The organism is Vibrio variabilis, assembly GCF_003263785.1.
Taxonomy (GTDB): Bacteria; Pseudomonadota; Gammaproteobacteria; order Enterobacterales; family Vibrionaceae; genus Vibrio; species Vibrio variabilis.
Window position 1 is genome coordinate 1 of record NZ_JYJK01000007.1, and the last position, 57,671, is coordinate 57,671.

The following is a 57,671-nucleotide window of genomic DNA, read 5'->3' on the forward strand; positions in this document are numbered from 1 at the left end:
CATGTGCGGGTGACGTAGCGAAAGCATTCGGTGGCGGCGCAGACTTCGTCATGCTTGGCGGTATGCTAGCAGGTCACGAGCAATCTGGCGGCGAAGTGATTGAAAAAGATGGCGAGAAGTTCATGAAGTTCTACGGCATGTCTTCTCAGTCGGCAATGGATAAGCACTCTGGCGGCGTTGCAAACTACCGCGCAGCAGAAGGTAAAACCGTTCTTCTGCCTTTCCGTGGTGATGTAAACAACACTATCCAAGACATCCTTGGCGGCGTTCGCTCTACTTGTACTTACGTAGGTGCAGCTAAGCTTAAAGAGCTTACTAAGCGTACTACGTTCATCCGTGTGCAAGAGCAAGAGAACAACGTGTTTGGTAAAGAGTAAGTCTCTACTTCAACAAACATTTGTGTAAAAACAACTAAACGTTGACACAACCACAAACTGATAAATGCCTCTTCACGCTACGAGTTTTCGAACCTCTGGCTAGTCCGTGAAGGGGCATTTTTGTATTTATACAATCCTTTTCTCTCATCTAATACAAAGTAGAACCTTTCTTTATACATAACTATCACTTATCTAACGAATAGCTAATCCCTCCTACAACGCCTATTACTCTGCGCGCATAATGCCCTCAATCCAAGTTATCTGATGCGCATCTTACCTTTATGAAACTGAGCCTGCTTGTAAAAGAACCTCTTTGCCATTTTTTGGCTATCTCTGCGTTGCTATTTGTTGTTTATGACCAAGTAGCGCCAGAGCCAGTTGCACCCAGTGAAAGCATAACTATCAGTGATGCACGAATCGAGCAGATGTATAACCGATTCGAGAAGCTTTGGCATCGTCCACCGTCTGATATCGAAATGACAGGACTCATTGATGATTACCTGTTGGATGAGATCTACGCATTAGAGGCCCGAGAGCTTGGCTTGGACAAAGGGGATGGCGTGATCAAGAAGCGGTTGCGCCAAAAAATGGAGTTTATGCTGTTCGATATTGCAGGTGCGGTACCGCCCAAGAAGCATGAGCTGCAAGAGTACCTTGAGCACAACGCTGAGCGTTACACCATTCCTGAGTCCTACGATTTAGAGGTGATTAGTCTGGATAAAGACGCGTCCGTAGCTGAGAAAAAGGCCTTTAAAGATCTGACCCGTAGTGTTGATGATAACAGTGATTTTTACGGGTATCGCTCTTACCAAAGATTCTCCGACGCCCCCGCAATTGGGTAGTGCGCCATTATGGTCAGCAGATTGTAGATGATGCAGATACCGGTGCTTGGGACTGGACTGGGCCTTATGAGCATGATGGCGTGATGCATTTAGTACGCGTTCTCAAGTTTACTCCCGAGCTATTGCCTCCACTAGAGGATATTGAAGGCAAAGTCTTTATGGACTGGCGTCAAGAGCACAATTTAGCGTTTAAGCGTGATTATGAACAGCAGCTATTGGAGCAGTACCGAAGTAGTGCATTTGAAGGGGATGCCGAATGATTTCGCGAAGAGTAAAGCGCTGGTTAGCTTTATATGGCTTGTCGCTTTAACACTAATCTCTGCTTCTTTAGCACAGGCTGACGATATGCGTCCAACCTCGTTAACAATACAAGCTACCGATGAAACAACGAGCGAGGTGATATTTAAGGTACCTGCTGCTGGCGGCAGAGTAATCAATCTAGGCGTCGCATTTGGCTCTGATACCAAAAATGTTTCGGTCAAAAACAACTACTTCACGGCAGATGCTTACGTCCAAACTTGGAATATTAGCCGTGAGGGCAGCCTTGCTGGGCTTGAAATCTCTATTGACGGATTGGAGCGAAACTCTGCTGATGTTTTATTGCGTGCCGTTGACCTAGAGGGAAACACGCAAACCAAAGTGCTTAATGTAGAGCAGCCGGATTATGTATTGCCGAGTCAACTGAGTGCTCAAGGCGCTTTCGTGACCTATGTGAAAATTGGTATCGATCATATATTGGTTGGACTTGACCACTTGCTGTTTGTTTCTTGTTTAATCTTTATCTCTGCTACCCGACGAAAGCTATTGCAAACCATAACTGGTTTCACCGTTGCTCATTCGATCACCTTAATTTTGGCCACGACAGGTCAGCTAGACCTACCCATAGTGCCGGTCGAGGCCGTTATTGCACTCAGCATAGTGTTTCTCGCTTGGGAAATTGCCAAGGATAAGCGGGATAGCTTGAGCTTGAAGCATCCTGTATTGGTCTCATCAAGTTTTGGCTTATTACACGGTTTCGGTTTTGCCACCGTTCTGAGTGATATAGGACTGCCTCAGGATGACAAGTTTGTTGCGCTCGCTGCGTTTAACGTGGGCGTCGAAATTGGCCAGCTAATGTTTGTAGGTGTGGCCTGCTCTCTATTTATCTTACTTGGAAAAGTCTATCAGTGCTGCAACAAGCAGTCACTCCGCCTGTATGTGAGTTACGGATGCGGTGTCGTCGCTATGTTCTGGCTTTTCGAACGTCTTTCTGCATTTCCAGTTGGTGTTTAACTGCAAACATCAATCACTACAAGCACAACTCTTTGGAGTATTATTATGAAAATCAGCAAACTTGCAGCTCTAGTGTGCCTAGGTTGCATGTCAACGGCAGCGTTCAGTGGAGATAGTGACGAGTTTTCTCCTTACGTTGACTCTAGACCGAATAACGTTTATTTCGGTGATACCCACCTGCATACGAGCTATTCGACGGATGCGGGCCTCATTGCCAACCGTTTAGGACCGGAAGAAGCCTATCGTTTCGCACGTGGTGAAGAAGTAACCTCTAGTATGGGGGTGAGAGCAAGACTGCATAAGCCTTTGGATTTCCTTGTCGTCTCTGATCACGCGGAAAACTTGGGGCTTTCTGTACTGATAGAAGAATCCAACCCAGAGCTACTCAAAAGCAAATGGGGAAAGATGATTCATGATGTCGCCAAAAAAGGCGACGCGCGCTCACTGACGATGGCCTACGACCAGTGGACGAAAGTTTTGATGGCGCTAGATGATCCGCTAAAAGATCAATCGAACCTAGCAAAAGTAATGTGGCAACGTTCAACGGAAGCGGCTGAGAAATATAACGAGCCAGGTCTGTTCACGACCTTGATCGGTTTTGAGTGGACACTGCAAGAAAAGGGTAACAACCTTCACCGCAATGTCATTTTCCGAGACGGCAAAGATAAAGCTGACCAAATTATTCCGCTTTCTCAGTATGACGCCCAAGATCCAGAGAAACTTTGGGACTGGATGGAGGCATATGAAGAAAATACAGGCGGTAAACTGCTAGCTATCCCACACAATGGTAACTTATCAAATGGTTTGATGTTCGATGATGTCACCATGACGGAGCAAAAACCCATTGACAGAGAGTACGCGGAACGCCGCATGCGCTGGGAGCCTCTGTATGAGGTGACACAGATGAAAGGTGATAGCGAAGCACACCCAATGCTATCGCCCGATGATGAATTTGCTGACTTTGAAACTCTCGATAAAGGAAGTTTTGGCGCCGCAGGCAAGACCAAAGACATGTTGCCAAAGGAATACGCTCGGGAAGCATACAAGCGTGGTTTGGAGTATCAAGAGAAGCTCGGAGCAAACCCGTTCAAGTTTGGCATGGTTGGTTCAACCGACTCTCATACCGGCCTGGCTACAGCTGAAGAGAACAACTACTTTGGTAAGGTGAGTCTGTTTGAGCCAGTGAAAACCCTAACAATGCGTTACGACGAGGTCATTACTGGACGCGCTGGCGAAGATAAGATCAAACAATACGCGAACCAAATTTCAGGTTCTGGTCTGGCTGCTGTTTGGGCAAGGGAGAACACCCGTGAAGCAATCTGGGATGCGATGTCACGCAAGGAGACGTATGCGACAACCGGCACTCGTATGCGCGTGCGTGTATTCGGCGGTTTTGATTTTACCGATGCCGATCTCACGCGTTCTGATTTTGTTGATTATGCCTATGAGAACGGCGTACCAATGGGTGGAGATCTAACCTACAACCGTGAAGCGCCGGGCTTCTTGATCCAAGCGAGCCGTGATGAAGATGGTGCCAACCTAGATCGTATTCAAGTAGTAAAGGGATGGGTCGACGAGCAGGGTGAATCTCATGAGCGTATCTATGATGTCGCTTTATCTGATGGTCGTGAGATTGATGAAAATGGTCGCAGCACTCAGCCTGTGGGCAATACGGTAGATATTGAGAACGCCACTTATACCAATGACATTGGTGAGCATTCACTAGAAACGTTTTGGAAGGATCCAGACTTTAATCCTGATGAAAATGCGTTTTACTACGTTCGCGTTTTGGAAATACCAACGCCACGCTGGACAACCTACGATGCGAAGTTTTTTGGTGTAGATATTCCTGAGAATGTCGCACCGACAATTCAAGAGCGCGCATACACATCGCCAATTTGGTATTCAAAAAATTCGTAACGCTTTTTTATTTCGAGCTGAACAGGGATGCAACCAGTTCGTTATAGCACATGGATGTGCATATGAGGCAGCGCTTGTTGCCTCTTATTTTTGAGGTCATCCCGTGTCAAAAAAAATCAGATTACTTCCTCTTTTTAGCCTGTTGATGCCGATGTTTAGCTACGCTCATGGCGGTCACGATATATCAGGTACCGCATCGGGCTTCTTCAGCGGCTTTTTACACCCATTTTATGGTGCCGACCATATGATTGCCATGGTTGCCGTTGGTCTTTGGGGGCATTTCTAGGTCGTCCAGCAATTTGGCTTTTACCAATTGTTTTTCCCGTCGTGATGGCCTTTGGTGGTGTACTGGGCATAGTTGGTGTGCCGCTGCCAGGTGTTGAACTTTCTATCGCTATATCGGGCACAGTATTGGGAGCGATGGTTTTCTTGGGGGCACGACCGCCTCTCTATGTGGCCGCTATTCTTGTGGGTTACTTTGCTATTTTCCATGGTTTTGCTCACGGTGATGAGTTGGTGAATGCCAAACAAGCACTCAGTTACTGTTTAGGGTTTGTACTCTCTACAGGGCTACTTCACTTGAATGGCATTTGTCTGGGTTTCTTAGTTAAGTGGCCATGGGGTGTGACAGTCACTAAGGTCGGGGGCTTGATGATTAGTGCAACAGGCTTTTTATACTTAGTAGGAGTGATGTAGTGGTGGCGGTTGTTGAAAAGTGCGGCCGAATTAACCGCATAATCCGATCGCTAGGTTGCTTGATTTCTATCTTATATTCAGCGAGTTCTTCTGCGCATGCACCGATAGAAGGCGTTGGCTATTTCTACAATGGCATCTTGCATCCATTTCTCGTACCGCCGCACTTTTTATTGATCGCGGTCTTGGGGTTGTATATGGGCCAAAAAGGCATCCAACACACCAAGTGGATTTTCAATGCGTTCATATTAGGCAACCTTATTGGCCTTGTTATTGCTTACATTTTCGCGCGCGACGGAATCCAATCGATTTTTCTCATCGTTGCTGCAGTTGTAGGGGTTCTAGTGTGCGCAAACCAATCGCTCCCACATCCGATTATGTTGATTTTGACTTTTGTGATGGGCTATATACCGGCTCTGATTCCATGCTTGATGGAGTGGCGGGACGGGACCTTGTCATCGCTTTGGTAGGTTGCGCCATTGGTGTGCTCCTCCTTCTGCTTTATGGGCTGGGTTTGGCGGACTATTTAAAGTCTGGTGCTGAATGGAAACCCATCTTGGTCCGCGTTCTGGGATCATGGGTAGTGGCCGTAGCGGTATTGGTGATTGTTTTGAACGCCTATTCACCCTCGATGAGTAACGCTCTGTAATATCTTGTTGTTTTTATGGATGTATTATCAATGATCGAAGAAAGGGCACAGCAGTTGCTTAACCGCTCTAAAGTGGTGCAAGACCGGATAAAACTCAGCGTCTTAGTTGGCATTGTGCTAGTTGGAATGCTGTTTCGCTCGTTTTTGCTCACTACAGAATCACAGTTAGACCCCAAAACCACACTTAATATCAGCGGGCCGTGGGAATTTACCTCTATTGAGCCAGCCAAACATGGGTACATTTATACCCGTATGCAAGTCATCGAGACTCTGCTTGATGTCGACAAGCAAGGGGATTAATCCCGCTCTGGCGAGTCAGTGGCACGTATCTGAAGATGGCCTGATGTGGACCTTTGAGCTTAGGTCTGATGTGTTGTTTCATGATTCAACTCAGCTTTCTGCACAAGATGTAAAGATATCACTAGAGGCCGCATGGGCGACACATGGGACATTAAAACGTGCCCCTATCGCTGGTATATATGCCACAGAATTACAGCAAGTTAAGATCCGCCTAAACCGACCTTTTCCTATGTTAGGGATGGTATTGGCCAGTTATTCTAATGCGATATTGAGCCGTAACGCCTTTGACTCTGAAGGAGCGGTACGTCAGCTCATAGGCACTGGGCCTTTCAAACTGCATACATTTGCCCCTCCACATAAGGTGGTGGTTGAACGATTTGACAACTATTGGGGACAGGTTGCATCAATCGAGCATGCCACTTACCTCACAGGACACCGAGCGGAGAGCCGAGTCTTACAGGCCAAATCTGGGGAAGCTGATATTGTTTTTACCATAGACCCGTCAACCTTTTCTCAACTGAGAACCGAACCTACGGTCAATATTGTCTCTCAATCTATCCCCAGAACACTGTTGCTAAAGCTGAATAGTGGTCATGAGTTTCTTGATTCAGTAGAAACCAGAAACGCACTGAGTTTAGCTATTAACCGTGAAGGAATTGCCAGACAAGTACTGCATGATAGCGATATGGCCTCCGATCAACTTTTGCCGAATAGCTTCCCCAAATGGCACATGAAAGATAGGTCTAATACACCCCAAAACATAGAGTTATCTATAGATCTTTTAGAAAAGCAAGGTTGGCTACTTAACGCAAAAGGGATGAGAGAGCGTGATGGCAAACTGTTTGAACTTACGCTGCTGACTTATGCCGACAGGCTGAGTTAACAGCTGTCGCAACCGCTATTCAGGCTCAGTGGGCAAAAATCGGTGTAAAGCTAAACGTGAATGTCACTAACTCAAGCATGATACCAGCGGGGCATCAGGATGGATCGTTACAGGTTGCGCTGAGTGCTAGAAATTACGGCTTCTTAGCCGATCCATTAACGACGATCCTAGAAGACTATGCTAATGGCGGTGGTGATTGGGGAGCAATGAATTGGCGTGATAACTCTATGGATAACCTAGAGAAAGTAAGCCAGAGTGTCGCACCAGATGTTGCCCATATTCAAAGTGCCGTAGAGGCCGTCTATCTTCAGAAACCGGTTATTCCAGTGGCTCATTATAAACAAAACATAGCTGTTAATGAGCGGGTGAGAGGTTTTGTCTTTGACCCCTATGAACGTAGCTATTATCTCAACCAAATGACTCTGGTGAACGTAGATGATTAAAACAAAACAGACAACCTTATGGTTGATTTTGCGAGCACGACTGATACAGCTTATCAGTGTGATGTTCGGCGTCGGTGTCGTTTCATTTGTCATGATGCGCAGTCTACCCGGCGATATGGCCTTCAGGATTGCTGCTGGTCGATATGGACAGGACAACGTCTCCGCAGAAGCCGCATTAATAGTAAGCAAGGAGCTGGGTACAAACGATGCGCCGGTGATGAGTTTAATGTCATGGTTTGGCGATCTATTAATGTTCAATCTTGGTGATTCACTAGTGAGTGGTGAGCCTGTCTGGGACATGGTCTGGCACCAGTTAGGGCACTCTTTAGTGCTGGCAATTGCTGGAATAGCCATCTCACTCGCCATTGCCATTCCATTAGGTATTGCGAGTGCACATTTTTTAGGCTGGTTCAATCGCATCGTCTCGTGGCTTTCTATCTCTATAAAGGCGGTACCTATCTTTGTCATAGGGATTGTGTTGATCGTGCTGTTTTCTATTCATTTGCAACTATTTCCAGTTGCAGGGTTTGGTCACTGGCGTTATTTGGTCTTGCCTGCGATGGCATTGGGTATCAGTTTGGCAGCGGTCTCCAATAGAGTTGTCTATACCAATACCAAATCGGTATTGTTGAGTTCGTATTATCAGTTTGCTCAAATAAAAGGTTTAAGACCAAGTCGGGCGTTCGTAAATCATGGCATTCGCAATCTATCGCTTCCAGTTGTGGCCTTTGTTGGTATTCAGTTTGTACAGGTCATTGAAGGCATTGTAATGATTGAATCGTTGTTTAGCTGGCCGGGAATTGGTCACGGATTAGCCCACGCTATTTTTGCGCGCGATATCCCTGTTATTCAAGGTAGTGCATTAATGATGGGAGCGATGTTCGTATTGTTAAACACCCTCACAGATATTGCCATCTATCTAATCGATTCAAGAGGTGATGATTCGTGTTACTACTAAAGCGCAATCAATACATTGGCATCGGGTTATTAAGCTTACTCTTTATCTCAGCACTCACTGTTTCTTGGAGCACACCGATAAAAGGCAGTGTTCAAGATCTGTCAAACGCGTTGGCAATGCCGAGTTCTGCTCATTGGCTTGGCACAGACCAATATGGCAGAAGCATGGTGGTGAGACTATCTGAAGCCATTACTCTGTCGTTCGGCTTAGCACTCATCTGTATGTTGACGTCGTCAATAATCGGCACTGGGTTAGGGACTTTAGCGGCTTGGCAAGGTAAGCGATTAGAGCAACTCCTTGATGTGGTCTCCAACATATTGCTCGCAATGCCAGCGTTAGTTGTGGTGTTGCTGTTGTCAGCAATATTTCCGGGATCATTTGTCGCTATCTACGTGGCCATTGCGATGGTGCAATGGATTGAATACTACCGTGTGGTGAAAAGTCGCTCTCGTATTGTGCTAGCGAGCAGTCGTGTTGAAGCCTCAAAAATGCTTGGTTTCTCGAACCTGTATGTGCTGCGACGTCATGTGTGGCCAGAGATAGCGGGTACAGTGTTGACCTTAGCTGCATTTGGTGGGGCAAACGCCGTGCTGATGATGGCAACTCTTGGGTTTGTCTATGTCGGTTTGCAGCCACCCATTGCCGAGCTGGGATTGATGAGCGTAGAGCTCTTTCCTTATTACGAACAAGCACCCTGGTTGCTAATACAACCTCTCATCGTTATCTCACTATTAGTGTTAGGTTTTCATCTTATTGCAGGAGAGACAACTAGTGAAACTGAGTACTAGCCAGCTTGCTGTGTATCAAGGGGAGAGTCAGTTACTTTCACCAGTATCAATTGAACTGAACGCTTCTCAGCCGTTAACCATACTCGGCGCCACGGGTGCAGGGAAAAGTTTATTGCTTCAGGCCATTATGGGGTCGTTACCCAACAGCTTAACGGTGACCGGAGAAGTTAGAGTGAATGGTAAGGTTGTGTCATACCATCAACGACGACATCTGTGGGGGAAAATGCTTGCGTTGTTGCCTCAAGAGCCTTGGAAATCTCTGGATCCACTCATGAGAGTGTATAAGCAGATAGCTGAGGTATTTCGGTATACGCAGGGTTTAGATGAATATCAGTCCATTAAACGCAGTTTGGCCGCACTTGATGAGATGGGCCTGGCGGGACATGAGATGAAACGCCCTGAAGAGTTGTCGGGTGGCATGGCTCAGCGTGTTGCCATGCTTTGTACGGTAGCGGCCGGTGCGCCAATTCTAATGGTAGACGAGCCAACAAAAGGCCTTGATGTCGCCTTTCGCCAAGAGGTTATCGAGACACTCAAGCATCATGCAGGGAAGGGTGTGTTATTGACCATTACCCACGATATTGAGGTGGCCCAGCAATTAGCGGGCAATGTGATTGTCATGAAAGAAGGCATGGTGGTTGAACGGGGTACGGCACAGGAAGTATTGACTTGCCCTAAACATGATTACACCCAATCGTTAATTAACGCTCAACCGAAACAATGGCCACTTGAGGCTCACTCTCCTCATGGCGCACATATTCTCAGCGCCCACCAATTGGTTGTAGGACGATTAGGGCGCGCAATTACTAAACCGTTAAGTTTTAGCGTTCAGCGTGGTGAGATAGTTGGGGTTTTTGGTGCAAGTGGAGCCGGAAAAAGTACGCTTGGCGACACTCTCTTAGGATTGATTCCGACTATCTCAGGACAAGTCGATGTGCTTGAGGAGGTATCTTGGCATCATCGCTGGCTCAAAGTGTATCAAGACCCACCGGCTTCGTTCGAACCCAGCGTCAAGTTAGGGACTTTACTTGATGAACTACTGCATATCCACTCCTTGACCAAGGATGCACTACGGTCTGCAATGAGTGAGCTAGATTTGTCGGTTCGCTTGCTTGAGCGACGAGTTTCGGAGTTGTCTGGTGGAGAGTTGCAGCGTTTTTCCATTATAAGGGCGATGTTGCTTCGACCAAGCTTTATCTTTGCCGATGAGCCTGTGTCTCGTCTTGACCCTATTACTGGGCGTGCTGTAGTGCACAAACTTGTTGATTTTGCCAAGCAATCTCAATGTGGCTGATGATTGTCTCGCATGACCGTGCGATGCTCGAAAGAGTGTGCAATAAAATTATCGTGGTTTAACAACCCTCGACACCAGCGTAGGGCGGGTGTCGAGATTATCAATTGAACGCAGCTTTGAGCGTGTTCCTCATTGCTTGGTGCGATTCGGAACTAAGGTGGCGTTTATGATAGGCCAATCGATAGGGGAACTGACGAAGGCGAACCGGACACTCGATGATGTGTAAATCAAGTACCTCTGCCCAGCGTGTTGCCAATGACTTAGATAGTACTGCAATGTGGTCACTAGAGGCGACATGCAACAACATCGCTGACTTTGAACCGACTTTAAGTTTGATGTTGCGCTCTTTTACGGGCTCTAATGCACCGTGCTCGAAGGCGTAGAGCTTCTCCCATTTTGTTGCCAATACAACATGTCCAAGTTCGTAGAATTTTTCTACTGAGAGTTCTTCTCCAATGTTAGGGTGTCCTTTGCGACAAACGACAACAGGTTCCTCTTCGAAGATTGGCTCAAACTCAAGTGATGGGTCATTAACGGTGAAGACTGAAATTGCCATGTCTAGACTCTGATTACGCAGACTCTGGATAATGGTGTGTTGGTCAACCGACATTTCTTCCAGGTTAATATCCTCGATGTCGGATACGATATGAATTAATGCCTCGGTTACAAAGACATTGAACTGTTCGGTATCGGACAGCGCATTAGTGATTTCATCGTAGGCTTGTTGTGTGCGCTTGGCGAGTTTATGGGCTGCCGCAGTGGGCTGAATCCCACGGCCTTGTTTCACAAATAGTTGATAGCCGAGGTTTTGCTCCATCTTTCTTATCGCACCGCTGACGCCTGGCTGACTAATACCTATATTTTCAGCAGCAATAGTAAATGAGCTATGTCGATAGACCTCGATAAAAGTTCGCATTAAATTGAGATCGAAATGATTCATCAGTTGTCGTTTCCCTTTTGGGCGATGATGTTTTTAAGGTGCGTCCAGTGACGACCTTGTGCTTATTGATACATTAGCATAACTACTGTCATTTTATGTTGTGGTAATGTCATAAGCACCAGCTATTTCTGATATCACTACCGTCATCTGCATCGTATTCGCACCAGTCGCTAAAATATTGCTTCTTTTGATTACATTAGGTTTTATTCATGAAGTCTTGTTTTAGCTATAGTTGTTTACTAGTAGGTTTGACAGTCATTTCCTCGAGTGTTTTAGCTGACGACTCTGAGGTACAAGATATGTCAGATCCTCTAGCGGTTTATTCTACCGGTGGTATCGGTATTGCTGACAAAGGCGGGTATTTAAAACTTGGGCAACAGTACTCACTTGGTCAACCAAATAAAGGTGGCATGAACGTCTTTGAAGTGAAGGGAATTGGAGGAGAGTTATTAGGCATTAGAGACAGAAACAAGTCTGGCTTCGAAAATGTGGACAATTCAATAGATTCAGTTCGCCTAAGAAATTTCACGGTTGATTACAGTAAGATGCAAGGCCGTCAGCTTGACATCAACTACGATGTTGACGCCGACGCATTCAGCACGTCATACAGCTTTATCCAAGCAGCTCCACAAATGGGAAAACTGAGACTCTATCCTCTGGGGGAGTAGGTTTAAACATCGTGAATGATGTCGAAGTAGATCCAGATACAGGCAGCGAAACCAAACTAGGTTACATGATCCCTGGTACCTTCGCGATGGTCGGTATGTATAGTTCATTCCATTTTACCGATTCTATCTGGCTAAATTACAACCCTATGTATATGCATACATTATCTGGTGCTGATAAATATACTAAAGGTGGCTTTTACGGTGAAAGTAGCGTGTTAAATCATGAAGTTGCTTTATCGTATCAGATTAATCCGCGAGCGAATGTTCGTTACTTTGCTAACTGGAATGATAAAGTCCGATTTTCTGAAGGTGATCATCGTATCGAGTTTAACTATCAGTTCTAATGCTTTGACTGACCCTGCGATTTAGATCTATTATCATTCAAAATAAAACGCTGCTCAGAAAGTATATTTGAGCAGCGTTTTTTGTTTTTATATGAAGCACTCTACATGCATCTGATTAATGTCTTTGTTGAATTCAAATTCAGCGCTCAGGTATACTATTTACGAACTGTTGGACCCACGTTTTTCTCGATACTAACTTGTTGTTCACAATGATTTTTCATCGACCTTAATCATGATGCCTAGTAGAGGAAATAACTTTTTAGCTACGATGTAATGTCGCTCATATTTGAAAAGTACACCCCATACACAAAAATAAAGCGAGCCATATCACTGGCTCGCTGATTCATTGAGGTTACTTTACATACTCAACCGTTAATTGTTTGAACTCTCCATCAAACGGGAAAGGCAAATCTTTGTAGTAAGCATTCGACACTGGCGATCCTTCGTCACTAGCGACATCGAAGCCATCGTTAAGTGAGAACATTGAAGGAACCGTCGACGGGATACGGCCTTTTGCGTACTGCTCTCCATCTACTTTCAAAACGATATCCATCGGTGCATAAGGGCGCTGTTCGACCATTCGAGCTTCTACCGTGATTTCTACATCACCTTCAGGTAGTTTTTTGTCTGCTGAGATAATGGTTCGTTCCATTAGGAAGTTGTTGTATTCGTAGTTTAGATAGCCATCTTTTACGAAGAAAGTCACACCACCAGCATACGCACCCGTTGCAAAAACGACACCGTTGGTTTCAGGAGTCACCTTCGCTTGCAATGTTGCATCAAAAGAAGCAGTAAAGATCTTTGGTGCAGCAAACTCTGGAATTCTGACGGTAGGACTTTCAAAGTTCCATACAGATTGGTCTTTTACCGGCGCATCTTGCGGGCTGATAAGTGCTGTAGACCAGAAGCTACCACCAATTGGTAGAACGTCATTCTTCTTAGCTTCTTCCAAGAAGATTTGTTTCATTTCTTCGAGTTTTTCTGGGTACTTTTCTGCAAGGTCATTGGCTTGTGACCAATCCTCCTCAATGTTGTAAAGCTCCCATTTGTCTTTGTTAGGATCCCATTTTGAGATATCTACACCGCCTGCAAGCCATGGCACACGTGGTGAGAACGTACCCGCGAACCAGCCATCATGATAGATACCACGACTACCCATGATCTCGAAATACTGAGTTTTCTTGTGACCTTCTGCTTTCGGTTCATCAAATGCATACTTCATGCTTACCCCGTCAATAGGGTCTTGAGCATAGCCATTAACCATAACAGGAGCCTCAATATCGAGGATGTCATAGATGGTTGGCGCAATGTCGTTTACGTGATGGAATTGAGGACGTGGTGTATCGTCATGTTTAATGCCTTTGGGCCAACTAATAGCTAAAGGTTGACGTGTTCCACCGAAATGTCCTGCAATAAGTTTGGTGGATTTATAAGGGGTGCTGCCTGCCCATGCCCAACCAGCGTGCATCATGTTCTCTGTCTTTGGAGAACCTATCGCATCCAAACCGCCGATCTTATCCAACGCTTCCATTTGCTGTTTCGTTGTTGTCGGGATGGCATTTTGAGCGAGTAGTTCTGCGATAGAGCCATTTTGACCCTCTGCAGATGCGCCATTGTCCCCGAAGATATAGATAACAATGGTATTGTCCTTTTCACCCATCTTCTCAAGTTCGTCAATAACTCGGCCTGCTTGAACGTCAGCGTGCTCCATGAAGCCTGCGTAAACTTCCATTAGCCTGATTTGGAAATCACGTTCGTCCTCTGGGATATCGTCCCACGCAGCAAGAGTTTCTGGTCGAGCTGTTAATTTGGTATCCCCTGGAATCCAACCGATTTCCTTCGCGCGCTTAAATACACGCTCGCGATACTCATCCCAACCGCCATCAAACTTGCCTTTATACTTGTCCGCCCACTCTTTCATAATGTGATGAGGGCCATGAGCAGCACCCGGTGCCCAATACATAAAGAACGGCTTCTCTGGTTGCAATGCTTCTTGTTTATGTAGCCAGTCAATAGCTTTATCGGCGAGGTCAACGCTCAAATGGTAGCCTTCTTTGTGCACAACAGAAGGATCAACCATAGTGGTATTGTGTACCAGTGCAGGCTCCCAGTGTGATGCTTCGCCTGCCAAGAAACCATAAAAGTGCTCAAAGCCATAGCCTGTTGGCCAGTTGTCAAATGGGCCAACTTCACTGGTTTCTGACGATGGGGTATTGTGCCATTTACCGAATGCAGAGGTTGCATAGCCGTATTGGCGAAGCACTTCTGCCATTGTCGCGCTGGTCTTAGGAATCACACCGGAATAGCCATCCCAGTCGTTGGCAAACTCTGCAATGACGCCATTACCGACTCGGTGGTGGTTCCGACCGGTAAGGAGAGAGGCTCTGGTTGGCGAGCACATGGCTGTTGAGTGAAAGCGGTTAAACGAAATACCTTCCTTAGCAACTTTGGTTAGAGTCGGGGTGTTAATTTCACCACCGTAGGTGCTTGCTTGTCCTGGGCCAACATCATCAAGCATAATGATCATGATGTTTGGTGCGTTTTTTGGAAGGTGGTTGATTACCTCTCGTTTTTTGTGGACAGATTCCGCGATAGTGTTACCGGCTTTGGAAGCGGACGGGACTTCAGGAAAAGGAAGTATATTTTGTGCTTGAGAAGGCGATGATGCTGCGGCAAAGCACACCATTATTGCGCTTGTTATCTTATTCATTTAGCGACCTTTAGATTGGATAAATCGGCCAAATAATAAAGTGGATTTTGTTATGAATGTAGGTGGTGGTATTTATTTCAACTATAAGTGCTCTTTATAGTGCTAATATCTTAAGTTCTAACAGCCTATTTACCTCCTCTTCTCTTAATTCCTCTGCTTATATTTAAATGGATAAGACTAATGCATAAGCAGTGCTTATATCAGATCAAACTGACAGTTACTACATAAGCACGGTTTATATTTGTATATTCAAAATCAATCCGGTTGATAGTGTAGAAATACGCACATCAACTACCTCTCAAATGAAGCGACTGAATATGCAAACTTCGACTCACTACCATATCATGGCCAAACCAACAGGCTCTGTTTGTAATATAGAGTGTGACTACTGTTTTTATCTCGAAAAGCACAAACTCTATCCGTCTCGTCAGACGGATTGGCGAATGGATGACAAGACGCTTGAGCGTTATATACAGCAAACTATTGACGCTCAAGATGGTGATTACGTCCAGTTTACTTGGCAGGGTGGTGAGCCGATGTTGATGGGACTGCTTTTTTATAAGAAGGCGGTACGTTTAGCTAAGCAGCATGCTAATGGTAAAAGGATAGAGCATACTTTCCAAACTAACGGATTGCTCATCAATGATGAGTGGTGTGTGTTTTTTAAACAACATCATTTTCTTATAGGTATCTCTATTGATGGCCCTCAGTATTTACACGATAGATACCGTAAAACGCGCTCTGGCAAACCAACTCACCAAAAAGTTGAGGAAGGGATCAAGCTACTTAAAAAGCACGGCGTTGAATTTAATACACTTACAGTCATAAACAGTGACAACGTTAAGCATCCCAAAGAAGTATACCAATACCTCAAAGATCTGGGCTCAAACTATATACAATTCATTCCTCTGGTAGAACGAGAGTCTGAAGGTCTGCAACAGCAAAAGTTACGATTGGTGTTACCTCACGAGTCAGCAGCAAAGATAACTTCTTGGTCGGTGCCACCCAAAGCGTATGGTCGTTTTTTGTCAGAAATTTTTGATATCTGGGTGCGAAGGGACGTTGGGCGGATATTTGTAAACATGTTTGACTCTACGTTAAGTGCCTGGTGCGACGCACCCACCAGCATTTGCCATTTATCAGAAAGTTGTGGAAGAGCATTTGCTCTGGAGTCGAATGGTGACTTGTATTGTTGTGATCATTACGTCTATCCAGAATATTTGCTGGGCAATATACACCATCAAACAATCAATGAATGTAAGTCGAATTATCTCGCCACAGAGTTTAAAAACAAAAAACAACGACTCACCTCTGAATGTCAGGCATGCGCTTACAGGTTTGCCTGTCACGGCGGGTGTCCTAAGCATAGGTTTGCGGTAAGCAACGATGGCCACCCCGGACACAACTATTTCTGCCAAGGTTACCAAGATTTTTTTGAACATAGTTCTATGCATATGCAGACAATGAGAAAACTTGTTACAAGCGGGCGATTTGCAGACGAAATTATGTTGATGATTGCCTATCAAGAGAGCAGCAAGCTAACGGTATCAAACACTATTGCGCGAAATGAACAGTGTCCTTGTCAAAGCGGTAAAAAATACAAGCGCTGTTGTGGCGCTCAGTGAGGAAAATGATGAACTTAGATCTTAATCTTCTTAAGGTATTCTTGGAAGCCTATCAATACGAGTCGTATACGAAAGCGGCGATCTATCTTGGGATGAGTCAACCGGCGGTTAGCTCGTCGATTAAGCGGTTGGAAGATGAGATTGGTGAGCCTCTTTTTTATCGAGAGGGTAGAGGGATGAAACCGACGGCGATGGCGACACGCCTTGCGGCTCGATTTAGATTAGGGTTCGATGAGATCCAAAATGCATTGGCAGATAGGTTTGTCTATTCGGCATATGTCAGTGAAACCTTAGCGATTGACCTGCCAGATTTGCCTTCGATTGTGATTGAGCATACGCCATCGGACCAAAATCAATTGATGCAGAATATTAAGTCTTTGTCCGTAGACCTTGCTGTTGGCATCTTCTTGGTAAAAGACCCTTCTATTGTTTGCGAACCAATATTTCGAGAACCAACGGTGGTCGTTTGTTCTAATAAACACCCTCGTATTGGAGAGACTATATCAGTTCATCGATTCTATCAAGAGCACCACACTGCGCTGGCGACACTCTGGCAGGGGATGGATGGTTTTGCTCTAATTGCCAACCAAAATGCGCAAGAGCGCAGCATAATGTGTAAGGTTAACTCAATGTCGGCGGCGTTAATGGATGTGAGCTCGAGTGAACGAATCGCAGTAATACCGCGCCGAATTGCTATGATGTGGTGCAAACCTTTAGGGTTAAAAGTATTTGATAACCTATAATGCACAAAGAGGTTGAATATAGTTTGGCCTATCATCGTCGTTATCTTGATAACGATAGACACAAGCAATTGAGAGAACATATTCGAACAGTTATCGCTGACCAACATGACGTGTCAATTGAAGAAGCATTCGCAAATTAATGGCGTTGTGTCGACATTAGTAAGAAGGAAATATATGAAAACAGTACTATGCTTTGGTGATTCTAATACTTGGGGTTGCGCTCCGGATTTGCCACGCCGATATAATATGCAAGAGCGCTGGACGATGCGCTTACAGCAAAAACTGGGCAGTGAATATCGAATCATTGAAGAGGGGCAAAACAGTCGTACAACAGTACTTGATGACCCCTATGAACCCGGTAAGAAAGGACTTGATTACCTGCTCCCTTGTTTAGAGAGTCACCATCCTGATTTGGTCATTATTATGCTCGGCACTAATGATCTAAAATCTCGGTTTAATGTTACGGCCAGCGATATCTCAAAGGGGGCGTCTCGCCTCGTGCAAGTTGTGCAGAACTTCCAACATGGCTTTATGTCCCAGCCACCAAAGGTTTTGCTGGTCTCACCGACTCTAGTCTATGAATCGGATCCTTCCAAAGAGGGCTTTGAGGGGGCTGAAGAAAAATCCAAGCAACTGAGCCACTTCTATGCAAAAAGAGCGAGTGAGTTAGGTTGTTTTTTTCTTGATGCAGCACAACATGTTGGACCTTGTGAGAGCGAGGGGATTCACTGGCGGGTAGAGACTCATGAGCAATTTGCAGATCTATTACAGGAGAAGGTGAAATCTGCTCTGCAGTAAACTATGAAGTATATGTCTTTGGATGTGATTCATAGCAGACGTTATCTCATGTCAACTATGATATAAACGTCAAATTTTCATTCAGTTGTGTCCGGTAGGTCACAGTAAGTTATGCTTATCCAAAACCAGAGTCGATGAGGCCTTGTCGGGCCCGTAAAGGCTAGGGCAAACCACGCTGTTACATGAGAGGGATTGTAACAGCGTGGTCACCAAGCAATCGTGGCCGGCTACGTCTCTTTTGTCTGGGTAGTTTCCACTCGGCTATAGCGATGGCTTTTAAGTGAAGTGTGAAGAGGTGCGAATGCGGAGTAACGAGTTTTCGTCAGGATATAAAAATTACTTTCTTACCGATAGATCGGGGCTAAATTCGTTGACTCACGAAATTATCAACTTACGGTTGGTTTTTTTGATATCAATATATGGTTGTTTCTCTGGTAAGTTGTTGATTATAGATGAGTTGTAAATGTCATTTTATGGTTGTTTCAACAAACTATGTAAAAACAACCATACCTTGAAATAGCTTGTTTAGTGTACAACTCTTAGGTGAGTTTACTTCAGGTATGGTTGTTTGTTATGAAAAAACGGATTCTCAGAAATTTGTCAGTTAAAAACATATCACGCTTTGTCAGCCTTAAAACTGACTTCATTCACACAGTCGAATCCGACTTATAGTTTTATACCTGCTTTCACGTTGAATTACCGCCAAAATTCTGACTTTTGAAGCTCAACCCATTGGCTTCGACTATCATCTTGATGCTAAGCGGCGTAAGTATACTCCCGCCTTTCTAGTAACTTACAATGACACATATCAATCATTTTATGATAGTAAACCAAAGAGCATTGCGGAAAACGAGGAATTCAAAGAGACTTTTCTGCAAAAAAAGAAAGCAAGCCGAGTATAGGACGATAGCATTGTACATTGCCGTGATTTTTCGACTTGACTTCCTTTTGAAGTCATAATGTGACTCCTTCATATTCTTGTTTGCAAATCTTCCATAGACATAATTATCAAGAGTTGTCGAGTTACAGATGTTAGTTCATAAGCAACACGATTCTGATTGTCTTTGCGAATTTTTATATTATGTATAACAAAAAGATTTAAATTTCGTCATCACCCAAGTGGGTGTTTAATCCTTTCCATGATTCCGAAGTGTGATGTGGGTTTTAAACTTTAAAATAGTCTGTTTAAATAATGAGCTTTAGCAAGCTATATATAAATGAGTTACCATTTGAATGGCGCAATTTATATTTATAAATCATGCTTTGATTTTGGAGTGTTGTGATGAATAGTCCGCTACGCTACCTGAGGATTTTTTGAGTTTCGTACATAGTGGTTACCAGTTCGGCTTTATTTTGATGTTAATTTAGGGGGGAAGTCACTTAAGTTGTAAGTAAATTTCAACTTCTCCAATTTTTTAATGTCGAATACTATTATTGAAAATAATTTATAAAAACTATGGCATCAAGCGCTGAATCTATAACTGTAAGGTTCTGGGAAAGAGGAATAAAGTTATGTTGAGTGTTGTGTGGAGTAATACTCTGAAAATAATGAGATTTTAATAGGTGTGAATATATAAATGAAATATAAAAATAATATGAATGTTCTTGAGGAGAAGATTATTTAGTGTAACGTCTGTCAATGAGTAGTAGACAGAGATTTGAAGATGAAGAGCAAACGCACTATAGAATTTGAGGTATCAGATAACATCAATTTTTCCTATCGTGAACACATTAAGCAGACTCTTCTTTTACTTGGTGTGGAACATATTGCCGTTTCTGTAGTGATGCCCAACAAGTTACCTTATTACCTAGAAGTCAACGGTTTGAGAGAGAGACTAAAGTCTACATCTAAAGAAAAGACCATCCAAATACTTGAGAGTTACTCTGCTGAAGTTGGGGAACCAAAGAGCCAAAAAGTCGCTTGCATTGTCAACAAAGAAATGTGGGTAAGCTACTTCTGTAGTGATGAACTTGTAATCAAGTATACTAATCCATATCTGTATATTGAAAAAATGAAACTAGATTGTGGAAGTCAAGTCGTCTTATATACTCAAAGCTTAGAGGCATTAGAGGAAGAGTCATTGTTTTCATTAAGAAAGTTTTCATATATTGTTGAGAAGTGGGTGATTTCTTGGCTTGCTCACCAAAGGTTGCTTTTTTCCTTAGCCAAATTCCAAAGTTTCAACCAAGAGGCCTTTGAACTCAAACTTACCAAAGCTGAGCAAGACGTCTTAAATTTGATGCTCAAAGGCTATACTAGTAATGAGATTTCCGTCTATCGTCAAGTTTCCAAAGAGACCGTGCGCTGCCAAATAAAATCACTTCTCTATAAAACTGGGTGCCATAGCCAGAATGAATTGATTGCTAGTCACAGCCACTTCAATCATCTTTGTTACTCATTGTTTAATTAACAGTGATTACTAATTAACTCGTATTATAACTGTGATGTTACTTTATTATGGATAGATTCTTAGCTTGTGCTGTTTGTATTGCAACAGCTTTGGTGTTTGTTTTCTGCACTATTCAAGATGTCTACAGTTACGTGTTTGAGTATCTAGTTCTATTACTCCTTACCGTAGTCTATCTATCAGGATATGTCTCTTTTTCATTAACCTCTCGCTGTGGGTTTCTGCTGCTGATTTGTCACAAGCTTTACGAGTGTCTAGAGGAAGTGACAGAACTCCAATGGTGGCTGGAGCAGGCGCGAGTGGTTGAATTTATATTTGACGATATGCTTGTGTTAACGGGCATAGCTATGATTGCAAAAGGGCTGCTATTGACACTACGGAAGCAGAATTATCTACTTAGCAAAGATCCTCACACTCGTTCTTATAACAAACTCGCTATCGAACGTATTGCACAATCAGAGATCGAAAGTGGAAGAGTTCGTCGATTAGACACGTCTATATTGATTGTAGACATCGATAACTTTAAACACTTTAATGATACCTATGGCCATCAGCTAGGTGATGAAGCACTGGTCGCAGTAACTAGACACTTGCAGAGCCAAATTAGAACTTCAGACTATTTGTCACGGTGGGGGGAGATGAGTTTGTGATAGTATGCCCTAATACGTCTCAGACACAAGTTATAAGGCTCATGAAACGTATACAACAGTCTTCCAATCAGCTTCTCCGCATTCAATCTGTTCCAATAAAACTGAGTATCGGTGCTGCAACATCAGAGTGTTCGATTGATACGTTTAGCCAGACTTTAAGAAACGCCGATCGCTCGCTATATCATGTAAAAGAGCAAGGTCGAAATGGATACAAACACTACGCTGAGAGTGAGATAGTTAGTTGTCAGCTTTCGTGATTTTTCTAGGATCTTGTACCATTAGATTCATGCTGCTCACTTGTTTTTCCAGCCCTTCGATGTTCGTCACCAAGATTTTATTTCGAGACAGTTTCACAAGCCCTTTATGTTCTAACTTCTTTAGTAATGCATTAAGTTTAGAACGTGTACAGCCGACAACTGCACTGAGTTTTTGCTGAGTTATGTGCATCTCACAACTAGACTTATCTTCCATCTTGCTATGAATATCCAATAGGATATAACAAAGCTGCAACAGGTTGTTGTGAGCGAAAGAAAGGAATGCTTGTAACCAAATAACGTGGGCTCGCTTGCTGCAGTTGAATAGCCATTTGTACACCTCTGGTTCTTTCTTGGCTAGGGCGAGTATGCGGCTTTCTGGAAAATGGATGATTTCTGTCGACTCAATCTCTTCAAAGGTAGCAATGATCTGAATGTTTTCATTGAGTGTGTTTACGCCAAGCCAATCCCCTTTACCAAATATGCCCCCGATGGTTCTTTCTGGCTCTGTGATGTAAAAGCAGCTCGCTGTGCAACCTTTCAAAATGTAAAACACGCCTCGTTCATGAGCGTATTGGTCTTGTGCCGGACATCCTCGGGAACCGTACTCATATCTCGCAAGCCTGATCAACGACCATTTTAACGAATCACTTAAATCACAAGGCCAGTCAATGTCTTTTATGTTTAAAGTCAGAACGTCCGTCATAACTGCTCCTCTAGTATCCTAATCACTATTTTGTGGAGTAACCATACTCAATACTTGCACCAGAAAGATGCAGTAAAATTACTGCTTTATCAGAGAGGTATACCATCTGTTACCTAGGGAACATAAATTCCTCTTTCGTAATTGCTAATATACAAAATAAAAGGAAAATAAATGAATAGTGATTACAGATTTACCCTAAACGGAAAGGTGATTGACTCTACATCAAAAGTCATACGCTGCGAAGAAACTCGCCATATTCTAGGGTGTTTACCACGAAATTATCGGGATATTCTATATCATATGTACGCCAACTCAAATGACGTCATATCTAAAAGCGAACTTGCTGATGTTGGCTGGAATGGTAAGAAGGTAAAGCTTTCATCGGTTGTCGTAGCTATTTCAGAGATAAGAGCTCTACTAGGGCAAGATATAATACTGACGATACATAACGAAGGGTATGTATTGAATGTTTAGACTTGATCAAGTAGCACTATATATTAGTGCTACTCAAGTTGGTTTAATCAGAGCTTATATTGTGTCTGCGTATAATCGAAGTTAAGCTACTTTACGGATCACAAACGATACAAATCGGCCAAACGAGCTTTCTCCTTTGATTTTTTGCGTCCATGCCATGAACTTGGCATCAACTGTACTTTGATAGATAAGCTTAGGCTTTTCCCTAAACCCCGCGCTCAACAAGGCTTTGACGGTAGAATCTGTGTTCGAACCGCTGTCATAGGCTTTCTTAAGGAAACGATGCGCTTTTTCTACTGGAACTCGATAGTCTTCAATGACGTCTGCTTTGCTTAGCATATCATTGAGCTGAATGTCAGGGAGTTCGGTTTGTACACATCCGGGCTCAACTAACACGATCTTAATGTTAAACTCCTCTACTTCTTGCGCTAGAGTCTTTGCCATTCCGCTGAGGGCGTGTTTACTCGCTGTATACCAACCATTCATACTTGAAGCCGTGCGTGCCGCAATGGAAGTCGTAAACACGATCCGCCCTCTTCGCTGTTTTCGCATGTAAGGGAGTACGGCTTTGGCTATTCTTGCTGGCCCAAGTAGATTGGTGTCGAGTTGTGACTGCGCATTTTCTATGCTTTCTACTTCAACTGGCCCCGCAATAGGGTAACCAGCATTAGAGTAAACAATATCAATAGATCCGTGATGTTCAATCATGCTATCGACCATGATATCGATGCTCTCTCTGTCGCGCACATCGACTTTGAACACTTTCGCTCCTAATGCTTGCAGTTGCTGTAACTTTCCTAGCCGTCTAGCGCCACAATAAACGTTATGACCTGCCGTAATTAAAGACAAAGCAAGGTCGTAACCAATGCCAGATGAAGCACCAAAAACGAGAATATTTTTACCCATAACGCTACCTATTCATACTATTAAAACTGATAACAGAGTAAGTGATGCATATGATTTATCATACAGGGAAAATACTGCTTGAGGTTATATTGAGTTCGAAATGTCTAGATAAGATAGTGCCCAGTTTTGAAAACAACTGGGCACTCGTTGAGTAATTGGAAGTAGCGGTGAATTAGGCAGTTTGAGCGTTTGTTTTCCGCAACTTTTGGTTTTCCAACCAGTAACCAATCGTATAAGCACAAATGGTAATATCGGTAATGACAAAAGGAACAAACTTGGCGTTTAGATAAGCCGTCTCCGGGTTGAAAAAGTTTGAGGTAAATAGATACACCATAAACAGTTTTTCGAGAAAGGAGTACAAGACAATGGATTCTCGCCATTGTGGTATAAATGGACTAGCAGTGATGAAAAAGCCCATAAGACCAACCATGATACCCCAGTGTCTGAACAGAAAAACATACTGTGAATCATAGGACAATCCATTCATTTCACGTAGAGCGCTTTCTGGGTTGATTGCATAAATGACGGCGTACATGGTAACTAAACCAGCAATCACCATGAAGGGTTTGAAGTAACGATTGAAGAACATAAGGTCGTCCTAGTTTGATTTGAATTGCCTGTAAGATAATCCAAACCAAGGGTAGGGTAAGCAGTAAAAATTACTGCATTATCTACTCATTCGTGTCTGCCATCTGCTTGCTTTCAATAGCACTTCTTATTGCTTTAATACAGTAGTCGTACAGCGGTGTATTGTGGTTCTTCTCTGAATAATAGACGGCATGGTGGCGTGGCGATGGAATGTAATCTTGTAACCATGCAGGCTGGTGGTTGGTGATGTCATTTGTTGCCATTGAGGAAGAGAGGTTTTCTGATATGACCAATAGGTCTGAATGTTGAATAAGGTTGACTAGCACAGACATACTTGCGGAGCGATATGAAAACCGGAAGATCTCAGGGTGATTACGCGTAAGGACGGCTCCGTAATCCGGCAAGCCTTGTACAAGAACGCCACCTCTTGGGTACTTTTGAAACTCTTCGATTGTCAGCTCTGACAAGCCGATTGGGTGGTTAACCCTCGATAGAATAACCGGGCGGCTCTCTGTCAATGGCGTCGCCCTTAAATACTTAGGTGTGTCGATAGGGTAGAAGTTTAATCCCAAATGTACGCGACCTTCTTGAATGTCTTTAGGGGTTTCCTCGTCCCAAATGGTGATGTTGAGCTTCGCGTTGGGGAATAAGTTAAATATCAGTGAACTGGTGAGCTCATTTGCAAGTGCCTCTAAAAGTACACTGGATATCGCAATAGTGAGCTCGCCCGTGAACGTTTTTGGATCGATGTGAGCGTGTTCGTTAAGTTTCTCGTCCCAAAACTTTAACTGTTGATCTAATCCATCACCAATAAGGTCGGCCTTGTGAGTACTCTGCAGGGTTGCTCCCGCGCTGTAAAATAGCTTGTCACCAGTATAATCTCTTAGTTTAGATAGCGTTTGACTCACCGCTGATTGACTTATTCCAAGCTGCAAGGCGGCTTTTTGTGTCGAACGAAGCTTATAGACCTCATTGAAGATACGAAGATAGTTAAGATTAAGCTGCTTGGTATAGTTGTTGTTCATAATAAAACCGTATTAGTTTTGCTAATAGACGTAATAAGTGGGATAAAAAACACTATTCATTTAAATTCCTCCTCATTCCTTTGTTTATAGAAATGAATAGGTTTTAAATGAAATTTAATAGATGTCCTGTCGCTGTTATTGTCGGTGCAAGCTTATTGTTTTCGAGTAGTCTGCTTGCCGATGAGCCTGAGTACCATGATGCCGATCCTCGTAATAGCAGTGCACGCGCTGCCGTTTTTGCCGATGATGAGGGTGAGTTAAAGCTGCTTGCTGGTGGCGGCGTGGGCGGCTTAACCAGTGATATTTCTCAAACTGTCGGTTTCGCTGAGTACTACACGCAATCTGAGAATGCTCGCATACGCGGTGCGCACTTTGACCACTTCGGTGGTGTTTACGTTGATGTTTACCACTTAAAACAAGCGGCAAACATGTACACCACAGGTTATATGCTTCCTCTTAGTAGCGAAGATGGCACATTGTTCTTCCCCTCTTTGAACTATACCTATGTCGACTTTCAAACCAATGATCTTGCAGACGTCATGAACTCTCAATTGTCATTAAATGGTGGCTATCCAGAGCATCTCCCTAACGGTGTGTCATCGAGCCACATTACCACTTTGTTAGGTGATAGCGAGGCTCACTTGGGCTCTGTAAACCTGTATGCATTGCACCCCTGGAACGATACCCATTTCTCAGTGTTCAACATCAACTTAGGCTCTTCCTATGGTGGTGCTGAAATGCAAGTGGCGAATATCATGTGGTTACAGGGCATTAAAACCAAAGTCCAAGACAAAGACTTCAATATTATGTTCGAGCTCAAGTACGACGTTCTCTCTATCCAGAACGAGAAACAAGGGTTCGATGAAAAGTCAGAAGAAGTCACAGCATCCATCGGCATTGACTATCGCTTCTAAACGACGGTAAAAGCTCTGCTCGCACAGAGCCTTTACTGCAAAATTAGAAAGTAAAGTTCGCGCCAATAAAGTGAACACTCCCGGACATGGTGCCTTGGAAGTCGGCAAAGTCTCCGGAGCGATCGATTTCGACGTTGCCTAGGTCGGCGTATTCATAGAATAGGTCAATGCGAGTATCACCCAGATGTGTACTTGCACCTAGCGCGTATCGGTATTGTTCGCCTGCTGGAACGTCTACCCACTGTTTTGTTGGGTCATCTTGAGGCGAAGTCTCATAGGACATCCCAGCGCTTAATAACCAATCGGTGTTGAGTTGATACTCGGCGCCGAATGCGAACTTCCATACGTCATTCCAATCTCGATCTATGCCTTGCGGGAGAGGGTTGGCGTTCACGACGTCATTGTAAATTTCAGTGGTCTCAAACGAGCTCCAACGATGATATTGAACGGAAGTAAGCAAGTTAGTCTGCGAGGTAATCTGATAATGTCCACTTAAGTCAATCATGGCAGGGATGATGGAATTGGCTCCGGCCGCTGCATCAGGCGTATCGGTAACAAGCTTGATATCAATGTCTTTAAAGTCGTGTTCGATCTTGGAGCGGTAACTTAGGCCAATAGACCAATCACTCTCTTTAAAAAGAACGCCAGTGTTAAAACCGAACGCCCAGTCAGTGCCTAACTCTTGAGTTTCAAGGCCGTCTGTTTTGAGTTCTAGTAACCCGAGGTTGGCTTGTGCCCCAACTCCTATAGAGACGTTATCAGTCACCTGAAAGCTTAGGGCAGGATTGAATTGTAGTGAACTCATGAATGCTTCATTGAGATGCCCACTACCATCCCAGTCGGTACCGTAGTCGACGGCAGAACCAGAGTATGCGGCAACGTTGAAACCTAAATGGATATCTTTATTTAGTTGACGAACATAAAACAAGCCGCCGTTTGGCATAATGGTTTGCGAGCTAGCATCACCGTTTGGAGACATACCGATGCCTTTAATTGGATTATTAATCGCATTGATGGGGTCAGCGGAGCCATGAGGGTTACTGTCCTTATAGTGCATTTCTAAGTTAAGGATTAGGGTATTGATGGTTGTGAGTTCATCACCCATTTGCGACATCGTTGCGGGGTTCGTCCATGATGCGGCCGCAGATGTGCTATTCACACCGTCACCGGCACCCGCAGTCCCAGAGTTAGCGTAAATAGCTTCTTGCATTAGCGTGCCACTTGCATTCGCTAGGTTAGAAACAATAAGTAGGACAAGAGCGTTTCTTTTCATTCTTCAGTTCACTGCTTAGTTAAATTAAGGAATTGGTTTTTGGGCAGTGTAGAGAAGAAAGTGGATGGTTAAATCAGTAATATTACCGCTTGGCTATAAAGTGAGATTTAAAAAAGCCGAAAACAAAAGTGCTTTCGGCCTAAAAAATAAGCAAACGGTGTGTTACTTAATTGGCCATACGTATTTGAGCCACGCCATCATTCGGAAAAGAATCCGTCGAACAATCGAAGTATGCAGAATGTCATTTTCTTCATTAATGATAACTGCTTGGCCTTGAACACCTAATGGCAAACTATATTGGTCTAGGTCTTGATCAAGTTCGATGATTCCGATGGCAAAGCCATGCTGAGCTAGGCTACGTGCAGACATAAGAGTACCGTTTGCTTGAACTTCTCCCTCACGCATCGCCGGCAATACTTGTACCAGTTTGCCTGTTAAGACTTTGCCTGGGGCAGAATCAAGGATCACCTCTGCATTAAGCCCCGGTTTCATGCGCTGCAACGAATTTTGCCAAAACATTCCTGCTATCTGGCGTTTGTTACTCGTCGGCACAAATACCATTGAAGGACGCAGCGGTAACGTAACGACACGGAACCCTGGGGCAAGAGCCACTTGCGTCGCAACGCCATCACTCGGTGCTCGAATAATCGTGTTTTCAAAGTCCAACTGAGCTTGGTGCTTGGTTTCTAGAAGCTGTGCGACGCGTGTGTTTTCGCCGTTTATCATTGAGGTGGTGCTAAGCAAAATGCGGCGCTCATCCGCTTCGGCAGCAGTGAAGGTCGCGACTGCTGCATCTAACTGTGCTTGAGCGGCTGCATAGAGTTCACGTTGGCGATCTACATCTTGGTCTGTAAATGGTGAGTTATCACCGCCATTTGTGTGTGCATCCTTATATCGCTGAAAGGTTGTGAATGTACGGTCTCGGTTTGCTTCGGCTTTAGCAACGGCAGCTTCCGCTTTATCTGTAATACTTTTGGCTGCTAGCAGCGCTTCTTCGTTTTGGTAGGCATGCGTTTTTGCCTCTTCCAATGCTGCTTCAGCTCTTCTCAAGGCAGACATTTGTTTGTCGCTCTTGATGGTATAGAGTATCTCGCCCTTTTTTACAGGGATATTAGGCTGTACAAATACTTCTTCCACGGTGCCAGAAATCTCAGGAATGATTGGCACGCTGACGAAGTACTCTTTTGAAAACTTGGCGTAGGGGTGGTTGAAATTCATCGCGATCATGATCGTACCCAAGATAGCGATTCCGCCTAATACGGCTGTGGGGACAGTCCACTTGTTCAACGGGATTTTGAGCAGTTTAAAGATGGCTATACAAATCGCTGTGTAGGTGAGAATAATTAGCATATCCATGATAGTGCCCTAGTGGTTGCTGTGGGTGCGTATCGCTTTCAGTTCGGCGATTTCTTGTTTAAGAGTAGCGATTTCCAGTTCAAGTTCGTTGCTGCTATTACCGCTCATACCCCAGCCAATACCCGGTTTGTATAGCGTTGCCCAGATCCAAAGAAACGGCCAGATTGCATGAAGCGTAAATAGACTTACCCACCCTGCGACATGAATCGCGTCTTGGTGAGGGTGATTGCGTTTATGTGCTATTTCATAAGGAATATCGTGGATAACGATGATGCCGTAAAAAATGGTGAGTCCTACAAAGAAGACTAAAAATAGAGCGAAGTAGTCCAGCATGATTATGTTTCCATTAATTGAAATGTAATGAACTTTCGTTACACAGGCAGAGAAAGTCGCAGGAATAATAAATGGCTGAAAAAAAGAGCTATAGAGTAGATTTACTGTGTTTTGGAAATGATTTGTGAACTGTGAAATCGATACGGATAGCCATCACACTAGCTCTAGGTTGAATGCAGTAATAAGTACTGTATTAATGTAAACGTACAGAATCTAGCATGCGCTCATTATTTTATTGATTTCGTTTTCAAATATAAATACTGAGAGTTCACCATGAAAAGTGTAATGAATAAAAATGTCCTCGTAACTGGCGGTGCTATGGGTATGGGCAAAGCTTATGTGATTCGCGCAATTAAAGATGGTGCGAAGAACATAGTGATCTGGGATATGAACGAAGAAGCAATGCAAGCCACGAAAGAGGAACTTAGTAACGGCAGAACGGAAATTCATACCTTCAAAGTCGATGTGACAGACACAGAGTTAGTGTACCGGACAGCAGAGGAAGTGCTGACGTCTGTCGGCGCCATCGATCTTCTAATCAATAACGCGGGTATCGTTGTTTCAGAGCACTTCATCGAGCACGATCCTAAGAAAATTGACCTGTCTATGCAGATCAACAGCACTGCACCTATGCACGTCACACGAGCATTTCTACCAGCAATGGCGGATCGTAATGACTGTCATATTGTAAACATTGCTTCTGGTGCAGGGTTGATGTACTGCCCGCGAATTATCGTCTACTGTGCAAGTAAGTGGGCGATGCTAGGCTGGTCACAAGGCTTGCGTGTTGAGCTTAAAGAGACGCTGCCGCATATCAAAGTCACGACGGTAACGCCTGGTCACATTGATACTGGAATGTTCGAGGGAGCTCACTCTAAGTTTCTACCGCTGATCTCAATAGACACTATGGTGGATGCGGTATGGAACGGCATAAAGAAAGACAAAGCCATGGTGGCACGCCCACGTGCAGTTGGCTTGCTGCCACTTGTGCGAGGTATTTTAGGGCTGAAAGGCTTTGACTGGCTGCTTAAAGTCTCGGGTACTAATGACTTTATGGCTGGTCATGAGGATAACCGTAAAAAGTAGATACCCACTGTAAAAAAATGAATAAGGCTTTATCAATAGATAAAGCCTTATTCAATCGTGTTTCATTGAGCCTAGAGTCCCTAGCTCGTTCGAAAGCGCATAAGTTTGTGGTAGCTTAGGATGCTTCTATTCCTAGACCATTTCGTAGTGCAAACTGAACCAGTTCAGTGTGATTATCTAACTCAAGCGTGTCCAACATTCGATATTTGTGAGATTCGATGGTCCTTGGGCTGAGAAACAGTTTTTCAGCACACTGCTTTGCAGTAAAACCTTGCGCCAACAATGCTAAGACTTTGCATTGTTTTTTGCTGAGTCTGAGTAGTTTCTCGCTCTCGTCTATTGGCGATTCGCTGCCTTGGTTTAGGCTTTTTGTCACCGTCGAGTGTTGCCAATACACCAGCCAAATATCACACAGTACTTTGAGTTGATTAACCTCTTCCTCAGATAAACTCGTTTGGTCATCACGAAAACGAGAGAAAGCAAGTGCTCCCCATACCTGTCCAAATAACTCTAAACGCACAATGCCGTGCCAGCGACCACCTTCTGCATGTAGTTCGCGAAGAGTGCTGATGTTTGATTTTTCTAGTTCTTGGCTGTTGAACATCTGATACTTGCTTTTGGAGCGAAGCAATTTTAAGTATCTTGGTAGTTACCGACAACGAACTTTTCTTTTTCTAAAGGTGGAATGTGACTTTGCGAAACGGAAACAGTTTTTCCGTCATTGAGTAAAATCATCGAGTTTGGGAACAGCGTTAAACGATCTAGGTTAAACCACTCCAAACCTTGTTTTGCCAGTTCAAGAAAACTGCTATCGAAATCTTGCGCACGACATGAGGCCAGAGTAGTGACTTGGTATTGTATCAATTGTTCAAAACTTGAAATTGCTTTTATACTCATAACGTTCCCATTTAACTGACGAACTCTTAAAATAGCTTACCAGCCAATTTTATGTCAACATGAAATTCAACAGTACAGGAGATTTACTGTATGAACTGACTTTTTATTATTTTATATTGTCATGTTCTCTAATGAAATAAATCATTGTCTTTGTGCTCTATGAGTTAAATATTGAATTGCAGTAAACTTACTGCTTACCTGTTATCCCAATCATCGAATAATAGCTCTCAATTCAACTACCCTTTAAATTATAAGGTCTGAGCTATGTTTAACAAAAAAACGTTCTTGCAACTAGCGGTAGGGGCTGCGTTAACGGCAACTTCTATGGCAAGCTTTGCAACCACCGATATGACCCGCCCCAACATTCTAGCTATCTGGGGCGATGATATTGGTATCGACAACATTTCTGCTTACACTCGCGGTCAAGCGGGTCACTGGACTCCAAACATCGACCGTATCGCTAATGAGGGTGTTCTATTTACTGATTTCTACGGTGAGAACTCTTGTACTGCAGGCCGATCCGCATTCATCACGGGTCAACATCCAATGCGAACGGGTTTGACTAAGGTAGGCATGCCGGGTGCCGCTGAGGGTATGAAGCCAGAAGATCCAACGATCGCGACCATGCTAAAAGCAAAAGGTTATATGACCGGACAGTTTGGTAAGAATCACCTAGGGGATAGAGACGAGCATCTGCCAACGGCGCACGGTTTTGACGAGTTTATGGGTAGCTTGTACCACCTAAATGCCGAAGAAGAGCCTGAGCACCCGGATTATCCAAAAAATCCTGAGTTTAAGAAACGTTTTGGTCCTCGTGGCGTCATCCATTCATACGCTGATGGACGCATCGAAGATACAGGTGCATTGACTATCAAGCGAATGGAAACCGTGGATGAGGAGTTCCTTGAAGGTGCGCTAGACTTTATTGACCGTGCTCATAAAGAGAACAAGCCATTTTTTGTATGGTTCAACTCGACTCGAATGCACGTTTGGACTCACCTAAAAGAAGAGTCAAAGGGCATCTCCAAGCGCGGTGGGCTATACGGTGATGGTATGGTTGAGCATGATAACATGGTTGGCCAACTGTTGGATAAACTAGATGAGCTAAACATCGCGGACAATACCATCGTTTCCTATACCACCGATAATGGAGCGGAGAAATGGTCTTGGCCAGACGGTGCAACGTCTCGTTTCTACGGTGAGAAAAACTCGACTTGGGAAGGGGCTTCCGTGTACCCGCGATGATGCGTTGGCCAAATAAGATCCCTGCTGGTAGCGTTGCCAATGAAATCGCGGCACACAACGACTGGGCGCCGACGTTTCTGGCGGCTGCGGGTGAAGACAACCTGAAAGAAGAACTGAAAAAAGGCAAAAAGCTCAATGGTAAGGATTACAAAGTTCACCTAGATGGTTTCAATTTAATGCCAGCGCTTAAAGAAGGTAAGAACACAACGGCCGATAGCAATCCTAACTGGCCACGTAAGGGCTATGTATATGCAGCAGATGATGGCCACATTTCTGCAGTGCGTATGGGTGACTGGAAAGTCATGTTTACCGTAAACGAATGTCACGGTATTAAGACTTGGCAATGTCAGTTTGAGGAGTTGCGTTTCCCTTATATCTTCAATCTACGTCAAGACCCGTACGAAAACGCGCACCTAGACGGCGTCGGCTACCCGCAGTGGCAAGTTGAGCACCTACCGTACATGTACATGGGAGCGGCTTATACGTTCCAGTTCTTACAAACATTCCAAGAGTTCCCACCTCGTCAAGTACCGGGTTCGTTCTCTATCGACCAAATCGTTGACAAGATGCAAATCTGGCAGCGCGCACAATACCAATAATTTTACTCATCTATCGGGAATGAGTTATCGATAGGCAGGTAATTCGCTTGCCTATTTTTTTATTTTGCTAGCATGCAGTCACTACATAGCGAGATTTACGTCGAGTATGAAAGTAGACTAATGTCATGTTGTTGAAAAAGAGTTTGTTTTTATCACCCAGACGGGGGTGAGAAGTCATCGCTTCATGGATTAGGGTTATTGCGAAAATACAATAATCTAGTGACTTAATTGGAGGTCAGCATGAAGTACAACAAGGTTGCGCTAGCTTTAGGATTTACTGGTATGGTGGGGTTAGTAGGCTGTGGTGATAGCTCTAGTTCACCACCGAATAGTAATCCCTCACAATTCACCCATGAAATAAAAGCTATCGATGGTTACTTGCAAAACGCCAAGGTGTGGCTCGATCTAAACGGAAATTTTAAGCACGATAGCGATGAACCAAGCGCGATGTCTGGAGCAGGGGGAAAGGCTGTCCTAGATGTTGCACAAATGGTTGAACAAGGGATGGCTCCCAACTCTTATCAGGTTGTTGTTCAGGCCATTGCCGGCGAAACCATAGATGAAGATAAGCCTGATGAACGAGTTTCCTCTGGATTTACTATGTCAGCGCCTGCTGGTGCAGTAAACGTCACGCCACTTTCCACTCTCGTTAACATTAAGCTTTCTGAGTCTGTTACCGAGGACATGAGTGCTGATAAAGTCGCTGAAGTAAAGCAACAAGCTGTTTCGGAGCTCGCTTCCGAGTTGGGTATCGATGAAAGTGCGATTCTCAGCGATTATATTGCTGATAAAAGCCATGACGATCAAAATAAGTCAGACGCCGCCCAGCAAGCAGCCTACGCGGCACGAAGCATTGTCGAATCGGGTCAAGTGCTTCCAGAAACCCCTCAAGAAATGAGTGAGGTTGTCGAACAAGTCAAGCAATCAGATACTGAAACGGACTTTGAAAAATTGGCTTCCGTAGTCAACAACGAGATCAAAAAAGAAGTTGAGGAAACCCCAGATCCTCAGATGCTAGAAGATGCACAACCTGCTATCGATAAAGACGCAGATATGGTTAGTGACAGTGACCAAGATGGTGTACCTGACGAGTTAGACCCTTTTCCAGAAGACAGTAGTGAATGGATGGACAACGATGACGATGGCATTGGTGACCATACCGATGTTGACGATGACAATGACGGCATCAATGATGAGCATGATCACTATCCACTAGATGCTAAACGAGCGGGTGATCCAGATGGTGATGGTATTGATAGTGTTAACGACCAGTTCCCTTACGATTTCGATAACGATAGCCACCCTGACGCGGAGGATGCATTTCCTAAAGACCCTACGGAGTGGCTAGATAGCGACGGTGACAAGGTTGGTGATAATTCGGACAGGTTCCCTGATGATCCAAAAGAGTGGGCTGATTCTGATGGCGACAAACACGGCGACAACAGTGATGCTTTCCCGAACGATCCAGCGGAGTGGGCAGACACAGATGATGACAGCTATGGCGACAATTCGGATGCGTTTCCTGACAATCCGAACGAGTGGAGTGACAGCGATCAGGACGGATTTGGCGACAATAGCGACATTTTCCCAGATGATGCGGAAAAATCCGTTGCTGATGTCGTAACCACTCAAGAAGCGACTCAACCTGTCATTTTCTTAGTGTGCGAGAAACCCTTAGAGCTGAAAATTTCAATTACTCAAACTGTCGAAACTCTCAACAATGGGTCATTGCGCACTAAGCTCGATAAACAGTACTGGAGTTTGAATGATCAGTTAGTTGGTCAAGAAGAAAGTGTGGAGCTACAAACTGGTAACCAGTTTACTCGTATTATCGAGTTCAGCTATGACTTTAACTTAGATGGCGAGAGCTCTTTCGTTGGCACAGTTTTCGATCTAGGAGAACGAACGCCAACACTAGAAAAGCACTACAGTTATATCGATGAGTCTGCAGCTGCAACTGAAGGTTGCGACAATGGTGGTGGGCGAATATTTGATAACGTTAACTTCACATCTCGCACTCACCCCACAGATTTGACCGGCGTAGATACTGTGCAATACGTTACTAAGTCGATTAAAGAACAGTCTGACTTAACAGTTGTCGATAGCCAAACGACTCAATACGATGTTGTAGGATTCGATTATCAAGATTTACAGGGTAATACATCAAATTATGCCCGTCATGACAAGCTCACAAATGAAGGGCTGCTATCTATCAGTGCCCTTATTGAACATGACTGGGAAGCCGATGGCACTATAAATCGCACCCAGGCTTTCACCATTGAGGATACAGGTTACTCATATAGTATTTTTGGCCCAGTTTGGGCCAACCCGACTGACGGTCAGTTACACGAATACGCTGACTATAACTTTACTACTGGTAACTGGGATAACCTGACACCTTATTGGTATGAGTTAACAACGCAGGTTAACCAAGATGGACGTACACAGAGTTCAGGTAAACGCTATCTCCTCAATCAGGAGAATGAGGCCAATACCAAGCTTGATGAAGCACTGCTTTTCCATGAGTGGGACAACCTCATCACTGTGGTCTCTGATGGAGAGCGCACCGAATACGTTGCATGGAATCATTACCACCTAGCAGGCTATGAGTTTACTAGTTCAGCCGATGATTTAGGTCAAGCTTATCGAGTGAGTCAAAAACATGATAACGGCCTGTGGATATCCTATTCATTTGATGAGTGGGGCTCTCGAAGTGTGCAAGACCTGCCAACACTGGTTGAGAATGCTCGTTCGGGCGGTGCAGAGTTAACCAAGATCAACAGTGATATCATACCGGGACTTCATCGCTACGCAGCGGCTTTGCCAAATCAGAGTTTCCAATACTCTGATGAGGGTGAAGCGCTAAACTGGTATGTCGTTAGCCAGAATCCAGGGATCACTGATGGCACGCCGACTTTATTGGAACTGCAACTTATCGACCATGGTATCAAACCAAATTGGTATGTTGGTACGGCGAGTACTGACATCATCGTAATGCTGCCAAAAGATCCAGATAATATTTGGAATTGGTACAACTCTTTCTATCGCATGTATCTACAAACCTATGCAATGGATACGTCACCAAATAACTTTAGTTGGGCTAATGATCTCGGGTACTTTTTCTTGGATGATGGTTTGGCTTACTCCAAGTTGGATGAATTACTAAACCCCGAGTACCGAGTATGTACGTCTGAGAATCGAGAATCGTCTGGAGATGCTCTAGAGGATTATCCATCTTTCCACCATTCCGCCAATGTATGTGGCTATATCGGAATTGACGAGTCCTATCTGAATGACGTTACTCTGTACTTTACCGAGCAGCAAGAGCAAGGAGAAAATGAACTCGCTATTACCTTCAAACAAGGGGGACGGGTGATATCAAAGCCAGCCTACAAGGTTACGATCGAGTCTTTAATTGGTATATCAATTCTGACGGTATCATTGAGTTGGCATTTGATGATGGTAATACAACTTACCTAGCCTATATCGCTTCTAATGATGAGAGCTTTAGCTTCTTGGGATTCCATTATTGGGAAGAGAACGGTGTGTCATATCGATCAGTTGAAGGTAATGAGTTCTTCACGACCAAACCTTATTCCGTGTGTTATGAGAATGATACCGAGTGGGATGATGAGAATGACAGACCAGTCGTAAATGCGACTTTTGAAGCGTTTCAAACCGCTGTTAATGACTGTGGCGGACAAATCAACATCACTGAAGAGATGGTTGAAGGGTTAGTGCTATATGATTACAACGAAGGTAAAGACCGATTGCGAGTATGGGAATTTGGGGCTGATGGCGTCGTGACTCGTACCGAAGGTAGTACCGTCAAGACTTGGGACTGGAGTATTGACGAGAACGGCTATATTTTTGTCGATATTGAGAAAGATGCCGGAGACATATTGTATATCGCACTTATGGGTATTCACGATGATAAGTATAGCCTGAAGATATTCTCCCAATGGCCGGCAGGAGGAGAACTCATTGGTGAAATATACGGTGATGAGTACTTTATTAGCAATCCAAAAGCCTTGTCTGATGTAAATTGAAATACCCAAAGGTAAGCTTGCTATCAAAGTAGAACTTCGAGATTAGAAGTTCTTACTGTGCCCCCACGCTGCGTTTTGCATGTGGGGGCACTTTTTATGCCAGCTGGAATCAGCACTGGGCGTTTGTCACAAGTACATCGTTCCAATAAGCAGTATTTATACTGATTACTCAAAGTCGCTCTCTTCATACTATGGATACAAATCATGAAGGGGAGCCACAATGAGTATCCAGCTAAGTAGTTATCAGCCCAATACGCCCTCTAAGCGCATGAATATTATGACAAAGCCTATTGGCTCTGCGTGTAATATCGATTGCACTTATTGTTACTACTTAAGCAAGGAAGAGCTTCTAGGTCACGAAACAGGATGTGGCAGTCGTATGTCCGACGAGATGTTAGAAACCTACATTAAATCTTACATCGAACAACAGAATCACCCTGAAATCGTCTTTCACTGGCAAGGTGGTGAACCCACATTGCTGGGTGTGAACTACTTCCGCGATGTAGTGCGTTTGCAAAAGAAATACTGTCCCAAAGGTGTCATTATTGAGAACAACCTGCAAACCAATGGCACTCTGCTTAACGATGAGTGGGGCAAATTTCTCAAAAAGAACAACTTTTTAGTTGGGTTGAGTATTGACGGGCCTGAGATGATCCACAATGCCTACCGTACCAACCGAGCAGGTCGTGGCACCTTCAAACAAACCATGAGAGGAGTGGAGGTTTTACACAAGCACAAGGTCAATTTTGCGACGCTGACGTGTGTAAACAATCTGTCAGGATCAAACCCACTGGATGTTTATCGTTTCCTTCGTGATGTGGTGCGCTCCCCGCAGATGCAATTCATTCCTATTGTGGAACCCAAATCTTTCCGTGATACGGCTCCTCAACACTGGAAAGAGGATGAAATTCTTTTCCAAGGTATGCCTGAAACCGAGCCGAGCCACCCAAATTCCATTGTTGAAGCTTGGTGTGTTTCGCCGACTCAATGGGGCAACTTCTTATGCACCATATTTGACGAGTGGATCGAGAACGACATTGGCAAGCTCAATGTTCCCTATTTTGAAGCCTGCGTGGAAACATGGATGGGACGCGTCAACCCACTCTGCACCCTTGCGCCTATGTGCGGAAAAGGCTTAGCAATTGAGCACAACGGTGATGTATTTGCGTGTGACCATTACGTTTATCCAGAATACAAGCTGGGAAATATCCATGAAGCAGATCTAGAGGATATGCAGTTTTCTCAAGGTCAAGAGATGTTTGGCAAGGCGAAAGAGGGAACGTTGCCAAGGCAATGTCGTGAATGCGATTACCAATTTGCTTGCTTTGGTGAGTGCCCTAAAAACCGATTTACAAAAACGCTGTCTGGGGAAGCGGGTCTGAATTATCTATGCGCTGGCTGGAAGCAGTTTTTTACGCACATTGATCCTTATATTTCGATGGTGGTTTCTACCATGGGGTACCCAGTTTACAAAGGCGTTAACGCTGATGCTATGAAATATCAGTTTAAATAGGGGCACATATGAAACTACCCATAAAACAAATTGAATCAATAATAGAAGCTTGCAAGTGCATTTCTTTCAAATGCATAGCGCACCTACTCATTTTCGGCTCTGTGAGTGTATCCGCACTTGCAGCCAATAGTGATACACAATCTATGACGGAAGTTAGTCATATAGAGCTGTTTGATGAGCAGGTTATCAGTCGATTCATCGATAATGCATTTGCTTACAAGTCTGACACCTACACTGATTACGCCGTTCTCTTTAATCTCTGTCAGCAAGATCCTAATAACGAGCTCTGCGGCTCGGAACTGGATGTTCAAAAAGCACAATACCAGCGCGCTAAGGCATCGCATGATTCGCTAGCGATGGTTTGGAAGTCAGAGTTCAAAGACTTAATGCTTCCGCCAATGGCGTATCAACAGATGGTAAACGAGCTCAAGCAGCTTGGCTATCTAACGCAATCGACAGATGTTCCAGTCGCCAAAGTGCATGCTGCATTGAATCAATGGCTAGTGGAGCACGGCCTCGCGCCTACTCAAGAGATCTATCTGATGCACGGCTATTTAGTGAGCTCGGCAGCTCTGCTAGACGCTCAATCCGATGAGAGTGCAGAGCAGGCAAGTAATGAAAAGACAGGCTCGTAGGTAGAGGTTTACATGTTAAGAGTTGTCATCATTACTTTGCTAACACTGGGTTTCTCAAATTTCTTGTTGGCGGCGGAAGTCCGGGGTTCACGTGAAGCTGATCTGGCTGCGTTGTCACAAGATTTTAGTCAACCCATGGCGTTGCGAATTGATGCCACACGTGCATTACGTGGTTTCAATGGGGCAAATGCATTGATTGCCATCAGTCGTGCTTCACGTGATCACGCTGCGCCAATGCGTTTAGCCTCGGTCGATGCAGCCGCTCATTGGTCTGTTATTGGCAAGTGGGATTTGATGTACCCCTTAACTTTCGATGAAGATATGTCTGTACAGAGAGCGGCGATCTACGCACTTCTACCGCACTGGAACGCATTTGATAAATCGATGCAATTATCTCTTCAGCAGTCACTAGAAAGCCTAGAAAAAAAACTTCCGAATGACATAGACACAGAGTTAGAACGTGCGTGGATTGAGCAGGTGACAGGACGCTCAGATGCGGCGGAAGCGCGCCTTATCGAGTTGAGTCATACCTCCGATGATGTGCGTATTGCTATTGGATTGTCAAAAGTCCAGCTAGAAACTCAAGGTGGCTTGGTTGCTAGAGAAACATTGAAACAAGCCATGTTAGATAGCTCCAGCCAAGCGAGCTTATTTTATGAGGCTGCAAAGCTAGATTATGCACTAGGATTTCACGACAGCGCCCTGAGCTACTTTGAAAAGGCCTATATTTTAGCTCCGAACAACTCGACGTATGCGTACGCGTTGGCTGCGACAATTCGAAACAACGAACCTCAACATGCTATTGAACTGTTTAGGGTTGCTTATGAAGGCTCTCAAGACCCGACCCATTTATATGCCCAGTGTGAAAGTATGTTGGCCATAAATGAAGACGCGTCAGATTGCATGGCAGAACTTAAACAGATAGCCCCCGATTATGTTATCCAAGAACTCCTTTCCTTATATCAAAGGTAGCATTATGACTGAGAATAGAAGCTTGGAATCCGTGTTAGGCCTAATTTCAACAGTGAATCAAAACGTTGTTGGGCAAGAGCAGCTTACGCAATCATTGGTGATCGCGTTGTTAACCGGTGGTCACGTACTGCTGGAAGGGTTGCCTGGTACTGCTAAAACACGCTCAGTGAAAGCACTGGCATCTACATTGGATATTGATTTCAAGCGCGTGCAGTTTACACCCGATCTTCTTCCATCGGATGTGACGGGAGCAAATGTTTATGACAAAAATTCTGGTTCACTAAATTTCCAGCCCGGTCCGATTTTTAGCTCATTTTTGCTAGCGGATGAAGTCAACCGTGCACCAGCGAAAGTGCAGGCAGCATTGCTCGAGGCGATGGCAGAAGGCACCGTAACGACCAATGGACAGACGCTGCCACTTCCAGAGCCTTTCATGGTGTTGGCAACGCAGAACCCAATCGAGCAAGAGGGAACATATCCATTACCTGAAGCACAGATGGATAGATTCTTGATGAAAGTAGATGTGCATTACCCAGCGCTAGAAGCGGAGATGGACATTATCCGATTAGTCCGTCGTGAAGCTTTGGGTAAAGAGTCGCATCAGGAAGTTGCAAAGAGTAACGACAGTGTCAGCGTTGACGATATTCGTCAAGCTAAGGAGCAGGTGGCTTGTATCTATTGCTCTGAAGCGATTGACACCTATATCGCTTCGTTAGTGACGGCAACGAGACAACCTGAGTTATACCCACATAGTGCTCTGGAGCAATGGCTATTAGTTGGAGTCAGTCCGCGAGCTCTATTGCTTTGGATAGTTGCAGCCGAGCTCATGCTTGGCTGCATGGGCGTGACTATGTCACGCCGGACGACGTTCGCAGTGTCGCGCACTCTGTGCTTGGTCATCGTATCACTTTTGAGTTTTGAGGCCATGTCTTCGGGCGTATCGAAATCGGACGTTGTCGACGAGTTGCTTAAAGTGGTTCCGATAGCATAGGGGGCTGAATGTTGAAACAACACTTGGACTCAAGGATCTATTGTGATTTACGGACACTACTAAAGACAGAACAGCTTGCCCGTCAGCTTGTTCTGCCACCAAGTACACAGTTTGGCTCGCGTTTGGTAGGTCGACATTTTTCTAGTTTCAGAGGGCGTGGTCTAAGTTTTGAGGAGTTTCGCCACTATCAATCGGGAGATGATACTCGCAATATTGATTGGGCAGTGACCCTGCGCACTGGAGAGCCCTACGTAAGAGTGTTCTCAGAAGAGAAAGATCGGCCAGTTTATCTAGTGGTAGACCAAGGATCGAATATGTTCTTTTCTTCGGTAGATACGATGAAGTCCGTCGTAAGCGCCGAGGTTGCGGCAGTTTGTGCATTCAGTTGTGTACAGAGTGGTGACAGACTGGGCGCGGTGCTAGTGAGTGATGAGTCTATCGAGATGGTACCTCCTAGACGAAGTCGAGATCACATCTATCACGTTTTAGGCAAGATTGTGCAGTTGAACCAGTCATTGTCATCAGAAAATCCTGTCATTGCCCCTCTGGGTCTCGGTTAGAAAACGCATTAAAGTCTATTGCCATTATTAAACCTAAAGGTGCGCTGATCATTGTACTCAGTGACTTTTACAATCTCCAAGAGAGTGCAATTAAGCAATTGCAATGGCTGAAGCAACACAATGATGTAATGGGTATTGCTATTCGAGATCTTTTAGAGGTCGAGCTTCGACCCACTGAGTCTTTGTTAATGAGTGACGGTGAGCATCAAGTGCAGTTGGGGCGTGACTATACCGAGCAACTGGTTCGTTACAACCAAGAACATAACCAAAAATCCGCACGCTAGGTGCACTGTTCGCCGCGAATGGCTTTCCTATGATTGAACTCTCTACGACAGGTAATCATCACAAAGAGTTTGTCCAACAATTGATGGGTAATCGCTATGGCCAATAATATCTTGTTAGTAGACCTTATTGACCCATTGTCCCCGAGTGCTATCTCTTATCTGCCTCAAACTACAGGGTGGAAATGTCTAGCGGTATTGTCGTGCATGGCGTGTGCAATCTGGCTTTTTCGTAAATGGCGTGATTTTAAGCGACAGGCTTATCGACGAAAAGCAAAAAAGAGAGTTGAGCAGCTTATGTTTGACTCCCTACTCGTCAACGAGCCTAAAATCATGCTCCATCAACTTAACCAAATTACAAAGCAAGCAGCGATGCAGCTTACCCCAATCAAGATTTAGCCGGTATTTATGGTGCTGAATGGTTAGATGTACTTTCCAATACCTGCCGCGACTTCGATTTCAGACAACCGCTCTTTGAAAAGTGGCAGGTGAGTTTATATGCACCCACCGAAGGTGTGTGGGACTGTACCATGATGGATGAATTACTTGAGGCCATGCACTACTGGGTAGTTCACCACAGTAAGGAGTATCAATGATCACTTTCGAGGTGGCAGAGGCTCTGCTGCTGTTGCCATTGCCGCTATTGGTTTATCGCTTAGCACCGAGTTACTTGTCACGACAGCAGGCAATTAAGGTTCCCTTTTTCAATGTATTGCTTAAAAGCTTAGATATTAAACGTCAGAATGGTTCACAGAGGGTGAGGGCAGAGCGACCACAAAAGGCCATTATTGCCTTTGGCTGGCTTATGTTGGTCTTGGCTGCGGCTAAACCAGTATGGATGTTAGAGCCACAAACGTACGAGCGCTCGGGACGCGATCTGATGTTGGTGGTTGATCTCTCGGGGTCAATGGCGACACAGGATTTCACCGATAAGTATGGGCAGCCGCGAACACGTCTGGAGAGTGCCAAGCAAGTTCTGAAGTCTTTTAGCAAGAAGAGAGAAGGGGATCGGTTGGGGCTTATTCTATTTGGTGAAGCGGCTTTCCTTCAATCTCCTTTTACATTGGATCACGCGGCTTGGTTGGCGCTTTTACATCAAACTGAGGTTGCTATGGCAGGTGAAAGCACGAGTCTTGGTGATGCTATCGGACTGGGTATCAAGACTTTTTTGGAGGAAGAAAAGGATTCTTCAAGTCAAGAAAAGGTGATGATCGTACTGACTGATGGAAGAGATACGGACAGCCTAGTTCCCCCATAGATGCAGCAAAGGTGGCCGCGGCAAAAGGTATAAGAATTCACATGGTGGCAATGGGGTCGTTGGCATCTACGGGTGAAGAGTCGATCGATATGGATGTGATCAACCAAGTGGCGGAGCTTACCGGGGGTGAGGCATTCCTAGCGATGTCGGCGGAATCATTGAGTGATGTCTACGCGATACTCGATGAGCTCGAACCTAAACGGTTCGAGAGCTTCACCTATCAGCAAAGTGTGTCACTTCATTACGTTCCAGTCATTGTCATTTTTCTAGTTCACCTCAGCTTCGTTGCTTTGATGAGCTATAAACGTCGCGGGCCAAAACTGGGAGCGAGCGTGTAATGGACGATTTTCATTTTATGCGACCAGAGTGGTTGCTGTTGCTAATTCCCTTTTTTTTGCTCATTGGGCACAAGCTTAAGCAGGGACAAAAGGTGTCGAGCAGGATAAAGGCGTTACCATCTCACCTTAGAAAAGCCTTGTTAGTAGGTCATGGCCGCTGGCGGCAGAATACCCCAGTTATTCTGCTTGCCGTGCTTGGTACTTTGGCAGCAGTTGTGGCTGCTGGGCCAACTTGGCAGCGTCAGTTGTCGCCAATTAGTGAGGATAACTCAGCTCTAGTGGTGATCCTCGATGTATCCGAGTCGATGAAGCAAAGTGATATTGCCCCTACGCGTTTGTATCGAGCTAAACAGAAAATTCATCAGTTGATAGAGCAGCGAAATGCAGGCCTGGCAGCTTTGATCGTGTATTCCGGCAGTGCACACCTCGCTATGCCATTGACTAAGGATACAGCCGTATTTAAACCGTTACTGGATGCCATTGATACTGCTGTGATGCCAAGAGAAGGTAAGTTTGAACACTACTCTCTTTCGGTTGTGAACACTCTATTGCGTAATCATGCTAGCAAAGCAACGGTCCTTCTTGTTTCTGATGCGATCAATGTGAACCAGTTAGATGGTTGGCAGCTGTACTTTGACGAGTCTGGGCACCAACTCTTGGTTTGGGGTATGGGTTCACCCAAAGAGAGAGTGGCGATGCCAATGGATGAAGACAGTCTTGAGCAACTCGCGCGCGCCGTGGGTGGTCAATACCTACGTTTTGAATCTGATGATTCAGATATTGCGGCGTTAGTGGACAAAGTATCAGCGAGTTCACAGCTCAATGGAGAAGATTCGGAACCTTGGTTGGATTCTGGCTATGCGCTGATTTGGTTGATGGTGCCGATATACTTGCTTTGGGCGCGTAAAGGCTGGGTTGTTCAATGGTGTCTGCCTATTGTGGTGCTTCTGTCGACGTTTCATGCGCCATCTACTTACGCTAGTGACTTTAGTTTTATTGATCTATGGATGAGTAAAGATCAACAAGGTCAATACCTCTATGAAAAACAAGACTACATCCAAGCTGCTGAAATTTTTGAGGACTATCACTGGAAGGCAGAGTCATACTACCAAGCCGGCGAGTATAAATTGGCAAAACACTATTATCTTCGAATTGATACATTGGATGGTCAGCTCGGTGTTGGTGCCTGTTTAGCAAGACAAAAAGAGTACTTAAAGGCAAGGGATTGGTATCAGTCGATGCTAGAGCAATATCCGAATCACGAGACCATTCAAGCCAATCTAACTTTAATTGTTGGCATTATTGAGTACACCAACACCTTTGAAGCGGGACAAGCGAAAACCCACGAGCGACAAGCAAGTAGAGAGCTAGGGGATAAACCTCAAACCTCAGATGGCGAGGAAAAAATGGTTCAAAAAGAGCAGATAATTGTCGAAAGGCTGTCTGCTCAAGATGTTCTCAATAGTGAAGTTTTGAACGAGAAATGGATGAAGCGTGTTGAGAATAATCTCGCGCCATTTTTGAGCCGTAAGTTTTATCTGCAAACTGAGCAAGGTTTGGCGACCATGGAGTTTCAACCAAGTGATTTTGCTCTAAGCATTGTATCTTCCGACAATGGAGATGAGCGATGAGGCTGTTCAGTAAACCCGCTCTGCTCTGTTCAGTGTTATTTCTCGCTACTATGGGGGTTGCCCATGCAGCATTAGGTCAACAAGAGCGGCTTATAGCGCTATCGAAGCAAGAACGCGTAATCGTTAACGCTTCGTTGGCCGGAACTTCAACGATCGTTCCTAACCAACAAGTTATTGTAAATATTGAAGTAATGACTGATACCTGGTTTACCCAAGGGACTCGAGTGCATCGCTTTGATGTCAATAATGCACTGGTATTGCAGCGCTCTTCATTTGCAATAAATTCGATAGAGCGTATCGACGGCCGAAAGTACGCTAAACAGTTGTGGGAGGTGGTGATTTACCCTTTGGAGCCTGGTCGTTACTTTGTCCCTAGTATCGTCATTGAGCTTGCGGTGAGTGATGAGCAAAACACGATTGCTGGTCAGCTCTCAACAGAGTCCTTTGAATTTACTGTAGATTCATTGACTGACCATCATCAAGGAATGAACACAGTGGTTGGCGAGAATCCAAGTATCAAGCAGTTATGGACACATACTTCGGCTGGTGGAACGACAAAGCAGATACAAGACATAGGGACTTTAGATGTGCAAGTCGGGGATGCAATCGAGCGACAGATCACGGTATCAATTCAGGACTCAACATCGGTTTTAATACCCAAGCCCCTAATCAACATTAAACAATCTGGACTGAAAAGTTATCACGAGTCACCGCTTTTTATGGATTCGGAGAACCGAGGCGTCTACTCAGCAAGCCGGACGGATAAAGTGACGTACATTGTCGATGCAGGTGGTCGTGTTGAGCTACCCAATTACCAGCTTCAAGTTTGGTCACCTAGAGATCGGGTGATTAAGAACGTCGCTGCAAACGGCATAACGCTCAATATAGAGCATACCCCATTCACTTTTGCACAAGCTTATTGGAAAGCGATATTGATAGGGTTGACTATGTGTGGTCTTACACTACTTACTGTTGCTAGAGGTGTAAAAAAGTACCAGTTGCTAGAGGAGCAGAAATCACTACCTATAGGTTGGATGTTTCTATTGTCGGTGATGAAACAAGATAATGCTCAGGCAGAGACAATGCTATACCTAAAAAAACAGGTTCAGCGACAACAGTTCGCTTTATCTCATGGTAATAAGGTATCTCAACAGTTTATCGAACAATGGCAAGTTAGTAAGTATGGAAATCAAACGGAAGTTAAATCGAAAACAACCCGAATTACTTGGTTAAGGCTATGGTTTAATTTGTGAACTTTATATGGGTCATATATTGTAACTATCAACACGATTATTAACGAATGTCGGTTTTTTTTCATCCATCTTTTCAACTTCAGTAAATTTACGGTATAGATATTCCGTGATTTGGTGCACATTTACGGTGTGTTTGAAAAGTACAGAAGACAGAAATGAAAAAATTATGTGTTGCAGTTACAGTGATGATGTTTCCTTTCCTATCCATGGCAGAAGAGCAAGTTAGAGGAGGGGATATTATTGACCCTCAGTCTAAACTGATCTTTAACTACCAAAATGTAACCAAGGACGTTGCAGAATCTGAACTAGCACATTGTCAAAACCTAGCGCATCAGACTCATGAAGATGTTCAATCATCTAAAGGAAGCGGAGTAAAGGGCCTATTAAAAGGTGCCGCTGCGGGTGCCGCGGTAGGCGCGATTTCTGGTGGTAGTGGCTCAGATGCTGCGAAAGTAGGAGCCGCGGGTGGACTTTTAGTCGGACGCTTAGCTGGCAAAGGCGGTGAGAGTGCGCAGAATCAACAGAACCTAGAAAACTATAAGGTAGTCCTTAGAAACTGTATGACTCAACGAAAATACGTAGCCTTAAATTAAACCAGAATATCATTCACATGGTCATAGTAAATGAGTAATACGCTGACGCACGAGTCATGAATGATAATGTTAGCTACATCGTGAATTTCAGAGAGCCAGCGAGTTATTAGCTGGTTTTTTTATTTCGTTATTATAAGTGCCTAGAATCCATTTTCAGTAATACTACTGTATTTTAAATCGAGAAGTTGTTTCATTATTTCCGGCATGGAAAGGGTATCCAAATCCTGTAATACAAACATGCACTTTAACCGTTAGGAAATAATATGAAAAAACTAGCCATTGCTATTGCTATGCTCCTTTCTGCTCCAGCTCTCGCTGAATCAGATGCAGCAACGGTCTCATCAGAGCAATCATCCGCAGAGAACATTTCCGATCTTTCTTCCACGGCGGACAAGCCAAACAACCTATACGATTTCATTGAGAACGACAGACTCTCTGGTGTCGCTTACGCTGGTGCCGAACTTGGTGGTAACCTCTTGTTCGACGACCAAGCGGACGGAAACTTTGATCAAACCTATATGTTTAAGGTGGGGGCTGATCTGAGTTACTCAGTAACAGAAAGCTTTTCGCTTTTGATGGGCGGTGAAGCTCGCTATGCTTGGAGTGGCATTGATACAAAAGTGGACGCAGACAACTATGTTGACCGTTTTGTTTTTGGTACTAAAACTGTCGCCGGTACAACAACTTACGGCAAGCAATGTGGTATTGCCGATGTGTACTTAGGGTTTGGTGATATCTCGAAAGAGTATGGTTTGGGTGAAGAGGCGGATGAAGCAGCTTGTACTGACGAGCAGCTTAATCACCACTACTTTGGCGAAAACTTTGACATTGGTGCTGCATGGGAACACACCAACGATGCGTGGGCATTGGGTGGTTCGGCAACAATCGGTCCTGTGGTATTAGGTGGCACCTATGTCGACATTGGCAAGAGTAACAATGACGAGCACGCCTCTAAAGATTTACGAGAGAAAGTCTACACGATTGGTGCAGTAGCCGTTTTTGACAAGTTTAACTTTGCAGCAAAGTATGACTTCTCTGATGTCGAGACAATGGGAACGGACAACCAAGAAACAACGGGTTATGCATTGGGCATTGCCTATCAAGCGACCACGAACCTTTCTATTTCGTCAACCTACAACAATGAAGACTACAACTTCACTGAAGCTGGACGAACTTATACGGAAGATGATTGGTTTACCCTTGGTGCGTCTTACCGCGTAAATGAACACCTAGAGCTAGTGACAGATTACAAGTTTACGTCTGAGGATGACGACAAACTCTTCCTTCGTGCAAACGTTAGCATCTAACACAAGTCCATATATCCATCTCTTTTTGCCAGTAGCTCGCGCTACTGGCTTTTTTATAAGCACACCTTTATCAGTAAGCATTTGGGAACGTTTCGTTTACACGCCTGTGGTATCAACTTTTGTTTGCTCATTGATGAGCGTCCAATCTCCCCCTAAAGACTTGAACACACCGACAGTCACCTGAGCGGTCTGCAGTCTAGCGGCTAATAACCTATCTTCCATGACGCGCTGCTGGCGCTGTGCATCAAGAAACTCAAGGTGATTGATTAATCCAGCTTTATACAGCGATCGTGCCTTACTTACCGCCGTTTCGGATGCTTCCAGAGCTTCTTGGATGCGTTGTTCATTTTGTTGACTTCGCCCGTAGGCAAATAGCATGGAGTCAACCTCAGTAACCGCCGAGTTAACAGCGTGCTCGTAGCCAAGGGCTGCTGCATCGAAGCGCGCTTCGTTTAGCTCAATTAGTGCTTCGCCTCTGCCTCCGTCAAACACGTTCCAGCTGATGCCAGCTGCGGCCGCCCATCCGATAGAGTCGGCATCAAATAAATCATCGAAGCTGCTCGCAGAAACGCCCGGAGTACCGGTTAGGAAAAATTTTGGGTATCGATTGGCAGTGCTTGCGGCCAATTCCTCGTTTATTGCCGCCATTTCACGTTCTGCGATGCGTATGTCAGGACGACGCTTTAACAGGTCGGAAGGTAATCCTACTGGAATAACTCCCTCTAAGTTAGGTAACTCAGCATCCTCAGAAAGACGAATATCGACTTGAGTGAGAGGCTCTCCCAACAGGGTCGCCATCCGCTGTTTGTGGACTTGCTGGGCGATTTCCAACTGTGGAATCACCGACTCTGTTGCTGCCAGCATAGTTTGAGCTTGAGCCAAATCAAGTTCAGAGCCGTAGCCACTCTTCACGAGTTTTTTTACTAATGCCAATGTTTCTGTTTGGTCAGCTAAGTTGGCTTTAATTAGTGTCATTCTTTCTTGAGCCCCACGATACTGGAGGTAGTTGTGCACTAAGTCTGCTGTAATCAAAGTGTTCAAGCCGCTACGGTAGATTTCAGCTTGCTCAACCCGGATTTTGGCGGCGTTTGATTGTCTGTCGATACGACCAAACAGATCCATCTCCCAAGCTATACTCGCTCCTGCGAACACACCATCATGCTGGTTATCTAATAGGGTAACCGAGTCTAGCGGTGTACCGGTTGGCAATGAATCCCCAATGGGGTTTAGTGCAGGCCCCAACAAAGAGTCGTTCTTACTTAGCTGATAATTAACGTAGCCCGCACCGATATTAACAGTCGGGACTTTGAAAGAGCTCACTACCGACTGATAACTGTTTGCCATTTTGATCCGCTCAGCGGCCATTTTTAGCGGGATATTTTGACGTTGTACATCTTGAACCATTTGATTTAGTGAAGCGTCATTAAAGTTCGTCCACCAATACTCGCTTTGTGTTTGATGCTCATTATTCGCATACAGATAGGCGCTTGATAATGTTGTCGTTGGCTCCGTATAGTCTGGGCCGACCGCACAGCCTGCCAATGTAATGGCAAGAGTTAAAGGAGCGAGTTTTAACGCCTTCAATAGGCATTTACGTGAGTAATGTGTGTTCATGTTCTATGCCTTTTGTTCTTGAGCGGTGAATGTATCTGTTACCGATGAGTTATCCGCTGTTGATGTCTCTTTGTAAGCCAATCGATACAGAGCAGGCATGACAAATAACGACAACACTGTTGCTGCGGCAAGCCCCCGATAATCGTCGCGGCCATTTGGTCAAACAAAAGGTCACTGAGCAATGGAATCATCCCTAATGCTGTGGTGAGAGCACCCATAGAGATTGCCATCGTACGGTTGATCGTTGCCGATTTAATGGCATCGGAAAGTGCTAGGCCGTTTTGTCTTTCTAGCTCAATTTGATCCATGAGAACGATACCGTTTTTGATAATCATACCCATGAGCGTTATAGCTCCAATCAGCGCCATGAAGCCAAAAGGCTTATCGAAAGCGAGGAGGGCAAAGGTTGCGCCTGTAGCCGCTAATGGAATCGTTGAAAGAATGATCACCGGCTGTTTAAAGCCATTAAACATAGCCACAAGGATTATCACCATGATGAGTAGTGCTTTGGGTAGCTGTTTTAATATATCGGACACGGCTTTGTGTTCGTCGTAATACTCGCCACCCCATTCCATGGAATAGCCCGGCGGAAGATCAATAGCCTCAATTTGTTCTTTAATCGCATTACGCACTCTTGCTGGTGTGCTGGAGCGCTCAACACCCGCTTGTGCGGTAATGGTTTTAACGCGGTCTCGACGCCAAATCATGCTCTCTTCACTTGTTAATTCGAATCCATCGACTACTTGTCCGAGAGGTACGCTGTGCAAACCTAAAATGGATTTGACGGGCAAAGTCTCGAGGGACGCCATTGTCTGCTCAGACCCTCTTAATTGAATAGCAATGAGTTCGTCATTGAGATTCATTTGACCAAGCGGCATGCCATCTGAGGCTCGCTTCATAGCGAAAGCTATATCTGTACGATTGATGCCTGCACGGCGAGCCTTGTCTTGGTTAATAATCGGAGTCAGCACTTTGCTTTGTTGACGCCAGTCATCGCGTACGTATTTTGCATCCGGGTGCTTGGCCATTATCGCTTTCGCCTGATTGGCGAGCTGATGCAGTACGACTTCGTCTGGACCAGAAAAACGCGCTTCCACCGCATATTTGTCCGCTGTTGCAAGCTTTAATGCACGGAAACGAGGTTCAGCATTAGGAAACTGTTCTTGTACCCAAACGTCACCACGGGCAACAAGCGCAGATATGGATTGGTAATCTTTGGTATTGATCAGGATTTGACCATAGGCTGGATCAAATGGCTCTGGTTCGACGATCACTGAGAATCTAGGAACGCTACTACCGATGGCTGTCGCAATACTTTCGACTTCTGGTTGCTGCAGTAGCCAAGATTCCATTTTTTTCATGTCGGTCGAAGTTTGCTCCACTTTGGCACCATTAGGCAACCAGTAGTCAAAGAACACGATTGGACGGTCGGATTGGGGAATAAAGTTAATAGTGATATAAGGTACCGCCATTGCAGTGAGGACAATTAGAGGAATCAGTGCTGTTAGCGCTTTCTTTGGGTTATCAACTGTCCAGTTTACACACTGTTTGTAGCGAACCATTTTGTCTTCGCTAATTTCAGAATTTGGCTTGATAAAAAGCCAGCACATGAGCGTGGTGAATGTCATTGCCACAAGCCAAGAAAGTAGTAGTGAGGAGGCGATGATATAAAACACTGAGCCCGCAAACTCTGCCGCATCTGTTTTGGAGAACAGAACAGGACTTGCACCCATGATGGCGATGATGGTTGCCCCTAGCAATGGTACGCCTGTTTCCTTGACAGAATCCAAAGCAGCCTGAGTGCGCTCCACACCTTTATTTAACTTGGCGATCATCATGTCAGTGATGACAATGGCGTTATCGACTAGCATCCCTAGCGCTAGGATAAAGGTGCCAAGAGAGACTCGGTGCAAATCTATATCATTGATATTCATATAGATGAGAGTGAGCAATATCGTGAGAAGAAGGCTACCGCCTACAATTGTTGCACTTTTAAAGCCCATGAAAATCAACAGCACAATAAATACTATGGCGACACTTTCTAGTAAGTTGCCGACAAAATTGTCGATGGCTTTCTGAACCTCATCAGGTTGAAACGCGATCGTCGAGATCTCTACGCCTAGTGGTAAGCTTGTTTGATAGTCATTGATTATCTCTTGGATGGTATCGCCTAATGAAACGACATTGATACCTGGAACAGGGCTTACGGCTAGGGTGACAGACGCTTGGCCGTTGTAGCGGTTTTCTGTTAATGCGGGTGTTTGATAGCCCATGGTGACATCAGCAACATCCCCTAGTCGAATAAGGCCAGTGCCAAACTCGCTTACTCCACCTTTAATGACGAGGTTGCGAATATCAGCGAGAGATTGAAATTCACTGCCTTGGTGAACTCGAATACGTTCTGTTCCAGCATCGAATCTACCCGCTTCAAAGGTGGTGTTGGTGCTATTGAGTTGATTCCAGACTTGAGCAACCGACAAGCCATACTGAGCAAGACGCTCGTCTGGAAGATCGATATAAACGACACGCGGTTGTACGCCGTGTAGTTCAATTTTCTTAATACCCTTAACGGCTTTTAAGCGACGTTGGAGTTCTTCTGAGTATCGACGGAGCTCCTCCGGTTTTGCATCGTTGCTATGAACGGCAAACAGCATGCCATAGACTTCAGAAAATTCATCTTGCACCAGGCTGATTTGCGCCGTGGCAGGGAGTTGCAGTTTCACATCCTGAACCTTACTACGAAGTAAATCCCACTGCTGAGGCAAGTTTCTGGAGTTCAGACTCTCTTTGAGATCCACGAACACCATTGACACTCCAGGGCGTGAGAGGGAACGTAATCGATTGAGCTCCCCCATTTCTTGAAGTTTAGTTTCAACCGTATCGGTCACTTGTTTTTCGACCTGTTCGGCGGATGCGCCCGGATATAAGGTAACGACTACCGCCGTTTTGACGGTAAAGCTTGGGTCTTCTAGTTTGCCAAGATCAAAATAGGAATAGATGCCTGCGATGACACTTAGTGTGACAAAGAACAACAGAAATGTTCGTTGTCGAATGGCGAATTCGGCGAGTTTAATCATCTGCTAAGTCCTATAGATCTCTAATCACGAGTTTGTCTGCGACATCACCGTCTTTTAGGTAAAATGAGCCGCTCACGACGACATAGTCGTCGCCTCTAACGTTTCCTGAGATGCAGGCCTGATAGGCATCCAAAGAGTTCAGAGTAACGGGCGCAGATATAACTTTATGATCACGAACTAGGTTGACATGCATGTTTTCTTTCTCGCCTACTAACGCAGAGTAGGGTACACAGAATGCATTTTTAGCCACGGCTGATTGGGAGGAGACCGTAACCGATTTGCCAGCGAAAAGGCGTTGGTGTTCGTTGTCCAAGGTGTAGGTGACGGTATAGGTCTGTTTGATGAGATGAGGCAGTGGAGCTATCTCGGTGACATGAGCATTGATTGCCGTGTCAGATTGATACCAACTAACAGACCCTGAATCGTTGATACTGAACTGATTGATCATATTCTCAGGAACATCAATTTCCACATCAAATTTAGCGTTGTCTTGCATGCTCATAACTGCGATACCGGGGAGAACTTGCTCATGAGCATCAAAATTTACGCTAGCAATAACACCGTCAAAGGGTGCAACAAGATATGTATAACTCAACGTATCCTTAGCTCTCTGGATGTTTTTGTCGACGACTTTTACCGCCGACAGGCTGCGCTCATAGCCACTTGTAGCTCGATCTAAATTAACGCTTGCGATCGCATTGTCATCTGTTGCCTGTTTAACACGTTTCAGTTCAGCTTTTGCGAGCTTGTGAGCCGACTTTGCTTCCAGCATCTTGCTTGTAACTCTTCGAGAGCCAATTGGTAGTCGTGAGGGTCTAAGCGAGCGATAACATCACCTTTTTTAACGCTATCGCCGGGTTGAACGTAAACGTCGCTCAACGTACCGGGAACTCTAAATGCTAGGTTGGCATTCTCATGAGCACGAACGACACCGCTGAAGTGTTTAGTCGACTGATCTTCTAAGCTATTGAGCTTAATGACTTGTAATGTAGTTTGTTTTGTCTCAGGCGGCTCTAGTACCTGAGATTGATTGCATCCAAACAGTGAGACAGATGCTGCGATGCAAAGAGTGAGTGTGTTTACCTTATTCATAATAGATAGCTCCATTTTCTAGTGGAGCTATCTTAATATTGAACGGTGTTCAAATAAGCTGCCTCTGATGAGACTTACTGTCACGAAATTTATGACAATTGATTGAGGCGCGGTATTTCAGAAGAAAGGTGCTCGATAAGAGCCTTACTGGCTTTGTTTAGGGTTTTGGGTTGAGGATAGAGTATCCATCCATCTTCCGTTTTTGCTGTCTCTTGGGGTAACAATGGTACCAAAGAGCCATCTTTCAGCTCATTTTGAATCATCATTGTAGGCAGAAAACTGATTCCTCTTCCCCTAAGGGTGGCGCCTTTAATAAAACCAACACTGTTTGCCACTAGATTAGGTGCAACCGATGTAGAACCTGATTCAAAGTGCCAATGAGTGTCTACATCGCCACTCGGCCATCGAAAACAAATACACTTATGGTTACGAAGATCTTCTAGCGACTTTAAGCCACCAAACTGGTCGATATAGTTTGGTGAGGCAACCAGTGCTCTGTGGTACTGAATGACCTTTCGAGCAACAATATCTGAATCAAAAACTGAACCACCGTGAATGGCAACATCCAATCCTTGTTGAAAAATTTCATTAAACCCATTGCTGATGCTGCGGATATCCAGCTCAATTTGAGGGTATTTGTCATGAAATTCGAACAAGATCGGTTGTAGTAAGTCGTAGGTTTCAGGCAATACACCAAGCTTGATTTTTCCTTTGAGCATATCCCTAGCACTTGAAACGGATTGTTGCGCGCGATCTAATAGCTCAATTGCCATGTTGATTTCTTCAAAATAGGTCTCGCCACTGTTTGTCAATGATATGCTGCGTGTTGTTCTGTGGAACAACTGAGCCTCAACCACTTTTTCTAGCTCACTAATACGTCTGCTAACGTTCGCCCTAGGCAGATCGAGTGCGTTGGCAGCCGCGGTAAAGCTACCTAACTCAACCACCTTTTTAAAAAGTTTTAGATCTGCAATTCTCATATCCGAATAGGAGCACCATGATATAGTGTGATTCAGTATTATATTTGCGATGACCACTGGTAGTTGTGATTTCGTTCAAGAAATCTAGCCGTATCGCGCTTAGTCCATGCGAAACGCATTCATCAAAAAATCTGGCATTACTACATAAGCTGATGGTTGACAGATAGAGTTGATAGCTTCCGACTGTTTTTCTGCATATTGATACTAGCAAGAAAACCTACCGCAAAAACAATAGAGTACCTAAGGCTGTGAGGGGGAATGAGCGAGTGAGGGAAAGTAGGTCGTGTCTGTTTAAATGATCTGTAACTGTTTTTAAATCCAATAATTGGCTGCTAAAGATCATATCGAGATGAAACAGTTTATTTGAGCTATTTAAAGCTAAATGTTCTTCTACTGCCTAACTTGTCCCGTATGGCGTGTAAGTTGTACTAGAATAATTTAAACCAACTACAGAACCAATAACCGCTAGCAACTCTTCCATGAGTGTCTACTTCATTAAAAGTTTATCTACTTTTCTGATGCCATTTTTATCAATTTTCATGCTAACAACAGGGTGAGTTTCTAATTAGATATGTTGTATTTTAGTGTTTGGTACTCGCTAAGACGTCATGCTTTCTGACGAAGATGTCTGTTCCAGCAATGCATCAAACTTCGGGTTACCATGAAGCCCTTCCAAATCAGGTTCTGTGTTGATCAGTTCTCGAATCGAGGGACTTGCCTCAATAGCGAGCTCTAGATCCTCGATCGCCTGTTCTTCAACGCCAAGGCGAGAATACGCGCAGGCTCGCTGATAGAGCGCAGGGCCATTGGTGTTGTCCAAGTCGAGAACGCGATTACATAGACTGAGTGCCCAGTGGTATTCCTTTATTTCCATGGCAGCATCGGCCTTGTAGGTGAGCGCTTCAAGGTCACCGGGGCGAATCGTTAAGATTTCATCGTAGACATCGATACGCTGCTCAGCGGTTGGCATACTTTGAGCTCGTAACCAAAGATTGTGGATTTCATTGATTCGTTCGATTTCTTTGTTGTTCTCACTGATGATCCTTGTTTTTCGCTTCAGATCTCTCTCTAAAACACTAAATTTCTTTTCATATTCACTCGCAATTGCATCCAACCTTTTGTCTGCCATTTCTTTCGTGTTGTTCTTAAATTCACGCAGTGACTGCCATCCAACAAACGCGATTAAAGAGGCCACGCCAGCAATGATGTAAAAGAAGTAGGTAACCGTGACGTTGGCGTAATTCAAGGATTTATCAGCTACAGCCAACTCTCGGTCAGTGATTTGAACCACCAGCCTTTTCTCTAGCTCTTGTTGGTCCTGTCTTAGCGATTTGAGTTCATCAAGTATGTAACGCTCCATCAGAGGTCGATCAAGCAATTCAGAATCAGAGTATTTTGTGGGTTGTGCTAAAGCCGGACCTTGCCATAGGAGCGTTAGCATTATTGTTATCAAGAGTAATCTCATCTCTAATTCCCGGTTTTGTGTTTAGTTAGTTTTACTATAGTCAGGCGTTTGTTTAGTACAAAGCCCGCGTGATCGTAACACCTCAAATTTACTTAGACATCTAAGTATTTGGCCGGGTGGTAAAAGTGTGATTTAGATCACGATTATTGTATCAATGGTTGATCTTCAGCGCTGTAGGGCGGTCATAATAGTTATGTAAATGCTTAGTGTACGAACTATTTAGCAATCAAAAACATTAGAGCACTAATTAAATTGAGGAAGGGATGCATTCTACTAACAAGGGTAACAAACAGGGTTTGGTTGAGACGGAAACGGATCAAAATGAGCAACTCTGGCGTTTACAAGCACCAAGTGCCGAGGATGGCTTAATGGTTAACAAGCTGGTGGCACAGACCGAAGCGCTGGATGACAACTCAACGTATTGTAATTTTCTACAGGCCATACATTTCCATGACACATCGATCGCAGCTTTTTACAAAGGTCGCCTCGCTGGCTTTGTGTCGGGTTACTTGAAACCGAACCAGCCAAATACGTTGTTCATATGGCAGGTCGTGGTTGATCGCGATTTCCGAGGTCAAGGCGTTGCTAAGAAGATGCTTAGTCGTTTATTGGACCGCGACAGCCTTGATTCAATCAACGCGATAGAAACCACCATCACGGAAGACAATCTAGCATCTTGGTCACTGTTTCGTGGGATTGAGAGAGAAAGAGGGCAGGCGGGAAATGTGTCAGTTTTTCTCGATCAGGACGTGCATTTTGAAGGTCAACACGAAACCGAACATCTCTATCGAATCCTACTTAAAAACACTCACTAAAGGAGATAACTACAGCACTAATTATGGATATTTTTAACAAGCAAGAATCCAACGTTCGCTCATACTCGAATCACTTTCCGGTCATTTTTCACAAAGCGAAAGGTAGCTGGCTTGAAACTGATACGGGTGACAAGTATCTCGATTTTCTCTCTGGTGCAGGTTCACTGAACTATGGGCACAATAATCCAGTGATGAAATTGGCACTGCTTGATTACATCGAAAAAGATGGCCTCACCCATGGTCTCGATCTGCACTCTAACGCGAAGGCAGACTTTTTGCTGGCATT

47 protein-coding genes and 10 pseudogenes (1 of these 57 running past the window's edge) are annotated in these 57,671 nt (G+C 44.6%); 42 read left to right on the forward strand and 15 right to left on the reverse strand.

Features of this window, described 5'->3' with window-relative positions; genetic code table 11:
• The 14 genes and pseudogenes from TZ48_RS01000 to TZ48_RS01060 all read left to right on the forward strand — a co-directional run.
• Nucleotides 1-377: IMP dehydrogenase (locus TZ48_RS01000; RefSeq protein WP_239670638.1), on the forward strand; the 377-nt coding region annotated here is incomplete at its 5' end.
• Nucleotides 378-658: 281 nt separating this feature from the next.
• The gene (locus tag TZ48_RS01005) at nucleotides 659-1,219 is read left to right on the forward strand and encodes a hypothetical protein (protein ID WP_112477920.1); all 561 of its coding nucleotides are present in this window, start codon (nucleotides 659-661) and stop codon (nucleotides 1,217-1,219) included.
• On the forward strand, nucleotides 1,219-1,479 hold the full coding sequence (locus TZ48_RS01010) for a hypothetical protein (RefSeq protein ID WP_112477921.1): 261 nt from the start codon (nucleotides 1,219-1,221) through the stop codon (nucleotides 1,477-1,479). Before TZ48_RS01005 ends, TZ48_RS01010 begins: the two co-directional genes overlap by 1 nt.
• Complete coding sequence (locus TZ48_RS01015; RefSeq protein WP_239670639.1) at nucleotides 1,421-2,491, forward strand: HupE/UreJ family protein; 1,071 nt, start codon at nucleotides 1,421-1,423, stop codon at nucleotides 2,489-2,491. Before TZ48_RS01010 ends, TZ48_RS01015 begins: the two co-directional genes overlap by 59 nt.
• Before the next feature lie 45 nt (nucleotides 2,492-2,536).
• On the forward strand, nucleotides 2,537-4,411 hold the full coding sequence (locus TZ48_RS01020; RefSeq protein ID WP_112477923.1) for a DUF3604 domain-containing protein: 1,875 nt from the start codon (nucleotides 2,537-2,539) through the stop codon (nucleotides 4,409-4,411).
• Between the two features lie 151 nt (nucleotides 4,412-4,562).
• Nucleotides 4,563-5,107, forward strand: a pseudogene (locus TZ48_RS01025) (HupE/UreJ family protein).
• Between the two features lie 2 nt (nucleotides 5,108-5,109).
• Nucleotides 5,110-5,445: pseudogene (locus TZ48_RS26200) on the forward strand (HupE/UreJ family protein); the annotation flags it as partial.
• A 5-nt stretch (nucleotides 5,446-5,450) separates the two neighbouring features.
• Nucleotides 5,451-5,753: a hypothetical protein gene (locus tag TZ48_RS24595; protein WP_239670642.1), complete on the forward strand. Its 303-nt coding sequence runs from the start codon at nucleotides 5,451-5,453 to the stop codon at nucleotides 5,751-5,753.
• A 30-nt stretch (nucleotides 5,754-5,783) separates the two neighbouring features.
• Complete coding sequence (locus TZ48_RS24265; RefSeq protein WP_162674434.1) at nucleotides 5,784-6,053, forward strand: hypothetical protein; 270 nt, start codon at nucleotides 5,784-5,786, stop codon at nucleotides 6,051-6,053.
• Nucleotides 6,031-6,936: an ABC transporter substrate-binding protein gene (locus TZ48_RS01040; RefSeq protein ID WP_162674435.1), complete on the forward strand. Its 906-nt coding sequence runs from the start codon at nucleotides 6,031-6,033 to the stop codon at nucleotides 6,934-6,936. Before TZ48_RS24265 ends, TZ48_RS01040 begins: the two co-directional genes overlap by 23 nt.
• 56 nt (nucleotides 6,937-6,992) lie before the next feature.
• Nucleotides 6,993-7,379 (forward strand): periplasmic substrate-binding domain-containing protein, encoded by a 387-nt coding sequence (locus TZ48_RS01045; protein WP_162674436.1) that lies wholly within the window; start codon nucleotides 6,993-6,995, stop codon nucleotides 7,377-7,379.
• Nucleotides 7,372-8,337, forward strand: a complete 966-nt coding sequence (locus TZ48_RS01050; protein WP_112477928.1) for an ABC transporter permease — start codon at nucleotides 7,372-7,374, stop codon at nucleotides 8,335-8,337. The genes TZ48_RS01045 and TZ48_RS01050 overlap by 8 nt, the downstream gene beginning before the upstream one ends.
• Nucleotides 8,325-9,125: an ABC transporter permease gene (locus TZ48_RS01055; protein ID WP_112478072.1), complete on the forward strand. Its 801-nt coding sequence runs from the start codon at nucleotides 8,325-8,327 to the stop codon at nucleotides 9,123-9,125. Before TZ48_RS01050 ends, TZ48_RS01055 begins: the two co-directional genes overlap by 13 nt.
• Complete coding sequence (locus TZ48_RS01060; protein ID WP_162674437.1) at nucleotides 9,109-10,419, forward strand: ABC transporter ATP-binding protein; 1,311 nt, start codon at nucleotides 9,109-9,111, stop codon at nucleotides 10,417-10,419. The genes TZ48_RS01055 and TZ48_RS01060 overlap by 17 nt, the downstream gene beginning before the upstream one ends.
• 100 nt (nucleotides 10,420-10,519) lie before the next feature.
• Here TZ48_RS01060 and TZ48_RS01065 read toward each other — a convergent pair whose 3' ends face one another.
• Nucleotides 10,520-11,359: a LysR family transcriptional regulator gene (locus tag TZ48_RS01065; RefSeq protein WP_112477930.1), complete on the reverse strand. Its 840-nt coding sequence runs from the start codon at nucleotides 11,357-11,359 to the stop codon at nucleotides 10,520-10,522.
• 209 nt (nucleotides 11,360-11,568) lie between these two features.
• Here TZ48_RS01065 and TZ48_RS01070 point away from each other — a divergent pair.
• Nucleotides 11,569-12,371 (forward strand): annotated as a pseudogene (locus TZ48_RS01070) (hypothetical protein).
• A gap of 352 nt (nucleotides 12,372-12,723) precedes the next feature.
• Here the strand turns inward: TZ48_RS01070 and TZ48_RS01075 are convergent.
• Nucleotides 12,724-15,081 (reverse strand): arylsulfatase, encoded by a 2,358-nt coding sequence (locus tag TZ48_RS01075; RefSeq protein ID WP_112477931.1) that lies wholly within the window; start codon nucleotides 15,079-15,081, stop codon nucleotides 12,724-12,726.
• A gap of 344 nt (nucleotides 15,082-15,425) precedes the next feature.
• On the opposite strand from TZ48_RS01075, the gene TZ48_RS01080 reads away from it, so the two are divergent.
• From TZ48_RS01080 to TZ48_RS26210, 6 genes and pseudogenes are all read left to right on the forward strand, one after another.
• On the forward strand, nucleotides 15,426-16,706 hold the full coding sequence (locus tag TZ48_RS01080) for an anaerobic sulfatase maturase (RefSeq protein WP_239670658.1): 1,281 nt from the start codon (nucleotides 15,426-15,428) through the stop codon (nucleotides 16,704-16,706).
• A 5-nt stretch (nucleotides 16,707-16,711) separates the two neighbouring features.
• Nucleotides 16,712-17,449, forward strand: coding sequence for a LysR family transcriptional regulator (locus TZ48_RS01085; protein WP_239670643.1), 738 nt, complete (start codon nucleotides 16,712-16,714; stop codon nucleotides 17,447-17,449).
• A gap of 174 nt (nucleotides 17,450-17,623) precedes the next feature.
• Nucleotides 17,624-18,247, forward strand: a complete 624-nt coding sequence (locus tag TZ48_RS01090) for an SGNH/GDSL hydrolase family protein (RefSeq protein ID WP_112477933.1) — start codon at nucleotides 17,624-17,626, stop codon at nucleotides 18,245-18,247.
• A gap of 731 nt (nucleotides 18,248-18,978) precedes the next feature.
• Complete coding sequence (locus TZ48_RS26205) at nucleotides 18,979-19,149, forward strand: hypothetical protein (protein WP_420822917.1); 171 nt, start codon at nucleotides 18,979-18,981, stop codon at nucleotides 19,147-19,149.
• Nucleotides 19,150-19,911: 762 nt separating this feature from the next.
• A complete protein-coding gene (locus TZ48_RS01100) occupies nucleotides 19,912-20,658 on the forward strand; it encodes a helix-turn-helix transcriptional regulator (protein ID WP_112477934.1) in 747 nt (248 codons plus the stop codon).
• A gap of 344 nt (nucleotides 20,659-21,002) precedes the next feature.
• A pseudogene (locus TZ48_RS26210) lies at nucleotides 21,003-21,562 on the forward strand (GGDEF domain-containing protein).
• On the opposite strand, the gene TZ48_RS01115 reads toward TZ48_RS26210, so the two are convergent.
• On the reverse strand, nucleotides 21,543-22,265 hold the full coding sequence (locus TZ48_RS01115) for a Crp/Fnr family transcriptional regulator (protein ID WP_112477937.1): 723 nt from the start codon (nucleotides 22,263-22,265) through the stop codon (nucleotides 21,543-21,545). The pseudogene TZ48_RS26210 and the gene TZ48_RS01115 overlap by 20 nt on opposite strands.
• Nucleotides 22,266-22,436: 171 nt before the next feature.
• Here TZ48_RS01115 and TZ48_RS26215 point away from each other — a divergent pair, with 171 nt between their 5' ends.
• Complete coding sequence (locus tag TZ48_RS26215) at nucleotides 22,437-22,739, forward strand: winged helix-turn-helix domain-containing protein (RefSeq protein ID WP_112477938.1); 303 nt, start codon at nucleotides 22,437-22,439, stop codon at nucleotides 22,737-22,739.
• An 81-nt stretch (nucleotides 22,740-22,820) separates the two neighbouring features.
• On the opposite strand, the gene TZ48_RS01125 is transcribed toward TZ48_RS26215, so the two are convergent.
• The 3 genes from TZ48_RS01125 to TZ48_RS01135 all read right to left on the reverse strand — a co-directional run bounded on the left by TZ48_RS01125 (nucleotide 22,821) and on the right by TZ48_RS01135 (nucleotide 25,258).
• Complete coding sequence (locus tag TZ48_RS01125; RefSeq protein ID WP_112477939.1) at nucleotides 22,821-23,645, reverse strand: SDR family NAD(P)-dependent oxidoreductase; 825 nt, start codon at nucleotides 23,643-23,645, stop codon at nucleotides 22,821-22,823.
• A 172-nt stretch (nucleotides 23,646-23,817) separates the two neighbouring features.
• A complete protein-coding gene (locus TZ48_RS01130; RefSeq protein ID WP_112477940.1) occupies nucleotides 23,818-24,234 on the reverse strand; it encodes a hypothetical protein in 417 nt (138 codons plus the stop codon).
• An 82-nt stretch (nucleotides 24,235-24,316) separates the two neighbouring features.
• Nucleotides 24,317-25,258 carry a LysR family transcriptional regulator gene (locus TZ48_RS01135; protein WP_112477941.1) on the reverse strand — a complete coding sequence of 314 codons (942 nt, stop codon included), beginning with the start codon at nucleotides 25,256-25,258 and terminating at the stop codon, nucleotides 24,317-24,319.
• Nucleotides 25,259-25,365: 107 nt separating this feature from the next.
• Here TZ48_RS01135 and TZ48_RS01140 point away from each other — a divergent pair, with 107 nt between their 5' ends.
• A complete protein-coding gene (locus TZ48_RS01140; RefSeq protein WP_112477942.1) occupies nucleotides 25,366-26,172 on the forward strand; it encodes a hypothetical protein in 807 nt (268 codons plus the stop codon).
• Nucleotides 26,173-26,215: 43 nt separating this feature from the next.
• Here the strand turns inward: TZ48_RS01140 and TZ48_RS01145 are convergent, their stop codons facing one another.
• The 3 genes from TZ48_RS01145 to TZ48_RS01155 all read right to left on the reverse strand — a co-directional run bounded on the left by TZ48_RS01145 (nucleotide 26,216) and on the right by TZ48_RS01155 (nucleotide 29,137).
• A complete protein-coding gene (locus tag TZ48_RS01145) occupies nucleotides 26,216-27,445 on the reverse strand; it encodes an OmpP1/FadL family transporter (protein ID WP_112477943.1) in 1,230 nt (409 codons plus the stop codon).
• Nucleotides 27,446-27,607: 162 nt separating this feature from the next.
• The gene (locus TZ48_RS01150; protein WP_112477944.1) at nucleotides 27,608-28,801 is read right to left on the reverse strand and encodes an HlyD family secretion protein; all 1,194 of its coding nucleotides are present in this window, start codon (nucleotides 28,799-28,801) and stop codon (nucleotides 27,608-27,610) included.
• 9 nt (nucleotides 28,802-28,810) lie between these two features.
• Complete coding sequence (locus TZ48_RS01155) at nucleotides 28,811-29,137, reverse strand: DUF3302 domain-containing protein (RefSeq protein ID WP_112477945.1); 327 nt, start codon at nucleotides 29,135-29,137, stop codon at nucleotides 28,811-28,813.
• Between the two features lie 282 nt (nucleotides 29,138-29,419).
• Here TZ48_RS01155 and TZ48_RS01160 point away from each other — a divergent pair, with 282 nt between their 5' ends.
• A complete protein-coding gene (locus TZ48_RS01160) occupies nucleotides 29,420-30,220 on the forward strand; it encodes an SDR family NAD(P)-dependent oxidoreductase (protein WP_239670644.1) in 801 nt (266 codons plus the stop codon).
• Nucleotides 30,221-30,335: 115 nt separating this feature from the next.
• On the opposite strand, the pseudogene TZ48_RS01165 reads toward TZ48_RS01160, so the two are convergent.
• A pseudogene (locus TZ48_RS01165) lies at nucleotides 30,336-31,117 on the reverse strand (helix-turn-helix transcriptional regulator).
• Between the two features lie 264 nt (nucleotides 31,118-31,381).
• Here TZ48_RS01165 and TZ48_RS01170 point away from each other — a divergent pair.
• The 16 genes and pseudogenes from TZ48_RS01170 to TZ48_RS01240 all read left to right on the forward strand — a co-directional run bounded on the left by TZ48_RS01170 (nucleotide 31,382) and on the right by TZ48_RS01240 (nucleotide 48,342).
• Nucleotides 31,382-32,961: pseudogene (locus tag TZ48_RS01170) on the forward strand (arylsulfatase).
• A 240-nt stretch (nucleotides 32,962-33,201) separates the two neighbouring features.
• Entirely contained in the window at nucleotides 33,202-36,441 is a 3,240-nt protein-coding gene (locus tag TZ48_RS01175; RefSeq protein WP_112477947.1) for a hypothetical protein, read from the forward strand.
• A gap of 65 nt (nucleotides 36,442-36,506) precedes the next feature.
• A complete protein-coding gene (locus TZ48_RS01180) occupies nucleotides 36,507-37,010 on the forward strand; it encodes a hypothetical protein (RefSeq protein ID WP_239670645.1) in 504 nt (167 codons plus the stop codon).
• Between the two features lie 220 nt (nucleotides 37,011-37,230).
• Entirely contained in the window at nucleotides 37,231-38,523 is a 1,293-nt protein-coding gene (locus tag TZ48_RS01185; RefSeq protein ID WP_112477949.1) for an anaerobic sulfatase maturase, read from the forward strand.
• 143 nt (nucleotides 38,524-38,666) lie between these two features.
• The gene (locus TZ48_RS01190; RefSeq protein ID WP_162674439.1) at nucleotides 38,667-39,158 is read left to right on the forward strand and encodes a hypothetical protein; all 492 of its coding nucleotides are present in this window, start codon (nucleotides 38,667-38,669) and stop codon (nucleotides 39,156-39,158) included.
• Between the two features lie 12 nt (nucleotides 39,159-39,170).
• The gene (locus TZ48_RS01195; protein WP_112477951.1) at nucleotides 39,171-40,130 is read left to right on the forward strand and encodes a tetratricopeptide repeat protein; all 960 of its coding nucleotides are present in this window, start codon (nucleotides 39,171-39,173) and stop codon (nucleotides 40,128-40,130) included.
• Between the two features lie 4 nt (nucleotides 40,131-40,134).
• A pseudogene (locus TZ48_RS01200) lies at nucleotides 40,135-41,121 on the forward strand (AAA family ATPase).
• Nucleotides 41,122-41,129: 8 nt separating this feature from the next.
• A complete protein-coding gene (locus tag TZ48_RS01205; RefSeq protein ID WP_112477952.1) occupies nucleotides 41,130-41,681 on the forward strand; it encodes a DUF58 domain-containing protein in 552 nt (183 codons plus the stop codon).
• Nucleotides 41,642-41,965 carry a DUF58 domain-containing protein gene (locus TZ48_RS26570; protein WP_476723310.1) on the forward strand — a complete coding sequence of 108 codons (324 nt, stop codon included), beginning with the start codon at nucleotides 41,642-41,644 and terminating at the stop codon, nucleotides 41,963-41,965. The genes TZ48_RS01205 and TZ48_RS26570 overlap by 40 nt, the downstream gene beginning before the upstream one ends.
• A gap of 96 nt (nucleotides 41,966-42,061) precedes the next feature.
• A pseudogene (locus TZ48_RS26220) lies at nucleotides 42,062-42,558 on the forward strand (DUF4381 domain-containing protein).
• A complete protein-coding gene (locus TZ48_RS01220; RefSeq protein ID WP_239670646.1) occupies nucleotides 42,555-43,220 on the forward strand; it encodes a VWA domain-containing protein in 666 nt (221 codons plus the stop codon). Before TZ48_RS26220 ends, TZ48_RS01220 begins: the two are co-directional and overlap by 4 nt.
• Nucleotides 43,221-43,231: 11 nt before the next feature.
• Nucleotides 43,232-43,558: a vWA domain-containing protein gene (locus tag TZ48_RS24600; RefSeq protein ID WP_239670647.1), complete on the forward strand. Its 327-nt coding sequence runs from the start codon at nucleotides 43,232-43,234 to the stop codon at nucleotides 43,556-43,558.
• Nucleotides 43,559-43,695: 137 nt separating this feature from the next.
• Nucleotides 43,696-45,189 (forward strand): vWA domain-containing protein, encoded by a 1,494-nt coding sequence (locus TZ48_RS01225; protein WP_239670648.1) that lies wholly within the window; start codon nucleotides 43,696-43,698, stop codon nucleotides 45,187-45,189.
• Nucleotides 45,186-46,442 (forward strand): BatD family protein, encoded by a 1,257-nt coding sequence (locus TZ48_RS01230; protein ID WP_112477956.1) that lies wholly within the window; start codon nucleotides 45,186-45,188, stop codon nucleotides 46,440-46,442. The genes TZ48_RS01225 and TZ48_RS01230 overlap by 4 nt, the downstream gene beginning before the upstream one ends.
• Before the next feature lie 155 nt (nucleotides 46,443-46,597).
• Nucleotides 46,598-47,035: a glycine zipper family protein gene (locus TZ48_RS01235; protein ID WP_112477957.1), complete on the forward strand. Its 438-nt coding sequence runs from the start codon at nucleotides 46,598-46,600 to the stop codon at nucleotides 47,033-47,035.
• 263 nt (nucleotides 47,036-47,298) lie between these two features.
• Complete coding sequence (locus tag TZ48_RS01240; protein ID WP_112477958.1) at nucleotides 47,299-48,342, forward strand: porin; 1,044 nt, start codon at nucleotides 47,299-47,301, stop codon at nucleotides 48,340-48,342.
• Between the two features lie 96 nt (nucleotides 48,343-48,438).
• On the opposite strand, the gene TZ48_RS01245 is transcribed toward TZ48_RS01240, so the two are convergent.
• The 5 genes and pseudogenes from TZ48_RS01245 to TZ48_RS01265 all read right to left on the reverse strand — a co-directional run bounded on the left by TZ48_RS01245 (nucleotide 48,439) and on the right by TZ48_RS01265 (nucleotide 56,570).
• A complete protein-coding gene (locus TZ48_RS01245; protein ID WP_239670659.1) occupies nucleotides 48,439-49,926 on the reverse strand; it encodes an efflux transporter outer membrane subunit in 1,488 nt (495 codons plus the stop codon).
• 33 nt (nucleotides 49,927-49,959) lie between these two features.
• A pseudogene (locus tag TZ48_RS01250) lies at nucleotides 49,960-53,033 on the reverse strand (efflux RND transporter permease subunit).
• 10 nt (nucleotides 53,034-53,043) lie between these two features.
• A pseudogene (locus TZ48_RS01255) lies at nucleotides 53,044-54,125 on the reverse strand (efflux RND transporter periplasmic adaptor subunit).
• A gap of 89 nt (nucleotides 54,126-54,214) precedes the next feature.
• On the reverse strand, nucleotides 54,215-55,105 hold the full coding sequence (locus tag TZ48_RS01260; protein WP_112477960.1) for a LysR family transcriptional regulator: 891 nt from the start codon (nucleotides 55,103-55,105) through the stop codon (nucleotides 54,215-54,217).
• 598 nt (nucleotides 55,106-55,703) lie between these two features.
• Nucleotides 55,704-56,570, reverse strand: a complete 867-nt coding sequence (locus TZ48_RS01265) for a tetratricopeptide repeat protein (RefSeq protein ID WP_112477961.1) — start codon at nucleotides 56,568-56,570, stop codon at nucleotides 55,704-55,706.
• A gap of 263 nt (nucleotides 56,571-56,833) precedes the next feature.
• Between TZ48_RS01265 and ectA the strand changes: the two genes are divergently transcribed.
• Both ectA and ectB read left to right on the forward strand, forming a co-directional pair.
• On the forward strand, nucleotides 56,834-57,385 hold the full coding sequence (ectA, locus tag TZ48_RS01270; protein ID WP_112477962.1) for a diaminobutyrate acetyltransferase: 552 nt from the start codon (nucleotides 56,834-56,836) through the stop codon (nucleotides 57,383-57,385).
• A 23-nt stretch (nucleotides 57,386-57,408) separates the two neighbouring features.
• Nucleotides 57,409-57,671, forward strand: partial view of a diaminobutyrate--2-oxoglutarate transaminase gene (gene ectB / locus TZ48_RS01275; RefSeq protein WP_162674441.1) — the 5' end (the start) only. Its footprint extends 1,003 nt past the window's final position; only the first 263 of its 1,266 coding nucleotides appear in the window; its start codon is at nucleotides 57,409-57,411; the stop codon falls past the right edge of the window.

What these genes read in the sequence shown, in the direction of transcription:
- TZ48_RS01005 (WP_112477920.1), top strand. Translation starts at nt 659, where the DNA reads ATGAAACTGAGCCTGCTTGTAAAAGAACCTCTTTGCCATTTTTTGGCT.
- TZ48_RS01015 (WP_239670639.1), top strand. Translation starts at nt 1,421, where the DNA reads ATGAACAGCAGCTATTGGAGCAGTACCGAAGTAGTGCATTTGAAGGGG.
- TZ48_RS01020 (WP_112477923.1), top strand. Translation starts at nt 2,537, where the DNA reads ATGAAAATCAGCAAACTTGCAGCTCTAGTGTGCCTAGGTTGCATGTCA.
- TZ48_RS24265 (WP_162674434.1), top strand. Translation starts at nt 5,784, where the DNA reads ATGATCGAAGAAAGGGCACAGCAGTTGCTTAACCGCTCTAAAGTGGTG.
- TZ48_RS01040 (WP_162674435.1), top strand. Translation starts at nt 6,031, where the DNA reads ATGTCGACAAGCAAGGGGATTAATCCCGCTCTGGCGAGTCAGTGGCAC.
- TZ48_RS01050 (WP_112477928.1), top strand. Translation starts at nt 7,372, where the DNA reads ATGATTAAAACAAAACAGACAACCTTATGGTTGATTTTGCGAGCACGA.
- TZ48_RS01065 (WP_112477930.1), bottom strand. Translation starts at nt 11,359, where the DNA reads ATGAATCATTTCGATCTCAATTTAATGCGAACTTTTATCGAGGTCTAT.
- TZ48_RS01075 (WP_112477931.1), bottom strand. Translation starts at nt 15,081, where the DNA reads ATGAATAAGATAACAAGCGCAATAATGGTGTGCTTTGCCGCAGCATCA.
- TZ48_RS01080 (WP_239670658.1), top strand. Translation starts at nt 15,426, where the DNA reads ATGGCCAAACCAACAGGCTCTGTTTGTAATATAGAGTGTGACTACTGT.
- TZ48_RS01085 (WP_239670643.1), top strand. Translation starts at nt 16,712, where the DNA reads ATGATGAACTTAGATCTTAATCTTCTTAAGGTATTCTTGGAAGCCTAT.
- TZ48_RS01090 (WP_112477933.1), top strand. Translation starts at nt 17,624, where the DNA reads ATGAAAACAGTACTATGCTTTGGTGATTCTAATACTTGGGGTTGCGCT.
- TZ48_RS01100 (WP_112477934.1), top strand. Translation starts at nt 19,912, where the DNA reads ATGAAGAGCAAACGCACTATAGAATTTGAGGTATCAGATAACATCAAT.
- TZ48_RS01115 (WP_112477937.1), bottom strand. Translation starts at nt 22,265, where the DNA reads ATGACGGACGTTCTGACTTTAAACATAAAAGACATTGACTGGCCTTGT.
- TZ48_RS26215 (WP_112477938.1), top strand. Translation starts at nt 22,437, where the DNA reads ATGAATAGTGATTACAGATTTACCCTAAACGGAAAGGTGATTGACTCT.
- TZ48_RS01125 (WP_112477939.1), bottom strand. Translation starts at nt 23,645, where the DNA reads ATGGGTAAAAATATTCTCGTTTTTGGTGCTTCATCTGGCATTGGTTAC.
- TZ48_RS01130 (WP_112477940.1), bottom strand. Translation starts at nt 24,234, where the DNA reads ATGTTCTTCAATCGTTACTTCAAACCCTTCATGGTGATTGCTGGTTTA.
- TZ48_RS01135 (WP_112477941.1), bottom strand. Translation starts at nt 25,258, where the DNA reads ATGAACAACAACTATACCAAGCAGCTTAATCTTAACTATCTTCGTATC.
- TZ48_RS01140 (WP_112477942.1), top strand. Translation starts at nt 25,366, where the DNA reads ATGAAATTTAATAGATGTCCTGTCGCTGTTATTGTCGGTGCAAGCTTA.
- TZ48_RS01145 (WP_112477943.1), bottom strand. Translation starts at nt 27,445, where the DNA reads ATGAAAAGAAACGCTCTTGTCCTACTTATTGTTTCTAACCTAGCGAAT.
- TZ48_RS01150 (WP_112477944.1), bottom strand. Translation starts at nt 28,801, where the DNA reads ATGGATATGCTAATTATTCTCACCTACACAGCGATTTGTATAGCCATC.
- TZ48_RS01160 (WP_239670644.1), top strand. Translation starts at nt 29,420, where the DNA reads ATGAATAAAAATGTCCTCGTAACTGGCGGTGCTATGGGTATGGGCAAA.
- TZ48_RS01175 (WP_112477947.1), top strand. Translation starts at nt 33,202, where the DNA reads ATGAAGTACAACAAGGTTGCGCTAGCTTTAGGATTTACTGGTATGGTG.
- TZ48_RS01185 (WP_112477949.1), top strand. Translation starts at nt 37,231, where the DNA reads ATGAGTATCCAGCTAAGTAGTTATCAGCCCAATACGCCCTCTAAGCGC.
- TZ48_RS01190 (WP_162674439.1), top strand. Translation starts at nt 38,667, where the DNA reads ATGACGGAAGTTAGTCATATAGAGCTGTTTGATGAGCAGGTTATCAGT.
- TZ48_RS01195 (WP_112477951.1), top strand. Translation starts at nt 39,171, where the DNA reads ATGTTAAGAGTTGTCATCATTACTTTGCTAACACTGGGTTTCTCAAAT.
- TZ48_RS01205 (WP_112477952.1), top strand. Translation starts at nt 41,130, where the DNA reads ATGTTGAAACAACACTTGGACTCAAGGATCTATTGTGATTTACGGACA.
- TZ48_RS01220 (WP_239670646.1), top strand. Translation starts at nt 42,555, where the DNA reads ATGATCACTTTCGAGGTGGCAGAGGCTCTGCTGCTGTTGCCATTGCCG.
- TZ48_RS01230 (WP_112477956.1), top strand. Translation starts at nt 45,186, where the DNA reads ATGAGGCTGTTCAGTAAACCCGCTCTGCTCTGTTCAGTGTTATTTCTC.
- TZ48_RS01235 (WP_112477957.1), top strand. Translation starts at nt 46,598, where the DNA reads ATGAAAAAATTATGTGTTGCAGTTACAGTGATGATGTTTCCTTTCCTA.
- TZ48_RS01240 (WP_112477958.1), top strand. Translation starts at nt 47,299, where the DNA reads ATGAAAAAACTAGCCATTGCTATTGCTATGCTCCTTTCTGCTCCAGCT.
- TZ48_RS01260 (WP_112477960.1), bottom strand. Translation starts at nt 55,105, where the DNA reads ATGAGAATTGCAGATCTAAAACTTTTTAAAAAGGTGGTTGAGTTAGGT.
- TZ48_RS01265 (WP_112477961.1), bottom strand. Translation starts at nt 56,570, where the DNA reads ATGAGATTACTCTTGATAACAATAATGCTAACGCTCCTATGGCAAGGT.
- ectA (WP_112477962.1), top strand. Translation starts at nt 56,834, where the DNA reads ATGCATTCTACTAACAAGGGTAACAAACAGGGTTTGGTTGAGACGGAA.